Genomic DNA, 57,671 nt, shown 5'->3' with positions numbered 1-57,671 from the left:
ATGCACCAAAGCAAGATATAACGCATCATTTAGCAAAAGCAAACTACTATAAACGATTTCAGAATTTTGGTAAGCTAAGTGTACAATACGACTATCAATATAACAAACGTCTAGAGTTCGATGTTAGGATAGGTGATAGGCGTAATATACCTGCTGTAGATTTAACATTGCAAACCCATACAATCTCTGCTGATGTAAATTTAGATAACAACCTAGAACGAAAGATAAATTTCGGAATAATGGGTCGTTATCAAGATAATTTTGCAAATCCAGATACAGGTGTTAGACGCCTTATTCCAGATTATAATAAGTACGATTTTGGTACTTACATTACAACAGAATTAAAGTTAAATGCTAATCTATTGATAGATGCTGGTTTGCGATATGATTTTAACCGAATCGACGCAAAGAAGTTTTATCAAACATCAAGATGGGAAGAACGTGGATATGATAACGATTTTTCAGATATAATAATTGAAGAATTACCAACGCAGTTATTAACTAATCCTGTATTTAATTATCATAATATTTCTGCCTCTATTGGAGGAAAATACACTGTTAATGAAAAAAACGAAATTCGTTTTAATTATAACTTGGCTAGTAGACCACCTAATGTATCTGAATTATTTAGTGATGGATTACATCACTCTTCTGCTAGATTTGAATTTGGTGATTTAAGATTTGATACAGAGATAGCTAACAGAGTTTCCCTTTCGTATGCTTACAACAGTCCAAATTTTAGCTTAGTTACAGAGTTATTCTATAACAGGATTACAAATTTTATCTATCTGAGACCTTTTGATTTCATTTTAACAGGAAGAGGACCATTTCCGTTATGGGAATATCAGCAAACCAATGCAGAAATGCTAGGTGTTGATCTTACTGCAATATACAATATCAGTAAGTCCTTGGAGTTTCAAAATAAAACAGCCTTTATTAAAGGTTACGATTTAGAAATGGATGTACCACTTATAGATATTCCTTCTTTTAATACCATAAATCAATTAACATATACCAATAGCAACTGGTATAATTTTTCAGCCAGTTTAAGATCAGAATGGGTATTTGAACAAAATGAATTCCCAGATTTTAATTTTGAAGTTTTAGATCAGCTCAATGAAGAAATGATCCTTATAGATATAAGTACACCACCAGCTGCTTATCATCTTTTACATTTTTACACTGAAGCTGCATTCAGTGTAAGTGAAAACACAACTTTAAATGTAGCTCTTGGTATAAATAATCTTTTTGATACGTCTTATCGTAACTATTTAAACCGTTTACGGTTTTTTGCTGATGACCTAGGACGTAATATTACTTTACAATTAGAACTCAATTATTAATAAAAATAAATGAACACAAATAAATTAAACTTTAAAACAATGAAAATCAATAATTTAAATTTGAATATTATGAAAACTACTAAATTTTTTATAAGCGCACTCTTTTGTTTAGCATTAGTAACGTCTTTTACCTCATGTTCTGATGATGATGATCCAACTCCAGTACTTGAGGAAGAGTTAATTACAAATTTAACCTTAACCTTTACAAACACGGCAAATGCTTCAGATGTTGTTGTAATGACGAGTTTAGCACCAGATGGATTGGAAGATGGTACTACTACAGAGTTAGTTACTGGTAGTTTTTCTGCTGGAGCAACTTATGAGTTAAGATTAGGATTACTAAATGCATCAGAAGATCCTGCAGATGATGTTTTAAATGATGATATAATCCCTGAGGCTGATGAGCACTTTTTTGCATATGCTGTAAATGGACTTAATTTTACTTTAACGAGAGATGCAAGTGATGTTGATGGTCCTGATGGAAGTAAGTTAGGTGTTTTTACAACTTGGGATGCTGGTGCAGCTAGTTCAGGAAATTTACAGATTAGACTTATTCACGAACCAAGTTCAGTAGATGATTCAAATGAATTTGGATCAACTACAGGTGGTTCTGAAGATTTCAATATTACATTTAACAATGTTGCAATTAATTAATAAATTAAATTGAGTTTTACAAAAAGGCAGCTTTTATAGCTGCCTTTTTCATTTATGCCTAGCGATTATGTATTTTTGAATAATGGATTTTATTAAAACTACAGAGTCAGAGTCAAATTACACAGATTTAGAGAAGAAATCAGTAGCAGAGTTATTAGACTATATCAATACAGAAGATAAAACTGTACCATTAGCTGTTGAGAAAGCCATTCCGCAGATTGAGAATTTAATACTACAGATTGTAGATAAATTAAAAAGTGGAGGCCGTTTATTTTACTTAGGTGCTGGTACAAGTGGACGTTTAGGTATTGTAGATGCTAGCGAGTGTCCACCTACTTTTGGTGTGCCTCACGATTTAGTAATAGGTCTCATTGCAGGAGGTGATAATGCCATTAGAAAAGCTGTTGAGTTTGCTGAAGATTCTAAAACACAAGGCTGGGAGGATTTACAGTCTCATCATATTACAAATGATGATGTTGTTATTGGTATTGCTGCATCAGGTACAACACCATATGTTATTGGTGCCTTGGAAAAATGTAACTCTAGAGACATTATAACGGGTTGCATTACTTGTAATCATAATAGTCCGTTATCTAATACTGCTCAATTTCCTATTGAGGTTATTGTTGGTCCAGAAGTTGTTACTGGAAGCTCTAGGATGAAAGCAGGAACAGCTCAAAAGTTAGTTTTAAATATGATTACTACTACGACGATGATTCAATTGGGTCATGTAAAAGGCAATAAAATGGTAGATATGCAACTAAGTAATAATAAATTAGTTGAACGAGGTATTAATATGATTATGAATGAAATTAATGTAGACACTGATGAAGCTAAACAATTACTAGAAACTTATAAAAGTGTTAGACAAGCAATACAAGGCTATTATGGAAACTAAACGAACAGATAAAGACCTTTTGATAAAAGGCGTTAAGATTATGATATTAACTGCATTGTTGATGTTTTTAGGACCAACTTTAGTTTATATGGCTCTTGGAAATAAAGCGTCTAATCTTTACGAGCTAACTTTAATTGTTGGTATATTAATTTGTATTGGAGCAATTTATGCAGGGTTTTTTGGTATCAAAACTATTATGAAAAGTATGTTTGATTAAAACCTCAAGGCAAAATGGCCAGTAAAAGTTCGTCCATCTTGGAGTTTAACGGAGAACCAATAATCTGTGCTTGGCATAGGCAATCCATTAAAAGTACCATCCCAACCAGGACCAAGCGGATCTAATTGTGATAATAATTTTCCGTACCTATCATAAATATAAATTACAGAGTTAGGTTGAAACTGAGCAGATATACCTTTAACCTGCCAGTAATCATTTACAGTATCATCGTTTGGTGTGAAGAATTTTGGGAAGCCAATGACTGAGACCAACTCCGATACAATACCGCAACCATTTTTATCTCTAACATGGACATCATGAAACCCAAAGCTCACATTTTCAAAAACATTACTGTCTTGGTAAGGACCAACACTATTATCTAATGCAAACTCATAATCACCTTCACCAGAGACTTGGAGCGTTATCGAATTATTTTCAGAAGCATCAGTAACGATAATATTATCTATAGTTGCTGTATTAGAAGGCAGTACAGTAATTGTTCTTGTTTTAGAACAGCCATCAGTATTTGTTACAGTAACAGAATAGGTTCCAGTGTCGTTAACTTCAATTTCTGATGTTGTTTCACCAGTAGACCAATTGTATAGATAATTACTTGGATTATCATCTATAATTCCACCTGTTAGGGTTATTGTTTGTGGAGATGAATTTAGGCAATATAAGGTCTCAAATTCAGTTTCTATATTAGGTGGTAATACTATTGACAACGTAACTTCACTAATACCATAACAATTAAAACCGTCTTCTACACGAGCGTAAATTATTTGTGAGTAAGGAGTAGTGTTATTATAATCATTGGGTAATGGATTGTTTTCTATTAAGGCATTATTATAAGACTCGTAAAATGCAATTGTAAGCTCATTAGGTAAGCCAGATAAAATAGTATTAGATGCATTAGATAGATCAAAACTACCTATTCCATCTAAAATGCTATCATCATCACAACCAGATAAAAAAGTATTGTCTACACCTGTATTACTTACGTGTAACATCACTTCAGAAATTGCTGTACAACCAGAGTTTGTATTTGTAACTACTGTATAAATTGTTTGTGGATTAGCAGTATTATTATAATTACTTCCATCTATTGGAAATGTTTGGGTTTGAGCATTTGAAAACGATTCATAAAATGCAACACTTCTATCAGCCTCGTTATTGGTAATATCTTCAATGAGATCAGTAATATTAAATGCTGTTAAACCATCAGAAATTCCATCTTCATCACATTGAAATATTGAGATATCTAATGCAGAAGGTACAGCATTTGATTGTAATACAGTAGCATTACCGAAGAATGGACAACGACCATCATTAGGTTCTATAAATACCTCGTAAAAACCAGGTTCAAAAATTTCAAGTTGAAAGGTATTTTCTCCTGCTAAAACATTACCATCTTTAGACCAAACATAATCAGCTCCACTAATATTTTCTGCTGTTAAGAACTCACTTTGGGTACCACAAATAAACAATTCACATTTACTTAATCCGTTTTTAATTATTTCTACACGTTTGTTAAACCAATGGTTGTTAAGTTGAGGTAAAGGACCTCTAGCTGTATTTTCAAAAATTGTACTAGGATCGACCAAAATACCATCTGCTTGTAAGTTTATATTTGGAAGTGTAGCGTCTGGATTATTAATTACTGCGAGGTAACGACTTGCTTGACCAAGAAGCTCGCTTCCTGAGGCATTATTATTTAAGTAGATTTTATTATCAATACCAAGTTGAATATTAGCATTATCATAAGCTAAAGACTCATCTATTATTTCAACAGATTCTGAAATATTAGTAGCTTGTAAATTCCATCTTAGAAAACGATTAGAATCGAAACCTCCATCATTGTTTACTAAAAAATCATAGGTAAAACCATATAAATAATTACCAGAAGGAGAAAATTCAATCGCAGCAGGATATTCATTATCATCTACTCCTAAAAACACAGGAGTTGTATTAGATACATTACCATTTGAGTTATTAAAATCATACACATAAATAAAACCTGGTTCCCCAAAAACATCATTTTTAAAAGCATGTGAAATAGCTAATTTAGAACCATCAGGTGACGATTTAAAAAATTTTGCACCACGATACCAAATTGAATTAGAATTTGTGATTTCTTGTGGCTCTATTAAAGGTGCAACAGTAGACACTACAGGATTATTATCTAAGCCATTTTCATCGAATTTAAATGCATAGAAACTGGCTCTAAAGTGTGTGATAATCCAATATGAGTTACAATCATTTCCTCTAACTACAGTTAGTTTTCTTGAGCATTTAATTGCTTCTTCAATAGTGTCATTAGGATTATAAGTAAGCAAAGGAATATCTTTTAGACCTGGAATAATATCACCTAACCCTCCATTTAAAGTTGTATCTATAACTGAATAAGTAAAACCATTATTAATACCATCATCATCAGTAACAGGACCAGGTGCATCTGGATAGGTATTCCAAAAAGCACCATTATCTAGCGCAAATACATAATATATATTTGGATTATTTGGCTGAGGTAAAATGATAACATTTCCCTTTCCCTGTATTTGAGTGTCATCATATTCACTGGCTTGTGGAATAGGTTGATGGTTTCTGTGCCAAATTGAACGTCCATCTGAGTAGAACATTAAATTACCATCTTTATCTGAAATAGTAGACATGCTATAACCTGTTTGTATTTGGTTATTATCAACAAACGCTTGTCCTTCTGTAACAATGTCGTATGTTTCTGTACACCAATTGTATTTTATGCCACCATAATTTTGAAATTGCCAATGGATTGCTTCCATCTGTGGAAATACAGATAAACTAAAACTGCAGAATATGTAAAGTGCAATTTTTTTTAGCATACTAATTTTAGATTAATAGAGAGGTTAACGTCTCAACGCAAAATGGCCATTAAAAGTTCGTCCATCCTGTAGTGTTACATTGTACCAATAATCGTCACTAGGCATTGGTAAACCATTGTAAGTTCCATTCCAACCAGAACCTAGCGGATCTAGTTCATTTAATAGTTTTCCATATCTATTAAATATATAAATCACTGAATTTGGTTGAAACTGAGATGAGATTCCTTTCACTTGCCAAAAGTCATTAACAGTATCATCATTTGGTGTGAAGAATTTTGGGAAGCCAATGACTGAGACCAACTCCGATACAATACCGCAACCATTTTTATCTCTAACATAGACATCATGAAACCCAAAACTCACATTTTCAAAAACGTTACTGTCTTGGTAAGGACCAACACTATTATCTAATGCAAATTCATAATCACCTTCACCAGAGACTTGGAGCGTTATCGAATTATTTTCAGCAGCATCAGTAACGATAATATTATCTATAGTTGCTGTATTAGAAGGCAGTACAGTAATAGTTCTTGTTTTAGAACAGCCATCAGTATTAGAAACAATAACAGTGTATGTGCCAGGCTCATTAATTTCTATTTCAGATTCATCATCAATGCCATTAGACCACTGATAGTAATAGTTGCTAGGATCATCATCGATGACACCACCAGTTAGTGTTATGGTCTCAGGAAAAGCGTTAAGACAGTAAATGGTCTGAAACTCTGTTTCAATATTAGGCAATTCAAATACTGTGAGTTCTACTTCACTAATACCAAAACAAGCACTCATGTTTTCAACACGAGCATATATGGTTTGAGAATAGGTTATGGTATTGGTAAAAGTCGTTGCAAGAGGATTAAGCTCAAGGAGAGCTTCATCATAAGTTTGGTAGAAGACCACCTCTAAATCTGGAGAAATACCTTCTAGAATTAATGTTTCTGCATCTGTAAGATTAAAGGCCACAAAACCGTCTTCGTTACCATCATTATCACATTCTTGTAGAGTAACATTTCTAGAGGATGTTGCGCTAATCTCTAAACGGATTTCGGCAATGTTAGAGCATCCAGTAGTATTATCAACAATAAGAGCAAAGACTGTTTGCGGATTAAAGAAGTTATTGAAATTAGAACCATTGATAGGATCTTCTTCGTTTATTGCATCTGTAAAAGACAAGAAATAACTAAATGTTTTATCCTCAGGATTATCTGTAATTTCACTTTGATAGTTGTCTAAATTAAACAGGGTGAAACCTTCTGGAATACCATCTTCATCACATTGTAGAATATTTATGGTATTTGCAGTTGGTGCAGCATTTGTAATCAAATTAAACGAATCGATTACAAAACATGTTTGATCTAAGTTATTTTCTAATCTAACAAAGATCTCTTCAGAGGGATCTGTATTTGTAAAAAGTGATGATATTGGGTTAGTGTCACTCTCAGCATCGTTAAAAGTTTCATGATAAGACAATGTATAATCGGTGTCATTTTGATTGCCTAGTATGTCAGCATTTAAAGTAGATAAATCAAACTCTGCAATACCATCTGTAGGATCTAGATAAAAGTCGCAATATTCAATATCTTCTAAATTGTTGATGGTAGGTGTTGAAAACCGTGTTATTGTAAATTGAGTTTCATCAAAGCAATTTGAGTTTCCACTATTACTAACAACAACATAAATGGTTTGAGAATTACTATTGGTTGTAAATGGACCTATAATCTCGTTTTCATTAAGGTCAGCATCTTCTTGTGAGATAAAATATTTAACATCATAAATACTTGGATCTAAACTACCAAGAATTTCGGAGTCTTTATCGGTTAAAACAAAAGTGTTTTCAGTATCACATACTTCTATATCTGCTGGTTGAGTTGCTATGATCGGAATTTCAAAAACTTCAACAAGTGCTTCGCCTTCAATTGGACATTCACCGTTATTTGGCTCAATAAAAACTTCATAAAAACCAGGTTCATCAATAAGCAACTCAAAAGTTTCTTCACCAATAATTTCGTTTCCATCCTGAAACCAAGTATAGTCTGCTCCAGGAATATCATCTGCAGTTAGGGTATAATTTGCACTATCACATAATAATAATTGTGTGGTACTTATTCCATTACGAATAATATCTATTTCAGAATTAAATAAAGATTGTATAAAAGGTGGTAAGCCAATTTTGCTTAGGTTTTGAGTAGTACCATTAACATCAACTAGAATACCATTTTCATCATACGCTACGTCTTGTCCAAGACTTTCAGGGTTATTTATAACTCCTAGATGTCTTCCAGTATTAAAGAAGTCAGAAAAATCTACAAGAGCTCTATAAATACGTTTATCTAGACCAAGCTGAATGGCTCCAGCACTTAGATTGTTAGAGAAGTCAATAATTTGAATTGACCCAGGAATATCAGTAGCTTCTAAATCCCATTGTAATAATTGACTTGCGTTATTTCCATTAGCCCCTAAACCTACAGTTGCATAAACACGTTTGTTTTCTGAAGAAAATTCTACACCATATGGACTGTTGCCATTTTCAGGACCATATAATTCTAAACTATTGCTTACTTCGCCAGTCTCATTATCAAAATCAAACATATATACACCTCCAGGAGAGTTAGTATTAAATGCAGAAGCAAAACCAAAATGTGCGACAACTAATTTAGATCCATCTGGTGAAGCTTTAAGATAACCAAGTGCATTACGTCTGTAACCACTCACTGGAACTTCTGGACCAACTTCTGAAATTACAGGATCTGAATTTACACCATTTACATCTACTTTAAACGCATAAAACTTATTAGTAAAATGTGTAATTACCCAAAACGAGGAGCAATCATCCGCTTTTACTGCAGTAATTTTTTCTGAACATTTGAACTCTACCTCAGTAGGATTAGTTTCATCGTAAGTAATAAGTTGGATATTTTTTTCTGTAAGGTCTACATCACCATTACCAGAATCTAAATTCATATCAACTAGTGAGTACATAAAACCATCATTAATACCATCACCATCTGTTTCATTTGGGAAAGCAGATGAATTTGAATGATGCGGTTCATCAACTGTAAACATATAATATTTTGTTGGGTCTTGAGGTTTTGGCACAATAAGACCAGATGAGGTGCTTGAAGGATCTCCTTTTAATCCAGTACCATTTGGCATGACCTGATGATTCTGATTCCAAATGGTTATACCATCTGAATAAAACAGTAGATTACCATTAGTATCAGAAATAGAGGTGCAACCTTCTAAGGTGTCTAATTGACCGTTAGTTAGTGCTGTAACAGAACCAGATGCCACATCAAATTGTAATCCTGCATTCTGCCCAAAGTACCAAAAAGAGGCTTCATTTTGAGAAAAGGTAGCTAAACCGCAAAGCAGTAAAATTATTGTAAATATCTTTTTCATAGCGATAACCCGAAGGTTACCAAAGATATTATAAATCTCTTTGTTTTAATAATCTGTACGATAAAAATACAAATAGAGCAGTCCAACCTAAAACAACAGCAATTTCATACCAATGTACTCCATAGTCATATACAAGTTCTGATTTTTCAGGGAATTTAGTCATCATAATTCTTTGGAAAGGCTGATCAATAAGCTTGTACATTGATTCTAAAGGCATGAAATTTTTAACTTTGAATGCACTATCAGCATTTCCAAATGCTTCATAAGCTCCCCAAAACACCATCCATTCTAATATCCATAAAACAAATAGAAAAGCAAGGGCAAAAGCGGAGCGTTTTAGTAGCATACCAAAGAATAAACACAAACTAAAGAAACCAACTAGTTTTATAAAATATGCTAATAAAAACTCAATATCTCTAAATATTATTGAAGCTTCTGTATAGCTAGAGTAATACATACCAATTAGGAAAGTTGCTACTCCAATAAGAACTGTTGCTGCTAATGAGAAAAAGACAATAGTGTAAAACTTAGAAAGAATAAATTCCTTTTTACTTAGACCATCAATAAGATTTTGTTTAATCGTTTTATTACTATACTCATTGCCAATCATACTAACCACTACTATGGCGAAAAAGAATTTAAAGTAAGAGGCAAAAAAAGTTGTAATATGCCAAATTATTGGAAAGTTAAATATACCTAGCTCGCCTAATTCTAGAGTAAAGAACCCAAAAAAATTAATCTTAATAGAGGAGAGTATAAGTACTGTAAATGGTAATATAAATGATATAAATATTAAAACTTTACTCGTTTTATTGAGCCATAATTTTTGAAGTTCTAAACCTATTAAACGTAACATAAGATTGATTTTTTTGATTGATTAATTTTGCTCTAAGTTATCAGTAAGCTGTAAGAACTGCTCTTCTAAACTTTCTTTACGTTGTACTAAGTGGGATAGTACTATACCTTTATTAAATAATAAGGTATTGAAATCACTAGCATTCATGGGTTCATTCAAAAACGCAGTAATAAGCTCTCCTTCTTCTTTAATTTTTGAAAACGAAGCATGAGACTCTATCAATGCTTTTAATTCGGATGCTTTATCAGTTTTGAGTTCAAAGAAACCATGACTACTAATCATTTCATCTACACGACCAGAATATAATTTCTCACCCTTACGAAGCACTACAACATGAGAGCATACTTTTTCTACTTCATCTAAAAGGTGAGAGGCGAGTAGTATGGTTGTCCCATCTTTTGCAATGTCCTTTATTAAGGATCGTATTTGATGAATTCCTTGCGGATCTAAACCATTTGTAGGCTCATCTAGTATTAAAATTTCAGGATCATTTAAAAGTGCTGAGGCAATAGCTAAGCGCTGTTTCATACCTAGCGAGTAGGTTTTAAACTTACTATTTTTTCGTTCTTCAAGCCCTACAATTTCTAGCTTCTCATCAATTTTACTGTAATCAATGCCTTTAATTTTACATACTAATTTTAAGTTTTCGTAAGCAGACATGTAAGGATAAAAATTTGGACGCTCAATGATAGCACCAACTTTTTTTAAAGCATCATGTGTTGTTGTATTGCCATCAAACCAATGAAAATTACCTTCGGTTTTATTGACCACATTCAGCACAATACCAAGGGTTGTAGATTTACCACTTCCATTGGGTCCTAAGATGCCATAAACATTACCTTTATTAATAGTAAAAGACAAATCTTTTACTGCAGTGAGATAACCAAACTTTTTTGTGAGGTTATTAATTGTAAGAATAGTATCCAAAATACTTATGTTTTGATCGGTTATAAAGGTAAGACGAAGCAGATCATTATTTGTTACACTTTGATAGAAATTTGGATATAAAAAAACTCAGAATAGAATTCTGAGTTTTTTATTATTCTAAGACCTTAATTCCAATTTTCATCAAAGTCTAATCCTTGGTAATCATCAATATCTATATCATCTTCAAATTCATTAAAATTATCAACACTTTCACCTTCAAATGCTTTTTGAGGTGCTTCATCAGGAATTTGACCATGAACAAACATAAGGTTTGGGTAATCTACACCTTGAGCTTCTTCAACAATTTCTGCTAACTCTACAAAAAAGGTCCACATATTTAAGAAATCATAAACGTAAATTAGCTTAGTTTGTGCCTCGTGTACGATATCTTTAATTGAAGTTTCATTCATTAATTTTACCTGGTCGTCGCCTTCACTTACATCAAACATAGAAATTTCTTCGCCCTGGTTCCATTGCTCATCACTAATATAGAATGATGCCATTTCCATACCATCAAATCCAAAGGATTGTGTAATGATATTATGAAGATCCTCCATAGTATCTGATTCTCTAATCTCTAGATCACGAAACACATCATCTTCAGTGTCATTGTCTAATATTACTCTAAATCTGTAAATCATGCTGCAAAGTTAAGTGATTTTCAATTATTTACTAAAACGATGAAGGGTGAAAATCATAAAGCTTAAAAGTACAAAAGCACCAACTTGATGTAACACGCCTAACCAAACCGGAACACCATAAATTAAGGTTAATACTCCTAGTAAAAATTGAACACTAACCATAATTAGTAAACCATTTAAACCTTTGTTTTGAAGTTTTGAAACACTCAATTTTTGACCTTTAAACCAAATGACTAAGATGCTAATAACTACAAAAAATGCAAGTATTCTATGCACAAATTGCACACCACTTTTTCCTTCAATAAAGTTAAGGTAGATTGGGTTTTGTTCAATATAAACTGTTTCATGCATAAATTTACCTTCACTCATCATTGGCCAATGATTATGAATAAATCCAGCATCTAAGCCTGCCACAAAAGCACCATAAATAATTTGAAGTAATAAAACGACTAAGCTCAATCTAATGAGGTTTCTAAATTTTGCATCAATATCTTTTCTGTTAGGAAATATGAGGTCTAGTGCTACCCAAAACGTGTAAGCAAATGTTAGAAAAGCAGTTGTGAGGTGAGCTGCTAATCTATAATGACTTACATCTGGTCTATCTACTAGACCACTTTTAACCATATACCATCCTAAAAATCCTTGAAAGCCACCCATTATTAGAAGAATTATCGCCTTCTTTATAGTTGGTTTTGAAAGTCGTTTTTTAATTAAGAAGTATAAGAAAGGAACTATAAATACTAAGCCAATAAAACGACCAATAACACGATGTAGCCATTCCCAGAAATAGATATCTTTAAAATCTTCAAGAGTGAACTGGTTGTTTAGTTTTTGGTATTCAGGATATTGCTTGTATAAGTCAAAAGCTTCTTGCCATTCTACCTCATTCATAGGAGGAATGGTCCCAGAAATTAATTTATAGTTAGATATGGAAAGACCTGAATGCGTAAGTCTGGTAATACCTCCTACAACTACCATTGTAAAGATTAACACACAACCAATAAGTAACCAGTAGACTACAGTTTTGTTATCTTTTTTCATTTTCACAATTTTTTTTCAAAGCACAAACTATTTTTAATACCAATATATTGGCCATAATTAGGAATTATTTTGTATGAATTTTTCTTATAAAATTTTACTGCTTCCTTTTGACGAATTCCTGTCTCTAAAACAGAATGTTTGTAGTTTAATTCTTTAGCCCAAAGCTCCAACTCATTTAATATTAATGATGCAATACCAAGACCTCTTTGTTTAGGTAAGGTAAACATTCGTTTAATCTCAACACAATCCTTTTTAAATTCTTTGAAAGCACCACATGCGATAAGTTCGTTATTATTGTAGGCGATAACAACATGATTTAAGTTGTCTATTGCATTGAACTGATTATAAAATGCATGTTCATCACCATCAGTTTTTTTTAAGTAACTATCAAGTTCTTTCACCAAAAAGATGAAATCTTTATGTTTAGAGTTAGTTCTTAATAGCCTTATCATTTAATGCTGTATTTTTAAGCCTAGTTCCTTTCCTTTTTTTAGCATTAGTAAAAGAGCAGCTTCTTTGTCATTAGGAATCTCACCTTCTAAAATAGCTTCTTTAATTGTTTCTTTTATGATGCCAATTTCTTTGGAAGGTTTTAAATTAAAAGTTTTCATAATGTCTTCACCCGAAACAGGTGGTTGAAAATTCCTGATTTGATCACGCTCCTCAACTTCAATCATTTTTTGCCTTACGATCTTAAAATTATTATGGTATTTTTTGAATCGTTTAGGGTTTTTGGTTGTAATATCTGCTTCGCATAGTGTCATTAAGTCATCAATATAATCTCCAGCATCAAACACCAAACGTCTAACGGCAGAATCTGTTACCAAATCTTGTGAGATTACAATGGGTCTAGAACTCATAAACACCATTTTTTGCACAAATTTCATTTTATCATTTAATGGCATTTTTAATCGCTTAAATAAATGATATACCATTTTAGAGCCTTCAAACTCATGGCCATGAAAGGTCCATCCAATTCGTTTTTTAAAACGTTTTGTTGGTGCTTTACCAATATCATGCAGTAAAGCAGCCCAACGCAACCAGAGGTTATCTGTAGATTTAGCAATATTATCTACAACTTCTAAAGTATGGTAAAAGTTATCTTTATGTTTTTGTCCTTCAACTTCTTCAACACCTTTAAGCGCTGTTAACTCAGGAAGAATATAATGAAGTAGTCCTGTTTGTTCTAATAATAAAAATCCTTTTGAGGGTACGTCACTTTCAAGAATTTTGTGTAACTCTGTTACTATCCTTTCGTTAGTAATAATTTTAATTCGTTCCTTATTTTTTACAATAGCATTTAAGGATTCTTCCTCAATCATAAAATTAAGTTGCGATGCAAAACGTATAGCACGCATCATTCTTAAAGGATCATCAGAATAGGTTATGTTAGGATCTAAAGGTGTTCTAATTATTTTTAGTTTTAAATCTAACAAGCCATTAAATGGATCTAATAATTCTCCAAAATCTTCCTCATTAAGATTTAATGCTAAAGCATTGATGGTAAAATCTCTTCGGTTTTGATCGTCTTCTAGAGTACCGTTTTCAACTATAGGATTTCTACTATCGTTATGATAACTTTCTTTGCGAGCTCCAACAAATTCTATATCAATATCATCGTATTTAAGCATTGCAGTACCATACGTTTTAAAAATTTGAACCTTAGGCATATTGGGAAGATTTTTTGATACTTGCTTAGCTAAGTCAATACCACTTCCTATGGCAACAATATCGATATCTTTTGCAGTACCTCGTTGCAATACAAAATCCCTTACATAACCACCAATAACGTAACTATCTATATTTAGATCTTTGGCTGAATTGGAAATTATCTTGAATATGTTGTGCTTTAACGCGTCTTTGTAGTTCATTAACTGCAACGTTTAAATCCGTTAAATTTTATAAGAAAATTTGAATTTACTTTCTAATAATTTTAACCATACCATCATTACTTAACTTAATAATTGTTGATGGTTTGGCCTTTTTATTTTCGTTTTGCAAATTTACGACATAGTCCACGCCTTTTAAAATCTCTTGGCTAATTTCTTTGAAGGATTTTGGTGAAGATTCACCAGAAATATTTGCTGAGGTTGAGACTAATGGACGTCGTAATTTTTTAATGAGCTGATGTGCAAATCCTTGCCTAACGATACGAATGGCAAGTGTATTATCTTTAGCAATAAGATTTTCTGCAATACCTTTTGGTCTGTCGTAAATTATCGTAGTAGGTTTGTTGGCATATTTTAAAATATCGTAAGCCATTTCGGGAACGTCTTCAACATATTGTTGCAACATTTTAAAATCTGAAACTAAGCATATGAGAGCTTTAGTTTCTTCACGTTTTTTAAGTTCATAGATTTTTTTTACAGCATTGTAATTTGTAGCATCACAACCAATGCCCCAAACTGTATCAGTAGGATAGAGTAGTGTTCCGGATTTTTTTAAAACACTGATACTATGTTCTAATAGATGCTTCATTTATTTAGAAAATAGAATATCATCGGTTTCATTAGCTGCAGTTAGGTTGTTTAAATAATTGAGTACTTCAGAACTGTCAGAATTATAAGTGATTACCTTTTTATTTCTTACAAAATTGGCTTTTGTGAAATGTGGCGTAATGCCTTCTAAAAATTGTTCGTTAGAAATATTTGACACATTTTTTAAATGATGAGGCACGTACTCTATATATAGAAATTTAAGTTTAGATAAGGTGTTTGGCATACCTTTAAGTGCATAGTATTCAGCACCTTCAATATCCATGAGCATGGCGTTGGGTTGTGATAAATTCTGTTGAGTAATGTGCTCATCTAAAGCAATCATTTGCACCTCAACTTTATCAGGATTATCATGATTATACATAATGTTATCCTTCTGTGGTGCAATTTTACTTCCTCCTGAGTTTACAGTGTTTTGGTAAAAGGTTACCATTTTATTGGTGTCGCCAACAGCATAATTAAATAATTGAACATTTTTTAATCGATTCATACATAGGTTCATTTCCATGTACCAAAAGGTGTTTTCATTGGCTTCATAACCAATAACCTCTTTCACCTGTTTTGCCATAGGAATCAATAAAGTGCCAACATGTGTACCTATAACGTAAACGACATCGTCTTTAGAGATATATTCTGAGAGGATATTAATTTCTTCCATATCCCAATTTCCATTGAAACCAAGCGATTTCCCAATACCAATATCTTCAATAGGTAAAGCAATTATTCCATTTTCGGTATTATAAATAACACCTTGAGCATGAGGTCCTAATATAGCTTTACGCTTTTTAGATTTCTTATTCTTTTTGAAATATTTAAATGCTTTATTCATTATAAACTGTCTTTATGGACTAGTAAAATTTGATATTTATTTATAAGGATTTCCCAGCCTTTTTCAATCATATAGGCGACTACAGTTTTTCCTTTTCCGCCTCCTGGTAATCCACAATCATCAATAAGTACAATGGTGTTTTTATGAAGTCTATCTTCAATAATTTTAAATTCTTTTAAATGATGCTCCTGACTCTTTTTTTGGATATCTACATCAGTTTTTGAATAGTCATAGCTATCCAAATATAGAAAGTCAATATCGTCTTTAAAATGTTTAAGGTAGTTTAAAGAATCATCTAAATGTACTGTAACAACATCATCTAATCTTTGTTGTTTTACCTCATTTCTAGAACCTTCTACAGAATCTTCACTAATATCAACAGAATGTAAAACAGCTCCATTTTCTTTTGCCCATTTTCCAAAGACAATGGTTGCTGCACCATCACTTTTTGCACCTTCTAAACCTTTTCTTGAGGTTCCTGTTTCAACAATAATTTTTGCATTTCGTTCTGTAAGTAATTTTAAAACTTTAGCAAAGGTTATGCGTCTACGTCTAAAGTTATATTGATATGGCATAAATGGATACAAGGATTTATGCTTTATAAACTTTAAAACGAATGGAAATAAAGCTATAGCAACAACAATTGGAATGATAAATTTTAACATAAGAGATGGTTGTAAATAACGTTTTGCAAAGTTAGATTTTAATTTCAATCAAAATACAATTTCTATAATATTACTAAAGTAGTGTTCTGTAAACATCTGCATATGCTTTTGAGGCATCATCCCAATTAAACGATTGTGCTCTATTAATATAATTTGTTTTAAGCGAATCTGAATGCGTATCAAAATACTCTAAACCTTCTGTTAGAATTTTCGCCATGTATTCGCCGTTATAATGTTCCCAATAGAAAGCATCATTACCACCAATTTCTGGCAAGGATGTATTCTTGGACAAAAAAACAGGTTTGCCAAAACGCATGGCTTCAATTGGCGGAATACCAAAGCCTTCTCTCAAGGATGGAAAAACAAATGCAGTACAATGTTGTAGATAGTATTGCTTATCTAAATCGCTAATTTTCCCAGTTATGATAACTCTATCTTGTAGATTCAGTTTTTCAATCGTAGGTAAAAGTACGTTTTGTGTATATTCAGTATTGTTATTGCCAGATAATACCAAATTGAATTCTTCAATGTGTCTTAGCATTTCTACAAGAGTATGGAAGTTTTTACGCTCTGTAAATTCTCCAATACTGAATAAAAAAGGCTTGCTAGGTTTTAAATTTGGCTGGTATTGATCTGAAATGATAATCTCACGTATTGGATTGCCATTATATATAACATATTCCTCAACATTTGGGACTTTAAAATGTTGATGTGTAGATTGTTTTGCAAATTCTGAAATGTAAGTAATTGCCGAGGCTCTATTTAATTTTTCTGTGAATCTTTTATTGCGATCATGGCTCAAGTCTGAGGATACTTCTTCAATGAAATTTACGTCGTGTATTGTGAGTACATAAGGTATGTTGTGGTGTGGTTCTATCTTTATATTCTGATTCATGGAGTGCCAAACATCATATTTCTTACGTATTCTAAAAAGAGGATATCGTCTGTACGATTTATAAGTTTTGTAATTAAAATACGAACCGAATTCTTCTTTTAATTTCGTAGTATTTTTAGCATGAAGTGTCATTTTAAAATCATCTATTTCGGCATTGTATAATCCTTTAATTAGGTGATAATTAAACTGACCAAATCCGAAATGTAGATTTTTAATGTTATGAGATTCTAAAAAAACCTGCTTCATCATTATTCGATATTTCTATATGTTGTCCAGAGAAAAAGATAGCGCTTAAAAACAGAGAATCCTTGCAAATAAGCTAATATAAAACCTTCTTTACCATCCAAAAATCCTAGCTTAATAAAATATTGATGTAAAAAACGATATAAAGGTCTCACAAAGAAGTGATATAAGTTTGGTCTTACATTCTTATTGTATAAATGTTTTGCTTGCAGTTTACTATACTGCGTTTGTTTTTTGTTATAGTCATCAAAAGTTTTGTAGGTATAATGATCTAATGTATTTTTTAGAGAGCCGATGGTACCATTGACAGAAAGAGTTTCATGCACTAAATTACCATTATAAGTACATTTAGTTTTATTAAAAAGCCTTACTACAGTATCATTTTGAAACCCACTGTATTTAATGTGCTTTCCCATAAAGTAAAAATTGCGCTTCACTCTATAGGCATAATTCTTAGAATTTTCTTTTACTATAGTTTTAATTTCCGAAATTAATTGGTTTGGTAGTGATTCATCTAAATCAAAAAATATAACCCAATCATTACTTGCGTGTTCTAAAGCAAAGTTCCGTTGAGTAGAAAAATTATCGAATTTCCGTTGTATAACTTTAACACCATACTTTTGAGCTAAATCAACAGTGTTATCAGTGCTAAAAGAGTCAATAAAAATAATTTCGTCGGCAAAGGAGAGTTGTTGCACGTAACGCTCAATATAGTCTTCTTCATTGTATGTAATGGCGAGCGCGCTTATCATTAATTAAAACAGTTTCTCTATTTGTTTGTGGTGGTCAACAAAAGTAATAATTTTACTGTGATAAAAGATTCATATTATACGCTATGTCTAAACTTCCAATATTAATGTATCACAACGTTTCAAAGAACGATACTGAAAGTATTGGGTTAACTATTTCTGAAAATAGACTTAATGAACAATTTGAGTATTTAAAAGCAAATAAGTACAATACGTTTCATTTTTCTGATATTATGCTGATGCAAGAAAAAGGTCTAAAACTGCCTAAGAAGTCAGTCATTATTACCTTTGATGATGTTTATGTAAATCAATTAGATTTGGCCTATCCTTTATTGAAGTCTAATAATTTAAAGGCTTGTTTTTATATTCCTATGGCTTATGTTGGTGGAAAAGATGATTGGAATAGTGGAAAGGAAGCCATTATGTCTGTTGAACAATTACAATCTATGGATTCTACTATTGTTGAGCTAGGATTGCACTCTTTTTATCATAAAAACTACAAGGATATATCGTTACAAGAAACACAAGAGGATTTCCAAAAGTGCAAAGCGTTTATTAATGATAATAATCTCGATATTAAAAACGTACTCGCTTATCCTTATGGTAAATATCCTAAATCTAAAATGGTAAAGGCAGATTTTTTTGAAGAATTACAACACCAAAAAATAGCTTACGCTCTAAGAATTGGGAATAGGATAAATAGATTCCCTTTTAAAAATAATTATGAAATTCAGCGTATAGATATTAAGGGAGAAGATAGTCTCAAAACCTTTAAATTGAAACTTAAATTTGGTAAATTGAAATTGTTTTAACCGATTATGTTTGAGTGTTGTACTTTATTATCAAAAACCGCTAACCAATGATAAAATTCTTTAGATTATCGAAACTTAATTTTGTCTTGCGAAATCAAATGTCATGTGGACATTTGGTTGAGACAGCTCCCGAAGTTTCGGGAAGAAAAAAACAGAAACTATGATTAAGTTTTTTAGACGAATAAGACAAAACCTCATTATAGAAAATAAAACTGGAAAGTATTTTAAATATGCTATAGGAGAAATTATTCTTGTTGTAATCGGAATTTTAATCGCACTTCAGATTAATAATTGGAACGATAAACGAAAAATCACCGATAAAGTAGATTCCTTAATTAACAAAACAGAAAATGAAGTTATCGAAAACATAGAATATGCTAATGGTAAGATTAAATTTTTACGACATCAAGATTCATTAATGAAGCGTGTTATAAACAAACAAGTCAATGAAAAAGATTACGAGAATTTTAGATATGCTGGCTTACTATTTAATTATTCAGACTACAAAAATAATACGGAAAATATGGATAAACTTCTTAAGTTAGAAGAAGACGTACTATCAAAATACCATCCAATATTAGAAGATATTAAATTTTTAAAACAAAGATATCAATATACCAATTTAGCATGGGAAGATTACCAAAAAGCGTTTACAGCTAATATAGATTATTACTCTTTGAATGGTTTTAATCATTTATTCAGAAGAGACCAAGAAAGTATAAAGAAGAACGTGAATTTCTATTTAACCAACGAAGACTATCTAAATAGACTTACAAATTATATTGGTAAAAATCATAATATGCTCTATGAAGCAACAATTAATAGAACACGGCTTATTTCTTTACTAGGTAGAATTAAAATTATTAAAGAGAGTTTTAATAAAACCCAACTCGTAAATCTATTTGTGGATTTAGAACAAAATCATTATGAGCAAATAGACTGTAATACAACAGCTGATAATTACAAAGATTTAGTTGGTGAAAGACAACGTTTGTTGATTTTTAATTTGACTTCTGATACACTTAAAATTAAGGCTTCAGATAAATTTGATAATGTTCTTTATGAATTAGAATCTAAACCAGGTATTTTAGAGGAACACGATAATTGGAGAGGAGGACTTCTTGGTGGAGGTGACTATTCTAAAGTTATAACAGTCTATAAAAACAATGAGTGTATCGGAAAATTTACTGAAAACTCAAATGGATTTATAATTATTGAATAAAATAACTTAAGCATAAAAATGTATGTAATTAGGTGCTAGTTTTAGCTTACTTGTGGAATTCCGGAGGAATTTCTCTGTACATATGATTAACCAAGTAAATAAGTTGTTTAAAAAACAACTAATCTTATACAGCCAAGTTATTATTAAAATATAAAGAGCAACAATGTATCTCTATCTCTAATATATTCTTCCTCTTAATGACATTAAATTTAGCGTATTCCCTTTTTAAGAAGTATTAGTTTAGCATAACGAGAAAATACGCCATAAGCATTTATGCCTGCAATAGCTAAGGCAGGAACTCCATCTCTAAAACCACCTTTGATAATAAAACTGTGAAAAAATCTATAAAAAGGTTTAAAGGCCAAATGAAAGTAGGTTACCTTTTTTCCTTTATCTAACATTTGTTGAGCCTGAAACCAAGCATAACTATCTTTTTTACTGATGTAGTGTTCTAAACCTTTGTAGGTGTAATGTAAAACAGGGTTTTGTAATTTTCCAATACTACCATTCACAATCAGTTTCTCGTGGACAGAACCTTCAAAATGACATTGTTCTCTTACCACTAGTCGAGTTACATTATGACTGTGATGAAACAAAAAGCGATTCATGTAAAAGTGTGGAAAATTCAACTTATATGCTGTGTGTTTTTCTGTGTTTATTGCATCTATCAGTTCTCTTTGTAATCCTGTGGTTAATCGCTCATCAGCATCTAAAAATAAAACCCAATCAGATGTTGCGTATTGTAATGCATGGTTTTTCTGATTAGAAAAATTATCAAACTTTCGTTTTAATATTTTACAGTTAAACTCTTCAGCTATTTTTAAAGTATCATCAGTGCTATACGAATCTATAACTATAATTTCATCTGCAAATTTTACGGAGTATAATGCTCTCCACAAATAGTCTTCTTCGTTATATGTTGGTATGATTACAGTTAAGGTTTTCATGCTATGGCAAATTTACAAAATTAATAAGGTTAAGTCGTTCTTATTATCATAGTAAAGAAGTGATTTAATATGGTTAAATTTGCAGCATATTAAACACATGTATGAATAATTTACCTATTTCAGTTATAATAAGTACTTATAATTCCGAAGATTGGTTACGAAAAGTATTGGAAGGTTATAAGCATCAGATGTATGATAATTATGAGGTTATTGTGGCAGATGATGGTTCTGGAGCATCTACAAAGGCTGTTATTGAAAGTTACCAAGCCGATTATCCTGTGCCTTTAAGACATATTTGGCACGAGGATGAAGGTTATCGTAGACAAGAATTACTTAATAAAGTAATCATGCAAACGGAATTCGATTATATTTTAATGACTGATGGTGATTGTATTCCAAGAAACGATTTTATTGCTGTACACGCTAAGTATGCTGAGAGAGGTTATTTTTTATCTGGTGGTTATTGTAAATTAAATATGGCTCTAAGTAAAACCATCACCACAGACGACATTGCTAATGAAAATTGTTTTGATGTAAAGTGGTTAAAACAACAAGATAAACTTGGTGCAAAACAAGCTATTAAAATTTCTGCTGGTGATACCTTAGCCACGTTTTTAGATTTTATTACACCAACAGGAGCTACTTTTAATAATTGTAATTCTTCAGCTTGGAAACAAGATTTAATTGATATCAATGGTTATGATGAGCGTATGCAGTATGGTGGACCAGATAGAGAGTTAGGTGAACGCCTCATGAATTTTGGAATTAAAACTAAGCAAATACGTCATAAAGCAATATGTCTTCACTTAGATCATAAACGAGGTTATAAGACCAAAGAGTCTTTAGAGCGTAATCTAAAGATTAGAAAAGACGTTAAAGACGAGAATAAGGTTTGGACAGATTACGGAATTGTAAAAAAGTAAGTGTGCAACCTAAAGCCTCAGTAATTATTAGTACATACAATCAGCCTGAGTGGTTGTATAAAGTATTTATAGGTTATGAGCAACAATCCTTCAAAGATTTTGAGATCATCATTGCAGATGATGGTTCTGCAAACTCTACCAAAATATTAATAGAGCAATATAAAAGCGAAACCGATTTAACCATCACTCATATTTGGCATGAGGACGATGGTTTTAGAAAAACTAAAATTCTTAACAAAGCCATAAAAGCTTCTGCATCTGATTACCTCATAATTACTGATGGTGATTGTATTCCGAGATTAGATTTTGTTGAAAAACATTTACACCTAAGACAACTACGTTGCTTCCTTTCAGGTGGTTATTTTAAGCTACCAAAATCAATTTCAGATCAAATATCTAGACAAGATATTGAAAATCAAAACTGCTTCGATATAGATTGGCTTGTGAGTAAAGGACTTAAAAAAACGTTTAAAACTAATAAGCTTTCGTCTTCTGGATTAAAAGAAAAACTTTTAAACAAGTTTACACCTACCAAAGCAACTTGGGATGGAATGAACGCCTCAGGCTGGAAAAAAGATATTATTGCAGTTAATGGTTTTGATGAGCGTATGGCTTATGGAGGAGAGGATAGGGAGTTAGGAGAACGATTAATGAATTATGGTATAAGGCCAATTCAGATTAGGTATAGTGCAATTTGTGTTCATTTATACCATGAGCGTTCCTATAAAAATGATATTGCATTAAATCTTAATTTAGAGATTAGAAAAACTACGAAATCTAAAAAAATAATCTGGACAGATTACGGCATTGTAAAACCGTCTTAGCTTTGTTTTTTATAAGCGCCAACCATCCAATAAGTACCTTCTTTTGGAGGATCTACCTTTTCAAAACTCAATTTTTCTAATCGACCAATATCAAAGTATTCCCAACAACCAATACCTTCTTTATAAATTGAAGTAATTAGAAGTCCACCAATATTGAGATGGTCTAAGATTATATTTAAAACTCTTGCTCTTTCAGAATCATGTATGTAATAAAAAGCCTCATTAAAAATAATAATATCAAAGTGTCTGTTTGGTTTATAATGATGCAAATCTGCTACTGTAAACGTTGAGTTTCTTAATTGTTTTTTATTAGCCTTATCAATAGAAACTTTAGAGTAATCCACACCTTCAAAAAAGCTGTAGTCAAAATCGATAAAGTGTTCGTTGAGTACGCCTTCACCAGCACCTAAATCTAAAATACTTGGATTTTTAGTGCCATAGGTTTTTACATAGTCTATGATTTTACGATACCTGTAAGCCTCAGTGTCGTTTTTTAAGTAGTCCCATTTTCCTTTTTTATATTGTCTATCCCAACGCATTTTTCTGCGCCAAATATGAAATCTGTCAATTAAACCTAGGCTCATATTAAAAATGTTGTTTTAAAAAGTTGTTTAATTTAGGAATTATTAACTCTGGTGATAACTGGTTGTATAAGAAGCTAGGATCTTCCTCTATTTTTTTTCTAGCATCTCTATCTGTTGAAAATAAATCTGGTTTTTCATCTAATAAATGCACAGATGTATGCATTTTACCATCTTCAAAACTCGCCCAATGCTCTTTTAGAACATAAGGTGAAAAAATTGTAAATGTTGGTTTATCTAAAGCCTTAGCAATATGTACTGTTCCACCTTCATTAGCAATAAGTAGTTTGCATTTGTTCATAAGCGTTATAAAACCTCTTATATTGTCTTCGTAGATATCAAATATAATACGATCCTTGTGTTTACAGGCTTCATAGATAGATTTAGCATCATCCTTTTGATGTGGAGAATAATTAAATAAAGCATAAACATCAAACGTTACAGTAACAAAGTCAATAAGCTCAGTAATGTACTTGTATGGCATGGATTTTTGAGGCGTGCTCCCTAAAATTCCAAACATAATTACTGGTTTATCATAACTCTGTAGTTTAGAATACTGCTGCTCAGTTTCTGTTAAATAAATTTTAGGAACATAAACAGGTTGGTCAATTGGATAAACAGAGGTTACTAAATGTACTCTATCCTCTAAGGATTTACCACAAGGATGACTTTTCTCTTTTAGAAAACTAACATTATGAGTATAAAATTTTAATGGTGGATTTTTGTCTTTTTTTTTGTAACCAATTCTTTGAGGAGCACCAGATAGTAAACACATTATTCGACTCTGAAATTTTGCATAAGGATCAAGGATAATATCGTATTTAGCCTTTCTAATTTGTAAAGCTGTTTTAATGAGGTTTGGAATTTTCTTTAGTTCCTTTTCTTTTATTAAAATGATCTTATCAATTAAAGGATGGTTTTCAATAACACCAGCAGTGTAATCATAAACCATAAATTCTATGGTCGATTCTGGATATACCAATTTTATATTTTCGGCTATTAAAGAAGCTAGTAAAACGTCACCAATACGTTTGTTTTGAATGACAAGTATTTTTTTCATTTGGTAGTTAGAAGTATATTCGCAAAGTATTATATTTTCTATACTTTTTAAAACATATATGCATAAAATAAAGCTTCATCCTAAATATAAACACTTAGAGGAATCTATCTTAGCGTATTTAGATCAGTTTGATGCTTCTGGCACGTATGTTCTGAAAGGTTCTAGAAATAGCATTAAAAAAGTAGAATTAGAAGGTGTAGAGCTTAATGTTAAGCAGTTTAAAAAACCAAATCTGTTTAATGCTTTTGTGTATAAATACATCAGAAAATCAAAAGCTAAACGTTCATTTGAGTATGCAAATTTATTGTTAGAAAAAGATATTCTTACACCATTTCCTATCGCTTATTTTGATCGTACTAATGCGCTTGGATTACAAGATGGCTACTATGTGAGTTTACAAGTTAATTACGATTTTGATTTTAGAGTTTTAATTCATCAACCAAAATTTCCAAATAGGAATACAATTTTAGAGCAGTTTACAGCGTTCACTTTTAAGCTTCACGAAAATAATATCAACTTTTTAGATCATTCTCCAGGTAATACTTTAATTGTGGATAAAGGCGAAGGTAATTATGACTTCTATCTAATTGATTTAAATAGAATGACATTTGAATCTTTAGACTTTAACAAACGCATGCATAACTTTAGACGCTTGTGGTTGTCTAAAACCATGATAAAAATAATGTCAGCCACCTATGCTAAGCTTTACGATAAAACCTACAAAGAAACACATGCATTAATGCTAAAGCACAGTAGAGATTTTCAATGCAAAGTAGATGCTAAAAAGTTACGACGTTCTGGTAGGAAAATGAAGTTTGGGAGTTGAGTTATTACTCTTTAGTCTTAGGCTCAAGAAACATCATTATAATACAGGCTAAAAAGACAATACTATACACGACAACAAGTGCAGGTTTCTCAAAGGTTAATTGTTCAAAGTCAAATTCCCTATAAATACCACTACCAATAATAATAGCAATTACCATTAGAAATAAGCTAGGTGTTTTTCTCTTTTTCATAAAAGCTTAATTTTCTCTCACTTTTAAATCTTTATCAATCATTTTCTTCTCAGCCAAACGCTCTCTTTTCCAAAAAAACGTTTCCCAATTTTTCTTAGATGTTTTCTCCATTCAGGATCTGAGGTTAGTTGGCCTTTTCTTTTATGAGACATTTCATTAATTAAACAGCGACATTATATTCTCTTAAGGCATCGTTTAGCGATGTCTTTTTATCTGTACTTTCTTTACGTTGTCCTATGATTAAAGCACAAGATACATTAAACTCACCAGCAGGAAATTCTTTTTTATAACTACCAGGAATTACTACTGAGCGTGAGGGTACAATACCTTTCATTTCAACTGGTTCACTTCCTGTTACATCAATAATTTTAGTTGATGCAGTAAGCACTACATTAGCACCAAGTACAGCTTCTTTTTCTACGCGTACACCTTCAACCACAATACTTCTAGAGCCAATAAAGGCGTTATCTTCTATAATTACAGGAGCAGCTTGTAGAGGTTCTAAAACACCACCAATACCAACGCCTCCAGAGAGGTGTACATCTTTGCCAATTTGAGCACAACTGCCAACTGTTGCCCAAGTATCTACCATGGTGCCAGCATCTACATAAGCACCAATGTTAACATAGCTTGGCATCATTATAACACCTTTAGATACATATGCACCATGACGTGCAATAGCATGAGGTACTACTCTAATGCCTCTCTCTGCATAACCACGCTTTAATGGAATTTTATCATGGTATTCAAAAATACCTACTTCAAATGTTTCCATTTTCTGAATCGGAAAATAGAGTACCACAGCTTTTTTAACCCATTCGTTTACCTGCCATCCATTGGCTGATGGTTCTGCAACGCGAAGTGAGCCACTATCTAACAAATCAATGACCTCTCGTATTGCTGTTATAGTAGTTTGGTCAGTTAAAAGAGACCTATCGTTCCAGGCCGCTTCAATAATATTCCTTAATTCTGTCATGGTTATGTTTTAAAGCACAAAGATATTTGTTCTGATTAAATCAATAACATTAAAGAAAATTAAATTTTTGTGACTTTTAAAAAAAGGTAGTGTCTTATTAGTTGAATGAAGCAAATCACTTTGCAAGAGGGTTTTTGCAGATTTCGAATAATTAATAGCTAATTATTTATACAACTCTCCTTTTTTCCCCAGAGGAGAGTTTTTTTGTGACCCATTAATAATTAGTGTGTCTAAACTTACAAGTTAGAAAAATTGATATTATAGAGGGTAAAATCATGGATCTAATTAATAGCTAATTAACAAACTCTTCTTTTTTTAAAGAAGAGTTTTTTAGTAGTACCTTTGTACAATGGCAAGACTAATGGCAATAGATTATGGAACTAAGCGTACAGGATTAGCAATTACTGATGAGCTTCAGATCATTGCTTCTGGTCTTACCACAGTGTCTACCTCAGATTTGTTAGCTTTTATTGCTGATTATTCAAAGAAAGAATCTTTAGAGACGATTATCATTGGTGAACCTAAACGTCTCCATAATGAAGCTTCAGATGTAGAGCAGGATATTCAAAAATTTATAAGAAAACTTTCAAAGACACTTCCTAAAATAAATATTGCAAGAGTCGATGAGCGCTTTACTTCAAAAATGGCATTTCAGACTATGATAGATAGTGGTTTATCAAAGAAAAAAAGAAGAGATAAAAACTTGGTAGATGAAATTAGTGCAACCATAATTTTACAGAGTTATCTCTACTCTAAATCGTGATAAGGTTGTATTTTTGCAACCGAAAATAACACATTATGATTTTACCGATTATTGCTTATGGTGATCCTGTTCTTAGAAAAAAAGCAGTTGAGATAGATAAAGATTACCCTAAACTATCAGAGCTCTTAGAGAATATGCAAGAGACTATGTATGGTGCTTTTGGCGTTGGTTTGGCAGCTCCGCAAGTAGGTTTGGCAATTCGTATTTTTTTGGTTGACACCTCTCCTTTTGCTGAAGACGAAACGCTTTCTGATGATGAGCAAAAAGCACTTAAAGATTTTAAGAGAGTGTTTATTAATGCTCAAATTTTAGAAGAAGAAGGTGATGAATGGGCTTTTAATGAAGGCTGTTTAAGTATTCCCGATGTTAGAGAAGATGTCTTTAGACAACCTAAAATTAAAATACAATATCAAGACGAAAATTTTGAAACGCATACTGAAGAGTTTGATGGTTTAATTGCAAGAGTTATCCAGCATGAATACGATCATATAGAAGGCATTTTGTTTACAGATAAATTATCGTCCTTTAAAAAACGACTCATAAAAGGTAAATTGAGTAACATTTCTAAAGGGAAAATACGAATCGATTATAAAATGCGTTTTCCAGCTATGAAAAAGAAACGTTAATTCTGTTTGTTTTTTTAGAGTATTCTCTAAATTTGCCATCTTAAAAATATAAAAGCAATGACCTTAGATAAAATTTTATCAATTTCAGGAAAGCCTGGATTATTTAAAATTGTAGCTCAAACTAGAACAGGAGCAGTGGTAGAATCGTTAATAGATAAGAAAAGACTTACTGTTGGTGTGCATAGTAATGTGAGTATTCTCAGTGAAATTGCAATTTATACACTCACTGAAGAGGTGCCTCTAAGAGAGGTTCTTTCAAAAATTGAAGCTAAAGAAAAGGGTGAAAAAACATCAATCAGTCATAAAGATGGTAAAGATGTTTTAGAAGAATACTTTTTTAATGTATTACCAGACTATGATGAAGATCGTGTATACGTCTCAGATATTAAGAAAGTAGTGCAATGGTACAATACACTTCAAGCCAATGATCTTCTTAGCACTTTAAAAGAAGAAACAACTTCAGACGAAGAAGAATAAACAATTAAAGTTTTTTTGCTATTCAGCACCTTTACAAGCCATTTATTGTTTACATATTGTGAATATAAAATGTCTTTTATAAGATGCTAAGATTTCTATTGTTTGTACTTTAGTTTTCTAAATAATTTTTATGGCAAACAGAGCTTCGCAATTACAAGCATTTGATCGTTTATTAACTATTATGGATGAGCTTAGAGCAGGTTGTCCTTGGGATAGAAAGCAAACTATGGAGTCCTTAAGACACCTTACCATAGAAGAGGTCTACGAGTTGGGTGATGCTATTTTAGATAAAGATTTAGACGAGGTTAAAAAAGAACTAGGTGATGTGTTATTACACATTGTTTTTTATGCCAAAATTGGTAGTGAAACTGATGATTTTGATATTGCAGATGTGTGTCATAGTATATGTGATAAATTGGTAGATAGGCATCCTCATATTTATGGCAATGTAAAAGTAGATGATGAAGAAGACGTAAAACGAAATTGGGAGGAGTTAAAACTAAAAGAAGGTAAAAAGAGTGTATTAGAAGGTGTGCCTAAAAGTTTACCAGCAATGGTGAAAGCCAATCGTATACAAGACAAAGTTGCAGGTGTTGGTTTTGATTGGGAACAACCAGAACAAGTCTTTGAAAAACTACAAGAAGAACTCTCAGAATTACAGCATGAAGTATCTCAAAACAACCAAGATGAAATTGAAGCTGAGTTTGGAGACGTTTTGTTCTCTATGATTAATTATGCACGTTTTCTTGGTGTTAATCCTGAGAATGCTCTAGAACGTACTAACAAAAAATTTATAAAAAGATTTCAGTACTTAGAGGAAAAAGCCAAAGCTAATAATAAAGCTTTAAGAGATATGAGTTTGGCTGAAATGGATGTGTTTTGGGAGGAAGCAAAAAAGGTTTAAATATTTTATTTTATTAGACGTCCAAACGCTTTTAATTATACGTATATAAAATAGATAGAAACTTTTCTACAAAAAGTTTCTTAATCGTAAGTAGATAATCTTAATTGTATTTTAAGCGGTTATGATTAAGGTTAAAATTTAGTTTAGTTAGGAATAAACCCAATATGAATTTCATATTGGGTTTATTATTAAATTAAAGTTCAAAATACTCATAAAAAAATCTATTGAAAACAGAAATTTTTAGTAGAGTTCTTTTATTTTTCTGAGCTTATCTTTCCAAATATCTAAACTTGCTTTGTGTTTATTAATATTTTTATGAACGTCTTTTACTAAAGGGTTTTTATCGTCAACATTAGAGAAGAACTGAAGGTTGTTTTCAAGCTGATTAATCTCTGATGAAATCTCATCTATTTTTTTTCTAATAAAATTACGTTCGTTATCTAATTTTCTGGTATCGTCAGGATTATTGAGACTTTCAAGTTTGTTTTCAAACTTTATCATCTCAACTTTTGCTTTATCCATTTTTAGTTTATCAAATAAACCATCGATGGTTTTATAAAATTTACCATCTATAAATCGTTTATTATAAGGCACTTTACCAATAGCTTTCCAATTAGTTATATGCTCTTTTAAGGATGCTATATCACTTTCAGGTTTTTCTGTTAGATCAAAAGCTTTTAGTTCACCTAATAAAGCTTCTTTCTTTTCTAGATTGTCATAAAATTCTTTATCAACAGCTTTACGTTCGGCATGTAACTTATCAAAATAATGATTACAGGCACTTTTAAAGCGTTTCCAGATTTTATCAGAGTCTTTTCTTGGTACGTGCCCAATTTTTTTCCAATCACCTTGAATTTTTTTCATTAAAGGTGTTGCTGTATCAAAATCTTCATTATCCTTATTGTCTTCGGCAATTTTTATCAGCTCTAATTTCTTTTGAAGATTGTCGTACTGTTCCTTTTTTAATCCTTTATAAAAAGCATTTTTATTTCGATTAAATGATCGTACAGCATCTTTAAATTTAGACCATGTGGCTTCGTTAACCTTTATTGGCACTTTGCCTGCATTAAAGAAATCTTGGCGCAAGGCTTCTACCTTTTTTATCTTATTCTGCCAGTTTTGATGTGAATTTCCTTTATCCTCTGCAATGGTTTTAATTGCTTCAATAATCTCTTCTTTTTTTACAAGATTACCTTCGTAAGCTTTATCTAAATCTGCATAATATATCTGACGTTTATCATGAATTGTCTTTGTGGCAGTGCTAAAACGTTCCCAAATTTCCTCACGATGTTCTTTAGCTACAGGTCCTAATTCTTCTTTCCATAATTTATGAAGCACTTGTAGCTCTCTAAATGATCTATTAATATTATCGTCTGCAGCAAGTTCTTCGGCTCTATCAATTATTTTAAGCTTCTTTTCTAAATTATGCTTAAAATCCATATCACGTAAATCGCGATTAAGGTGCAAGAAATCATAAAAACGTTCTACATGATGATGGTAAGTATTCCAAGCATTATTGTATTTATCTCTTGGAATTGGTCCTGCTTCTCGCCATTTATCTTGTAGCTCTTTAAAATGCTTGTAGGTTGTATTAATATTTTCTTCAACATTGAGTAGTCCTTTAATTTCTTCAATGATTTCTAATCGATTTTGAAGATTAGATTTTAAGGCATTTTCTCTGTCTTTATAGTAAGTATTGAGTGTTGCTCTATAGTCTCTGTATGTTTTATTGAAACGTTTCTGTGAATCGTTAGTGTAGTAAAAATCTATAGGATTGCCACCATCATTTACAAACTCTTCTTTCTTTTCATCTAAAAGTGCGTTGTATTTAGAATGAAATTCGGATTTAATTTCATCTACATGAGATTTTATGGTCTGAATTTTTTGATATTTAATTAAGCCTTCAAACTCATCTACTAACTGCTCCATACTCATGGCATGATAGTCTTTATCTTCTAATTTATGGCGCTCAGCATTAGATTCATCTTCGGCATCTTCAGCATTGGCAGCTTCAATTTCTTCAACATGATCCTCTGCATTATCATTAGATGTGTTAGTATCATCAATGTTAGATACTCCAACCTCTTTGGTCTTGTCTTCAGTTTTGATTTCTTCTAAAGGCTCAGCTTCTAGCGATGTTTCGCTTTTTTCAGAAGTAGTTTGTTCGTCAGCTTCAGGAGCTTGTTCAGCTTCTTTATCTACTGAAGTAGTGTCTGATTCTGTTTGTAACTGTACCTCTTGGTCTTTTATAACTTTAGTGTCTTTTTCTCCATCTGCATTTTGCAGGTTATCTTGCTCTGACATTTTACAATGTTTTATATATAAGGAGCTAAATATACTAACAGAAAGCAGAAATACAAAAGAAAGCCCTTATAAAGACTTATTTTAAACTAGGTTCCAGATTTTCCAAGAACGTTCTGCTTGCAATTCTAGCATTTTTAAACCGTTAATTGTTGTAGCACCTTTAAGCTCAGCACATTGAAGAAATTTAGTTTGCTCTGGGTTGTAAATAAGATCATAAATAAGGTGATCTTTAGTAAGATAATCATAAGGAATATCTGGACACGAATTAATATTTGGATGTGTTCCTAAAGGTGTGCAGTTAATGATAATATGATGTGTTTTAATTATAGTTTCATTAAGATCAGCGTAAGTATAATCTGTGTTCTTACTACTTTCTCTTGATACAAAACTATACGAAATATTGAGATCTTTTAAAGCAAAAGCAATTGCCTTAGATGCTCCACCTGTTCCTAAAATAAGCGCTTTTTTGTGCGCTGTCTTTAAATATGGTTTTAACGATTTTTTAAAACCATACCAGTCTGTATTGTAGCCTTTTAATTTTCCGGATTTAGTGAATTTAATAGTATTAACTGCTCCAATTTTTTTTGCTGTTTTACTAATCTTATCTAAATATGGAATAATATCTTCTTTATAAGGAATGGTTACGTTTAAACCTTTTAATAATGTTTCTTTTTTTAAAACTTTATCAAATTTTTTAAGTGATTTTAAATCATAATTTTCATAAACAAACGGCAAGTTTTCTAATTCAAATTTTTCTGCGAAATAAGCTCTAGAGAAAGAATAGGAAATATTTTTTCCTAATAAACCTAATTTAGTTGTTATGTGCTCTGTTTTTTTGTCCATACCATTCTAATCCTAAAACAATTAAGATGCCGATAAATATATATAAAACTGCCCAATAGGTTTCTGAATTAAGTTGAGGAATAAATCTTGTATAATTTTCAACAACTTGTTCGCCTCTAGAGTCTAACATATAACTGCCATCTTCTAAGGTTTTATATATGGTTTTTTTCCAAGGCCAAACAACACCAAGTGAACCAATGATAAAGCCAATAATTGTAGACATGGTTACATTTTTATAATGCTTAAGGATGTAGTTAAGTACATGAGAAAAAGTTACTAAACCAGTGACTGAGCCTAAAGTAAAAACTCCTAGAACTTTTAACATTCTTAGTCTAACAGGATTGTTTGTAAAATCAAAATCACCAGAGAAAATATCAGCAATGGTATCATAGAGAGCATTTACTGAATCTACTAAAAGCAATACGTAATTACCCAAAAGAATAAGAATAAACGATCCTGAAAAACCTGGAAGTGTCATCCCAGAAACACTAATAATTCCACAGAAAAAGACAAACCATAAATTGTCATTTTGCTTTGCTGGATCTAAAAAGCTAATACTTAAACCAATTGCAGCACCAATAAATAAAAATATAATTGTACTAATATTCCAAGATTTAAAACCTTTATTGATGTAGTATATGGAACCGATTATCATTCCGAAGAATAAACTCCATACATAGAGTTCGTAATGCTTAATAAGATAATCTAGTATTTTAGATACACTAAAATAACTAACAATCATTCCTAAGAATAATAGTACTATAAATTTGCCATTAATATACTTGTAAAAGCTATTAAATTGACCTTTCAGTAAGAGCTTTAATGCTTTACCGTTTACACGTTGTAATGAGAATATAAACTCTTCGTAAAAACCTGCAACAAATGCCACAACACCACCAGAGACACCGGGAACTTTGTTAGCAGCTCCCATTGCTAAACCCTTGAAGATTAATAATATTTTGTCTTTAAAAGTTTTAGTTGGCTCCACTATGATGATGTTTTTTTCTTCCCTAAAAATTCTAATATAATAATAGATAGTATACCAATAACCATCAAAACAATAGCCATTGTTAATTGATTATCTCCAACAAATGACAAAGGTGAAATACTTTCTTCTAATAAAGGTACTTGCTCTCCATGCGAATTTGCTCTGTAGGATAAAACGTTTTTCCATGGCCAAATTTTATTTAAAGAACCGATCATGAAACCTGTTAAAATAGCTAACGTGAGGTTTTTCTTGTTTTTAAACATCCAATTCAACAGTTTAGAAAACACTTTTAAACCAAGTATAGCTCCTAAACCAAGCATTAATAAACGGATAAATGCATCTTTAAGTAATTCAAAATTTAGTGACGAAATGCCTTCACGTAAATCGTCAACTGTATCTATCGCAGTAGTGTAAGCGCCTAAAATTAAAAGTATAAAAGCACCAGAGACTCCAGGTAAAATCATAGCAATAATGGCTAAGAATCCACAAAATAATAAATAAAGTAAGCTGTCTGGAGATGCAAAAGGTTCTGTTTTAGTAATAAAGTAAGATGCAATGGAGGTTGCAATTAGAGCAAGGATTAATATAACATTCCAGTTTTTAATTTGTTTGCCAATAAACCAAATACTGGCTAGAACTAAACCAAAGAAAAATGACCATAACAAAATAGGTTCATTAGCTAGTAGCCATTTAATGGATTTTGCCAAAGAAAAGATACTAATAGCAATACCTAAAAATAAGGCTAATAAAAAGTTACCATTTACAGAATTCCATGCAACCTTAAAGCCTTTGGTTTTCCAAGTTTTAAATACACCAACATTAATATTATCAATACTTTCTATAAGTTCTTCGTATATACCAGAAATAAAGGCAATTGTACCACCAGATACACCAGGAACTACGTCTGCTGCTCCCATAGCAATTCCTTTAAAGCTAATGGTTAAATAATCTAGAAAACGTCTTTGCATTAGGTTGTATTAAGAAAGACGTAAAGGTATGGAATTTTAGTTTGAAGCCTTTTTTGTTGCTATTAAATTCTGTGTTAAAATACCATGATTGGCAAGGCTAGGAAATAGCTCTTCAATAATAAAATAATAATCACGATTTATTTTGGTAGCATTTTTTAAATGATAACGTCCTTTGGTAGATTCATTTTGCATAAAATACAAACCAGCCAGTCTATATTCTACCTCTTCATTTTCAGGGTAAAATTCAGCTGCTTGTAACAACGTTTGTGTTGATGCTTCAAATTCTCCTAATTTTATTAGAATATCTGCTCTGCACAACCAAGTATCAATCTCATAGTTGCCAAGTTCTAAAGTGCGTTTGTAACCATGCTCAGCTTCTTCATAAAAAGATAGTTGATGATTAATGTGTCCGTAAAGTTTCCAATACACCACATTCTCACTATCTATATTTATGGCTTTATTTATAAAATATAATGCCTTTTGATAATTCTTCTTTTTTGAGTAAAATTTAGTAATTGCTATCCAGCCTTTGTCTAATAATGGATCTTCATGAACAGTTTTTGTGAAGAATTGAAGTGCTGTGTCATTTTCTCCTAATTTTTCAAAGCAGTAACCCATTCTTAGAAGAGCAAAAGAAGTTGGCTCGTCTAAAGCTAACGTTATTTTATAATTCTCTATAGCTTCTAAATAACGTTTTTGTTTTTCTAATACTTTTCCTTTTTCCAAGTAAGCACCAATAAATGAATCATCAGATATTATGGCAAAATCAAAAGCAGCTAAAGCTTTTTTATAAGACTTCATTGCAAAATATTGTTTACCCAATTGATGCCATGCGACTTCGCAATAAGGATTATCATCTAAATAATGACTTAAGAAATCTATAGCATCTTTGTTTTTGTCCATAAAGTCAAAACAATAAATGATGTTGTACAACGCTGAATAATCTGTGTGATCTAGCTTTAAACACTTTTCAAAACTTTCTCTTGCTTTATCAAATTGGTCTAAGAATAAATATTCCATGCCAATGAGAGAATAGAGATCAGAATCATTTTCTGGAGTTTTACTAATATCTAAGGCTATTTCTAAACTTGTAATGGCTTTTTTGTGCTCATCTTGTTTAGATAAAACATTTGCTTTTTGAATGTAGATTTCTTCATTAGATGGTTCCATATCATAGAGTTTATCTAACAGTTGGTTAGCTTCATCAAACTTATTTTCTATGACATATATTTCAATTAGGAATAATTGAAGATTAACTGAGCTTGGATGTTGCTCCAATCCTAATTTAATGGCCTTTTTGGCTAAAGCTATTTTACCGTTTTCTAGGTAGTGATGAATGATGTTTTCAAATTCATTTGAATCGAAGAATAAGACACTATTGGTCTTTAGCATAGATTCAAATTTAGATAAGGAATAATTTTGGTTGTCGTCGCCTTGACTAAACTCCATAAGTGGTTGTTAGGGTTTGATGAAATAAATTTACAGTTCAATCGTAGGAATTTAGCTTTCGAAGGTTATTGTTTTTAACAAAGTAATTAACAGAATTGTAATCAAAATACAGTTTAGTATTAAAACATTGTAAAACAGTTATATAAAAATATTTATATAAAGTTAAAATTCAATTAAAATGAATCTAAAATTGAAGTTATTATTGCGCAACCTTTAATGATTTCTTCATCTGATATCGTCAAAGGTGGAGTTATTCGTATAGCTTTTGGTTCAAATAGAAGCCAAAAAAGAATTAGTCCTTGGTCTTGAGCTTTTAAAATTACTTTAGACGTAATTTCTGCAGAATTTGTTAATGCAGCTAACATTAACCCCTTACCTCTTATTTCTTTAATTAATGAATGGGATAAATGCTTTCGGATTAATCTTTCTTTTCTAAGAGTTTCTTCAATTAAATTGGATGATGTTATTTCTTCTAAAGTGGCCAAAGCAGCTGAAGCAATAATAGGATGTCCTCCAAATGTAGTGATGTGCCCTAATTTTGGTTTATCACTCAAAAGCATCATATGATCTTTAGAGGCTGAAAATGCTCCTATTGGCATTCCACCACCAAGACCTTTACCTGTAACAACTATATCTGGTATGCAACTGTAATGTTCAAAACCAAAGAGTTTACCTGTTCGTCCTATTCCTGGTTGAATTTCATCAAGAATAAATAAAGCACCAACACTATTACAACGTTCTTGAACCTTTTTTAAATAATTATTTGTTGGTTCAATAAAGCCAGCACCACCTTGAATAGTCTCTAATATCACAGCAGCTGTTTGGTCAGTAATTTCTCCCAAATCTTCTAAGCTATTAAATGAAATAAAATTTACATCTGGCATTAATGGTCTAAACACTTGCTTTCGTTCCTCATAACCCATGATGCTCAAAGCTCCAATTGTATTACCATGATAGGCATGATGTGCTGCTATAATCTCGCTTTTACCAGTAATACGTTTTGCTAATTTAATAGCACCATCAATGGCTTCAGTTCCAGAATTGGTTAGGTAAGTCATATCAATAGTCTCTGGTAAATATTGAGATAATAATTTTGTGAGTTTTACTGCTGGCTCTTGTATATATTCGCCATAAACCATAACATGTAAATATCTGCTGAGTTGATGCTCTATGGCTTTAATGACTTTAGGGTGTCTATGTCCTAGACTACAGGCTGATACTCCAGCAACAAAATCGAGATAGGCTTTATTATTTTTATCATAGATATAACTTCCTTCAGCATAAGAAACTTCCATCACTAGTGGATGAGGTGTAGTCTGAGCTTGGTATGAAAAGAAGTCGTTTTTAGACAAGGATTTATTGTTTTATTTTAACAAGTTTCGGTTCCCAAATATAAATTTCCTCATTATTATCAATATTTGAAATTGTTATCCTAAGAGGATTATTATCTGAATCTTTTTTACCTTCTACAGCATATTCTTGCCATGTGTTAGAAAGCTTAACTGATGTGAAATTATATCTTGTATAATCACCTGCACCTTCTTGTAAATTGATAAGGACACTACCTTTTCCTTTTAGCCATACAGTAAATTTATAATTACCTTCAATTTCATTAGTGTTTTGTCCGATATATCCAAAATCTCTTTCACCTTTTCTTTTGATTAGATAATCCACTGAAATGTTATCAGGTGCTTTTATTTGAGTTTGAATTAATTTAACATCATACTTTTGCCAAACTTTATGTTTGAAATTATCAATTTCTTTCAGTAAATTTTTACTAATTTCTCTGGTCTTTATTTTTGTTGGTTTTTCAAAAGTTTGATTTTCCTTACTATATTTTTCAATAAACACTTTTTTCTTAGATAATTCCATACGTGCCATGAGTTCATCGTCAAAGAATTCTGCTTGAGGTACATATTCGTCAAGCCCTTTTATAACAGGGAGCTTTAAAGGTGGTTCACCTCTAAAAAGATCTTCGACACTTTTAGGTCTTTCTTCATCTCTCCAATCAAAACCTCTAAATTGTCTTGCGTTTTTTGGAAATTCAGATTCAGGAAAAATATCACCATCAATTTGTTTTAGTAAACTAATGATGGTAATGGTATTGTCTTCAATTTGAATATTTATACTTCCGGATTTAGATTTATTAATACCTACTAATTCATTGTCATCATTTCTTGAATAATAAATTTTTTCTGCATTCTTAATAATATCAACGTTATAAAGCTCATTGTCTCTAAATAAACCAATAAGTCGCTGTCCTTTAATCTGATTGAAACCGTCCGAATCTCCTATAGTATCTTTACTAATTAAAAAAGCATTATTAAAAACTTTTAAAGAGTCTAACTGTTCTTTCTCTACATTAGATATTAAATGAATAGAATCTCCAGTCATTTGATTACCTAGATTCCATAGAATTGGTTTTCGTTTGGTACTAAACGGATCACTAGTACCAAAACGTTCTATATTAATGAGTTGAGTTAAACCAGTTTTATGGTCTGCATGTATAGAATCGCATTTACCTGCTAAATCACTTTTATAAAGCTTAACACCATAATAAGCTCTAGTAATTCTATGCTCAGGTTTTCCTGTAATCATAAGTTTATCTCCATGAATATATAGCGAATCGTTTTCTTGTACAGTAATCGCTAATGCACGTTTTGTGATGTAGACAGAATCCTTTTCTCTAAATACTTCAGCATAATGACCAGTGATGATACTTCTATTTATGGTATCTGTTACTTTAATATTATTGGTTGCTGAGGCAAAACTCCGATTTCTATCAAAATACATGCTATCACCTTCTACAATTCTATTATCATAGTTAATCTTAGATTTTTTAACAAAGTAACCTGTATCATCATTGGTGTTGTAAAAACCGCGTTCACAATAAATGGTACTCGTTTCACTTACAATAGTAGAAGGACCAAACAAGTAGGCATGACCAGTTTCGGTGTAAAAATCGAGTTGATTTGTATCTATGGTATATTCTGGATTTACTAATTTTACATCTTTTACAAATTGATACTTTGATCGATCCATGTAATAACGACCAATTTGGCTTGTTATAGTACCAGAACTATCTCTCACTACTTTTCCTTTAGATTTATAAAAGGCTTGTTGCTTAGCTCTGTCCATCCAAAGCGTATCTGTTGTAAGTGTAGATTGTGGCTCTCTTAAAACAACGTTACCTCTTGCAAAGGCCAGTTGCGTTATACCACTATATTCAACATATTTAGAGGTCATGTTAATAGTGTCACCTTGTTTCATACTAACATTACCATAGGCTTCAACAAAATCTTCGGTTTGGTAATAGATAGCTTTATCGCAATACATATCTATACCTTCATGTATAAAATGAATTTGCTGAGTATCATCTCTTATAAATTCTTGAACACCATTGTCTGAAGATTTAGCAAAACCTGAGTATTTAATGTATATGCGTTTTTGTTGTGCATTTATTTGATAGATAAATGAGCAACAAATTGTTAGCAGTAAAACATAGGTAAAACGCTTCAAATTATTGTAATTACATTCAAAAATAACTATTAGAAATACGACTTAGTATGTGTTAACATATAATTTAACAATAGCTATGCCTGACTTATTGTTATCCTCTATTTATGGTCTGAGTTCTATCAGGACCAACAGAAACTATTGTAATTGGAATTTCTAATTCTTTCTCTAAAAATTCTATATAATCATTTAATTCTGAAGGAAATTCTGATACATGTCGCATCTTTGTTAAATCTTCTTTCCAGCCTTTAAATTCTGTATAAATAGGAGTGACGTTTTCAGACTCTATGTTGTATGGTAAATGCGTAATAGTTTTACCTTTATAATTATAAGCAGTACATACTTTTAAAGTTTTGAAACCAGATAGTACGTCGCCTTTCATCATGCTTAATTGCGTTACTCCATTAACTTGGCAAGCGTATTTAAGTGCAACCAAATCTAACCAACCACAACGACGAGGTCTCCCAGTAACAGCTCCAAACTCATGACCAATACGAGCCATTTCGGCTCCAGTTTTATCAAATAACTCAGTTGGGAATGGTCCAGAACCAACTCGTGTCGTATAAGCTTTAAAAATTCCGAAAACTTCTCCTATTTTGTTAGGCGCTACACCTAATCCTGTGCAAGCTCCTGAAGCTGTAGTGTTAGATGAAGTTACAAAAGGGTAAGTGCCAAAATCGATATCTAGTAAAGAGCCTTGAGCGCCTTCTGCTAAAATAGGTTTTCCGTTTTTGATTGCTTGGTTAAGATACTCTTCGCTATCTATAAATTGTAATTTTTTAAGACGTTCAACAGCACTAAAGAACTCTTCCTCCAATTCTTTTAGGTTGTATTGAATATCTACATTGTAGAATCCAATCATAGCTTCGTGTTTATTGGCTAAAGCTCTATATTTATCTTTCCAATGATCCAATTCTAGATCACCAACTCTAATGCCATTACGACCAGTTTTGTCCATATATGTTGGGCCAATACCTTTTAAGGTTGAACCAATCTTTGCCTTACCTTTTGAAGTTTCTGAAGCAGCATCTAGTAAACGATGTGTTGGTAAAATGACATGCGCTTTTCTTGAGATTATAAGTTTTGATTTATAATCTAAGTTAAATTGATCTAAGCCATCCAACTCTTGTACAAAAACCACAGGGTCTATAACTACACCATTTCCAATGACATTGATAGATTTGTCATGGAAAATTCCAGAAGGAATAGTTCTTAAAACATGTTTTATACCATCAAATTCTAAGGTGTGACCAGCATTTGGTCCTCCTTGAAAGCGTGCAATAATATTATATTTGGAGGTGAGCACATCAACAATTTTTCCTTTGCCTTCGTCGCCCCATTGTAATCCTAGTAGTAGATCTACTGCCATAAAAATTTAGTTAGTTTCTTTTTTGTTTCCGTAAAAGTAGAGTGAATGATTGTGGATTTCTATATCAAAAACTTCTTCAATAGTTTTTTTTATAGATTGAATTCGTGGATCACAAAACTCTATAACTTCTCCTGTATCTGTAAGGATAACATGATCGTGCTGTTTGTCAAAGAATGATTTTTCGTAGTGCGCTTGGCTTTGACCAAATTGGTGCTTGCGAACCAGAGCACAATCGAGTAGAAGTTCTATAGTATTGTATAGTGTAGCTCTACTAACACGATAGTTCTTATTTTTCATTTTAATGTAGAGAGATTCTATATCAAAATGCTCATCATTATCATAAATTTCCTGAAGTATAGCATAGCGTTCAGGTGTTTTACGATGACCATTATCTTCGAGGAATTTTGTAAATACATCTTTTACAATTTCCTGATCCGTATCCTTTGCTTTTTTACTCATAAATGCGCTGCAAATTTACACAAATTTTACACTCTAGTTACTTTGTGAATACCATTAATTTTTTTGAGGTTATCTATAAGTTTTTTTAGCATGTTTTTATTTTTTACCACTACAGTTATTTTACCTGAGAATACGCCATCATCACTTGTAAAACTTATACTTTTCATGTTAACATGCATGTTAGAGGAAATCATTTTAGTTATGTCATTTACTAAGCCTAGATCATCTATTCCAGAAAGTGTAATCTGAGATGTGTATTCTTGTTTTGAACTGTCTATCCATTTGGCTTGCATAATCCTATATGCGTAATTTGACTGAAGGCTTAATGCATTTGGACAATTATTCTTATGTACTTTAATACCATCATTTATGGTAACAAAACCAAATACTTTGTCTCCAGGAATTGCACTACAGCAGTTAGATAATGTATAGTTTAGACGTTCTTCTTCTTTACCAAAAACTAACATATCGTATTTTGAGGTAATTTCCTCTTTATCGATATCTTTAGGTGTATCTGGTTTTCTAATTCTATTTTTAATAAAACTTACAATAGCATTGCTTCTTGATGCTGCAAATTCTTTGAGCATCTTATTATCTATTGAACCTATGCCTACACGATAAAATAAATCTAATGAGGTACTTAATTTAAAATAACTTACTAGTTCATTTACAGTTTTTTCATTGAGTGTAAGCTTTAGTTGTTTTAGCTTTCGTCTTAAAATTTCTTTTCCATCTTCTGCAATAGCTTTGTTTTCATCTTTTAAAGATGATTTTATTTTACTTCGGGCTCTAGCTGTTTTGGCATAATCTAACCAGTTGGAGTTTGGTTTGGCACTATCTGAAGTCAAAATTTCAACTCTATCTCCACTTTGAAGTTCATGACTAAGCGGAACTAGCTTTCCATTTACTCTGGCACCACGTGTATGCATACCAACTTCTGTATGTATACTAAAAGCAAAATCTAGAGGTGTTGCACCTTTAGGTAATTTTTTTAAATCGCCTAGAGGTGAGAATACAAATATTTCTTTAGAGTAGAGGTTTAATTTAAACTGTTCTACAAAGTCTACAGCATTAGTTTCATTGTTTTCTAACGCTTCTTGTAGTTTATCTACCCAAGTATCTAAAGCATCATCTATATTTGCCGATGTGCCTTGTTTGTATTTGTAGTGAGCTGCATAGCCTTTCTCGGCAATTTCATTCATACGCTCACTTCGTATTTGCACTTCTACCCATTTTTGTTGAGGTCCTACAACAGTGATATGTAAGGCTTCGTAACCCGTTGATTTTGGTGATGAAATCCAATCTCTTAATCGTGTTGGGTTGGGTGTGAAATGGTCTGTTACTATGGAATATATCTTCCAAGCTAAAAATTTCTCATTGGCTTCATCAGATTTATAAATGATTCTTACAGCAAATTTATCATAGACTTCATCAAAGACTACACCTTGCTTTATCATTTTTCTTCTTATAGAATAAATAGATTTTGGCCTTCCCTTTATTTCATAATTTAAACCTTCACTATTAAGAGAATCTTCTATAACTTTACTAAAGTCTTTTATGTATATTGATTGATCCTCTTTTGTTTCCTCCATTTTATTGAGGATGTCATTATACACATCTGGTTCAGTGTACTTTAGCCCTAAATCTTCAAGCTCGGTTTTAATGTTGTAAAGTCCTATTCTATGTGCAAGAGGAGCATATATATATAAGGTCTCTGAAGCTATTTTAACTTGCTTGTTAGATCGCATAGAATCCATAGTTTGCATGTTGTGCAAACGATCCGCTATTTTTATAATAATAACACGAACATCGTCATTTAAAGTTAGCAGCATTTTTCTAAAATTTTCTGCTTGAAGAGATACATCTGCTTCTTTTTTTAAGGATGAAATTTTAGTAAGGCCATCAACTATTCTGGCAACAGTTTCGCCAAATAAACGTTCAATATCAGCAATGGTATAATTTTCGTTGTCTTCTACAACATCATGAAGTAAAGCTGCTGCTATTGAGGTAGCATCTAGTCCGATTTCTTGAGCTACGATTTTTGCAACAGCTATGGGATGAAAAATATAAGCCTCACCAGACTTTCTTCGCTGATCTTTATGTGCATCTACAGCAACATCAAAGGCACTTCTTATCAGTTTTTTGTCTTTTGCAGAAAGTGATCTATAGCTTACTTTAAGGAGTTCTTTGTAAGCTTTTGCAATCTCAGCGTTTTCTTTTTCAATAGCCTCTTCAGTCATAAAACTAAAGTAGCAATAACAAATGTATTAGGCAATAGTAATAATTGAAAATATAAAACTGATTTTAAGGAGTTTCTTCCATGGTGTGGTAGACATTCTGCACATCGTCGTCGTCTTCAAGCTTTTCTATGAGTTTTTCAACATCCTCTACTTGCTCTGGAGTTAATTTTTTTGTGACCTGTGGAATACGTTCAAAACCAGATGAAATTATTTCAATAGTGTTGTTTTCTAAATAGGATTGAATACTTCCAAAGCTTTCAAAAGGTGCATAGATCATAATACTAGTAAGTTCATTTCCTTCTTCGTCTTCGTCTGTATCTTCAAAAATTTCTTCAACGCCAAAATCAATAAGTTCTAATTCTAATTCTTCAAGATCTAATTCCTCACCTTTAATTTTGAAATTACAGGTATGATCAAACATAAAAACTACAGAACCAGATGTACCTAAACTACCATCGCACTTATTAAAATAAGAACGAACATTAGCTACAGTTCTTGTATTGTTGTCTGTTGCTGTTTCAATAAGTACAGCTATACCATGCTGTGCGTAACCTTCAAAAATCACTTCTTTATAATCGCCCTGATTTTTATCGCTAGCACGTTTTATTGCACGCTCAATATTATCTTTTGGCATATTAACAGATTTAGCATTCTGTATAACAGCTCTAAGTCTAGAATTACTATCTGGATCAGGACCACCTTCCTTTACAGCCATGACAATGTCTTTGCCAATACGAGTAAAGGCTTTACTCATGGCAGACCAACGTTTCATTTTTCGTGCTTTACGGAATTCAAAAGCTCTTCCCATAGAATTTAGATATTATTGATTTATAGGCCAGTATTAAATTTGGCTTTAGGCAAATTTAAAACGATAAGACGTAAATGCAAATTATTCTTGAACTTCTACTATGGCTTCAATGGCTTCGGCAAGTTTAAAGTCTTTAATAGTAACACCATTAGCATCGTGAGTAGACAAAGAAATGGTAAGCACATTATAAGCATTACTCCAATTAGGATGATGATTTAAGGCCTCACATTCAAAGGCAATTCTACTCATAGCACTAAAACAGTCTTTAAAACTATCAAATTCAAATTCTGCCCAAATTGCATTTTCATGGTATTCCCAATCTGGGAAGTGAAGTAATTTTTTTTCTATAAGGTCTTCTGATAATGCTTCCATAATTTGAGTTTTGGTTGTTTAAAGTTACTTAAAAAAAAGAACTATAACTCATTATTTGTTAAGTTCTTCTAACACTTTTGAACTTGTAATTTGTAAATGTTTTGGAAGTTTATTGTATTTAGGAAGAACTGCTAAATAGCGATCTTGATTGGTGGTATAAACTTGTTTGTAAGTAACTTTTTTAGGTGATACTAGTTTAATGATGTCTTTAATAAACTCATCATGATGCACTAAATCTATACTACCTAGATGAAATACTCCATATTTTTTTCTGTTAATGATATAATGTATCTGCTGCGTTATTTTAGAGTCTAAGGACACATTCATAATAAGATTAGGGAAAATTTCTACAGCCTCATTCTCAGCAACGCGTTGTTTTATTTCTCTAATCCTTGGGCATTGCTGACCAAAAACCATAGGTAATCGTAAAACTGCTACTTTTTTCTTCGGAAGACGAAGTAGCATGTTTTCAATTTTAATTTTAAAATGTCCATAAATACTATGACTTAATGTTTTATCTATTTCATAGCTTGGATATTTACTGTAAGCATCAAAAGCATTGGCAGATGAGAGAAAAATTATTTTACAATCGTGCTCTGATATATATTCAGTTACATGCTGATGTGCTATGGTTTGTGCATGAAAATCACCACGAAGAGAAGAGATAATTATGCTTGGTTTAGTGATGTTTAGAATTTCATAAATATCGTCTTCTTCGATATTAAAATGAAAGAAATGCTTATTGTTTTCAAAACTAGTATTTGGTGTAAAATAAGTGCCAAAAGTTTTAAAATAGGAGCAAAGTTCTTTATAAATAGCTTGACCTAAAAAACCACTTGCTCCTAGTATAAGTATACGATGTTTTTGTGTGTTCTCCTTCATTTATCCTTCTAAAAAAACGTTGTTCTAGCCTTTGTAAAATGGAAGTTTTACGACTGTAGCAGGAATGGTTTTCTTTCGTATCTGAATGTTTATTTTACTTCCGACATCAGAAAAAACCATTGGGACATAACCTAGTCCAATACCTTTATTCATACTAGGACTCATTGTGCCTGATGTTACATTGCCAATAGTTTTACCTGAGCTATCTACAATATTATAACCTTGCCTAGGAATACCACGATCATCTAACTCAAAAGCGATAAGCTTACGTTCTGGTGTTCTACGTTTTTCATTTTCTAAAGCTTCAGAGTTTGTAAAAGATTTATTAAACTTACAAATCCAGCTCAGCCCAGCTTCGATTGGAGAGGTAGTATCATCAATATCATTGCCATATAAACAATAACCCATTTCTAGTCTTAAGGTGTCTCTTGCTGCTAATCCTATAGGCTTAATACCTAGATCTTTTCCAGCTTCTAAAACGTTATCCCAAATCTGTTTTACTTCAGAATTTTTACAATAGATTTCAAATCCTCCACTTCCTGTATAACCTGTTGCCGAAATAATGACATGGTCTATACCTGCAAAATCTCCAACAATAAAATTATAAAATTTAATTGCTGATAAATCATTAGAACTAAGAGTTTGCATGGCTTCAACAGCTTTTGGACCTTGTATGGCTAAGAGGGAATAATCCTCAGATAAGTCTCGCATTTTTGCGCCAACGTCATTTTTTGAGCTAATCCAGTTCCAGTCCTTTTCAATATTACTTGCATTAACAACGAGCAAATAAGTTTCTTCCTTTACTTTATAGATAATGAGGTCATCTACGATTCCACCAGTATCATTAGGCAAGCAACTGTATTGCGCTTTGCCAACTATTAATTTACTAGCGTCATTACTGCTTACCTTTTGAATAAGATCTAGAGCATAAGGTCCTTCTATCAAAAATTCACCCATATGACTAACATCAAATACACCTAGAGCATTTCTAACGGTTTCGTGCTCAATGGTTACGCCTTCGTATTGTACAGGCATGTTATAGCCAGCAAAAGGAACCATTTTTGCGCCTAAAGTTTCATGTGTTTTAGATAATGCAGTGTCTTTCATGACATATAAATTTTTGTTGACAAATTTACTGAAATTTTGAATGTTTATAGAAGATGAAATAAGTTAATTTGATTCGGTTTTTACCACCACACGACAAAACATTTTGAATAATTATTGTTAGAATGTTTAATCCAACATAAAGACGAGCGATGTGCTTTTAGTGAAATTTCTACTAGTTTTTTAAATTCTTCAAAGCTTAACCAATTTACTTGAGGATTAATTTCTAATAACCAATCAAGTTTAGTAGGAATATAGAAACTACAGCCCTCAAAAACATCTAGGTTGTTTCTTTTTATGTAAATACCTTGAACACAATCGGTATTTAGTAATTCAAATTTTGGAAGTTCTAAATCATATGGCACAAATAATTGCGCTTTAAAGCATAGTTGTTGTAAAAAATCATCTGCTTTATAACCTAAGTTTTGCAAATATGGTTTCGTGTTTTGGTTGTATAAGAGCGGGAACTGTTTGGTTTGTAATTTCTCTAGTTTTTTAATTAGAGTATCATTACGATTTGGACCAATCCAACGTTTTAATTCAGTATTACCAAAAGTATGCTCATAGAGATAAAATTTATAAACAATTTCTAAATGTATTGGTTTATTTTTTTTGATAAATAGGCAATCAATTTCACCTATGGTGGTTTTATTTTGTTGTATTTGTAGACTTTCAGCGAGTAACTTAACCGAATCATCTTGTTTTAGGCAATGGATTACGAATTGTTCTGCAAGTTTTCCTAAACGATTTTTTTTTTTGATTATTAGATTATTACAATGATAATTTAAGTTTAATTCTAAATTATTTACACCTAATGGGTTTTCTTTTTTCCAGAGGTTTGGAGTATTGAGAAAACCATTGAATTGTAATTCAGTAGTGCTATTAATAGACATAATTTATGTGCCAAGTAAGAAGTCCTTTAATTCATTATAAGATGCAATTTTTGTTGCTACTTTTTCTTTATGTATTATAGCTTTAATCTGCTTTGGTAATTCTTGCTTCTCCTTAATAACCTCTTCTACAACATCTAAAAATTTCACAGGATGTGCAGTTTCCAAAAAGACACAATGCGCATCTGGATTTGTCTTTAAAAATTCTTTTGATCCTAAATAGCCAACTGCACCATGAGGATCTGCTACATAGTTGTATTTATTAAAGAGTTCTAACATGGCATTTTTAGTGTCTTCATCCGAAAAATGATAAGATGATAAATTAGATTTTAAGGTGTTAAAGTTGTTATTGTAAATCTCTTGAATACGGGCAAAATTACTAGGATTACCAACATCCATAGCATTGCTAATGGTTGCTGTCGTTGGTTTTGGATTATAGTCTTGTGTTTGAAGATAATCTGTAACAACATGGTTGGCGTTATTGGCAGCTACAAAATGCTTTACAGGCATACCTAATTGTTGCGCAATCATACCTGCACAGATATTTCCAAAATTTCCACTAGGTACTGTGAAAACGATATTTTGATGGGTTTTATATAATTTTTTGTAAGTAAAAAGAAAGTAAAATAATTGTGGTAACCATCGAGCAACATTAATAGAATTTGCTGAGGTTAGTTGCATTTTATCAGTCAAATCTTCGTCTAAAAAAGCACGTTTAACCATATTTTGGCAATCATCAAAAACGCCATCGACTTCTAATGCAGTAATGTTCTGGCCAAGGGTTGTTAGTTGTTTTTCTTGAATATCACTTACTTTACCTGAAGGATAAAGAATGACAACGTTTACGCCTTTTACGCCAAGAAATCCATTAGCTACTGCACCACCAGTATCACCAGAGGTAGCTACTAAAACGGTTACCTCTTCAGTGTTATCTTGGTTAAAGTGCCCTAAACATCTTGCCATAAAACGTGCACCAACATCTTTAAAAGCCATCGTAGGTCCATGAAATAATTCTAAAGTTGAAATTTTATCATTGATTTTAATAACAGGAAATTCAAAGGACAAAGTTTCATTGATAATATGTTTAAGCTCCAGTTCCGAAATTTCAGGAAGCACAAATTGTTTGATAGCTTCAAAAGCAATTTCGGTATTACTAAGTTGATCTATATTTTCAAAAAATGAATTAGGTAAAGATTTAATAGATTCAGGGAAATATAGCCCTCTATCTGCCGCTAAGCCTTTAATTACAGCCTCTTTAAACGAGGCTATTGGCACTTTTCTATTTAAGCTATAATAGTTCATATTAACCGAACACCTTTAGTGCTTATTTTAGAATTAAATATATTAAAGTCTATACCTTTGTTTTTATAGGATTGTCCCATTGCTTCTAAAACCTCATAGCTGAGTTTTTCTCCTTTAGACAAAGCAAAGATTGTTGGACCTGCACCAGAAATTCCTGCGCCTAATGCACCAGCTTGAAGTGCAGCTTTTTTTAGGTCATCAAAGTGAGGAATTAATTGCTTTCTGTAAGGTTCAACGATGTAATCTTTTAAAGCTCTTTGGAGTAATTGATAGTCACTAGAGTATAATGCACTAACTAATGCACCAACATTTGCCCACTGATTAATGGCATCTTTTAAAGGAACTTTTGTTGGTAAAATAGTTCTAGCATCTTCAGTTTTTATTTCTATCTGCGGATGCAATGCAGTGATAAATAAGTCATCAGGAACAGGAAGAGAAATAACATCTAAAGGGTCAGTACTTCTTACTAAAACAAAACCACCATAAATAGCGGCAGAAACATTATCTGCAATTGGTGATCCACAAGCTACTTCTTCACCTAAACGAGCATAATTAACAAGTTCTAGAGTGTTAAATCTACCTTCTAATAATACATTTACACCAAACGCAGTACCAGCAGCACTAGCAGCACTTGAGCCTAGTCCACTACCAGGTATAAAACCCTTATATATTTCTATGTCCAATCCAAAATCAGCTTTTGATTCGTTGAGCATTTTTTGGGCAATAACACCGACTAAATTTTGATTTATATCATAGGGCAAATTTGCGCCTTTAATTTTGGTAATAACAACCTTGTTCTTATCAGTTTTTGTAAAAATCATAGTATCACCTTTTCCATCTAAAGCGACACCAAGTGTGTCAAAACCACAAGATAGATTTGCAACGGTTGCTGGAGAAAATATTTTTACAGATTTTGGCATATTAGTTATTTCCTATTCTAATAATATCTGCAAATAATCCTGAAGCAGTTACATCAGCACCAGCACCTGCGCCTTTAATAATCATTGGCTGTTTAGGATAACGTTGGGTGTAGAACATAACGATATTATCTTTTCCTTCTAAATTGTAAAATGGATGATCTTTTGCGATTTCCTTCAAACCAATTCTAGATTTTCCTTTTTTGTATTCTGCTACATATTTTAGACGACATCCTTTTTGTTTTGCAGCCTGAAATATCTTTTGAAAATGTGGTTCATCTGCTTTTAATGTTTTGTAAAAATCATCTACAGATTTTGCTTTGAGATTGTTTTCAGTTAAAAATGAATCATTTGTAACATCGTCTACCTCCATAGGAATACCACTTTCTCTAGCTAAAATTAAGGTTTTACGTGCTACATCAATACCGCTCAAATCTATTCTTGGATCTGGCTCTGTGTAGCCTTCAAATTGAGCTTGTTTTACAGTATCGTGGAAATTTTTACGTTCATTGAAGTTGTTGAAAATAAAATTTAGACTTCCAGATAAAACGGCCTGAATTGACGTAATTTTATCACCTGAGGCTACTAGATTATTTAAAGTATCTATAACTGGTAAACCTGCACCAACATTAGTTTCGTATAAAAACGGCGCATTATATTTTAATGATAATCTCTTGAGGTTTTGATACAAATCAAAATCACTAGAACAGGCAATTTTATTACATGCAATAACAGCAATATTGTGTTTTAAATAGTCTCCATACATATTAGCTACAGCATCACTAGCTGTGATATCTATAAAAACACTATTCCTTAAATTTAATTCTACTGCTTTTTTTAAAAATCCTTTTAATGATGAATTTTCACCATCATCTCTGAGTTTAAAAGGCCATTGTTCTAAATCTAGACCGTCTTCATTAAACACCATTTTTTTGGAGTTAGAAAGTCCAACGATTTTTATCGTCATTTTTAAATTATCGTGAAGATATGTTTCTTGCTTACGAATTTGATCAATAAGACGTTCTCCAACGTTACCTACACCAGTAATAAAGACGTTCATGCGCTTAATATGATCCTCAAAAAAGCGTTCGTGTAAACAATTGAGTGCTTTCTTAATATCATTACTGTCAATAACAGCCGAAATATTTCGCTCAGAAGCGCCTTGAGCTATAGCTCTTATATTAATATTATTTTTACCAAGACTACTAAACATTCTACCACTTATACCTTGATGATTTTTCATGTTATCACCTACTAATGCGATAATAGAAAGATCAGTTTCAACTATTAATCGATCTATTTTGTGCTGAGAAATTTCAAATTCAAAAGTCTTATGAATAGCATTTTTAGCACGTTTAGCATCTGCACTTTCAATCCCAAAACATATAGAATGTTCAGAGGACGCTTGTGTAATAAGTATAACGTTTATTTTTTCGTTTGCTAAAGTTTCAAAAAGGCGCTTTGATATACCAGGAATACCAACCATACCACTACCTTGCAATGTTAATAATGCAATATCACTTATATGGCTTAATCCTTTTACAGGAGAACTATTAACTAATGCGATATCATCTGAAATTAAAGTGCCTTCCGCTTCTGGATCTAATGTGTTTTTTATGACAATAGGAATCTTAGCGTCTAATGCTGGCTGAACCGTTGGAGCATATAAAACTTTAGCGCCAAAGTGTGACAACTCCATGGCTTCTTGATACGATAAACTTTTAATAGGAATAGCCTGCTTTACCAATTTAGGATTGGAGGTAAACATACCACTTACATCTGTCCATATTTCTAATTGATTTACCTTTAAAGCAGAAGCTACAATCGAAGCTGTAAAATCAGATCCACCTCGACCTAGAGTAGTTGGTTCACCATATTCTGATTTTGAAATAAAGCCAGGTAAAACGGTTATGGATTCCTTTGAGTCATTAAAATAGTCGTTTATAGCTTTATGAGATATCATATAATTAACATCTGCTTTTGTAAACTTGTTATTAGTTATTATGAGATCTTGGGAGTTTTTCCTTGTGGCTTTAATTTTATTAAATTTTAAAGCTTCAGCAACAATTAATGATGACATTAACTCCCCAAAACTTGTAAGTTTATCTGATGTTTTTGGAGATAATTCGTTAATTAGATATATACCATCGAGTAGATTTTTAAGCTCAGTTAAAAGCGCTTTAATCTCTCTGGTTATGGTGTCATTAGACTCAGGAATTAATGCTTTAATTATAGATAAATGCTGATCTTTTATAGCTTTATAATTATGAATATAATTTTCGTTTTTATCTTTAGCTAAATGACCTGCAGCAATTAGTTTATCTGTAATTCCGCCAATGGCAGAAACAACACAGATTACTCTATCCTTCTTGGCATAGGTTTGTAAAATAGAGATAACATTAGTTATCATCTCTGCAGAACCTACCGAAGTTCCGCCAAACTTTAACACTCTCATGCTTTCTTGTTTTTTTGATTTGGAGCATAAACACTTTAGAATATAAGAATTTTGAAATGCCTACACGCACTAGTTTTTTATTATCTATTGCATCTCAAATGTATTATTTTTACCATTATAAAAAAATTTAATGCGGTTTTTTAGAACGAATCACAAATAATATCGTTTAAGCGTATTAAAATCTGAAAACAAAGCATTTACTTATGAAAATATTTTCTAAAGAACAGATATATGAAGGTGATAGATTAACAGCAGAACGCCAAAACATTACCAGCACCGAACTTATGGAGCGTGCAGGTATTCAGATTTTTAATTGGCTACATACGAGAATGCAAGGCGCACAAGTTCCTGTTCATGTGTTTTGTGGTATTGGTAATAATGGAGGAGATGGTTTAGTATTAGCAAGACATTTAGTAACGCATGGTTACAATGTTAAAACCTATATTGTAAATTATAGTGATAAACGATCTAAAGATTTTTTAATTAATTATGATCGTATTAAAAGTACCACTAAAGATTGGCCTGTACTATTAAAATGTACTGAAGATTTTCCGCCAATTCAAAAAGAAGATATTATAGTTGATGCGGTTTTTGGTATTGGCTTAAATAAAGAAGTTGCAGATTGGGTTAAGTCCTTGTTTAAGCATTTTAAGGCTTCGGCTGCTTATACTTTGTCTATAGATATTCCTTCAGGATTATATACAGATAAAGTTACAAGTGATCAAGATGCCATTGTAAAGGCAAATTATACGCTGAGTTTTCAAGCACCTAAATTGGTGTTCTTTTTACCAGAAACAGCAAACTATACACAACAGTGGGAAATACTAGATATTGGTATAGATCCTGAATTTTTATATACAACTGAAACTGAGGCAGAATTTATTGGTAAGTTTGAAGTTTTACCGCTTTACAAACCAAGAGAAAAATTTGGACATAAAGGTACTTATGGTCACGTTTTGATTATTGGAGGAAGTTTTGGGAAAATAGGCTCTGTTGCTTTAGCTTCAAGAGGTGCATTATCAACGGGTTGTGGTTTAGTAACATCTTACGTTCCTAAGTGCGGAATTCAAATACTACAAACTAATTTACTAGAAGGAATGTGTATTTCTGATTCTGGTGAAAATAGTATAGAAAATATCAATATTGATATAGAGCCATCTGCTGTTGGCTTAGGAATAGGAATGGGTACTGAGGCTAAAACTTTAAAAGCTTTAGAGATTTATTTAAAAGAAACCAAAGCACCTTTAGTCATTGATGCTGATGGTTTAAATCTTTTAGCTAAAAAGAAGATACTCTTAAAATTAATGCCAAAAGATAGTGTGCTTACACCACATCCAAAGGAGCTAGAACGTTTAATTGGCAAATGGTCTAACGATTTTGATAAGCTTAAAAAAGCTAAAGCTTTTTCAAAAAAGTATAGTTGTATTTTAGTTATTAAAGGTGCACATACGATTACGGTTTACGGAGAAAAAATGTTTGTAAATTCTTCTGGAAACCCTGGTTTGGCAACAGCAGGAACAGGTGATGTACTAACGGGAATCATAACATCACTAATTGCTCAAGGCTACGAACCTTTGCATGCTTCAATCTTTGGAGTTTATTTACATGGAAGATCTGCCGATTTAGCTTTAGTCGATTATGGATACCAAAGTTTGATAGCTTCTCATGTTATAGATTATTTAGGAGAAGCTTACATAGATTTATTTAAACAGCCTGAGCAACCAAAAACTGAAGCTGAGGAAGAAAGCTAAAATAAAAAAGACTCATTAAATTAATGAGTCTTTTTTTTAAGTTAATTTCTGGGATTTATATTTTTAATTCTTCAAACAGTTCAATTAATTTTGGATTTGAAGGTCTTGGTGCATCTGCAGTAACGATATTTCCATCAGGATCAATTAAAATAAACCTAGGAATGCCTTTAATATTATAATCTTGAACGAATTGAGATTTCCAATCTTTATCTGCAAATAATTGCACACCACCAAGTTCTTTGTCATTTACCATGTTTATCCAAGCTTCATGATCTTTTGCTCTATCAATAGAGGTGCTAACAAATGTAATATTCTTATCATGATATTTTGATTCCACTTCTTTAAGCGAAGGAATTTCAACTTTGCATGGACCACACCACGTTGCCCAAACATCTACATAAACATACTTACCTCTTAAATCTGCTAGAGATGTTGTGCCACCTTTATGATTTTCGTAATCTACAAATTTAGGCGAAGGTTTACCTCTTACTAAGTCTTTTACTTTTTCAAAGTTCATAGCGAGTTCTTCTTTGAACTTTTCATCTGTAGAATTTGAAGTAAAATAGTTAAATAGGCTTTCCATATTTGGATTACCAGGCGAGATCATAAAACTTGCTAAGTAATTTATGGTTTCATTTTTTAGAGCAGGTATTTTTACATTATCTAGAGATTTTAAATGCTCTGCTGAAGCATTTTGATAATCATCTCCCATATCTTCAAAAATTTTGTCTAGAGCTTTACCCATTGCCATATTTTTGTAAGAACTGGAAGATTCATAACTTTCTATGTTATCAAAAACTAATGTTTTAAGTTTTTCTGGAAGAAAGTTTTCTGAGACTTTAAAATCTTTTTTCTTGGTATAGTAAGCATGTGATCTTTCATAACCATCTAATAAGCTAAAAGTATCATACTCTAGGTTCTGAGTTTCAAGCTTTTTAAAATTTTCATCAACTTCTATAGCCTCAGCTAATAGGTTTTCATTGGCTTTCTGAATGTCACTAACCTTTACTTTAAAGTCTGTTTCTGCTAAATTATAAAATTCATTAGACTGTCCTTTTAATTTTTCATTATTAAGATATTTAGCTGCTAAATAGTTATTTTCAGCAGAGCCTTTTCCTTCATAACTTAGTGATTCGTCAAACTGTTTAGTATCTAAAGTGATGCTAAGATTATTGCCATTTTTAAGATACATGGCTGAAGATTCTCTACCTACTGTAATAGTATAGAAACCTGCCTTTTCTAAGCGAAGCGTATCAGTAAAAAGGCCAGTTTCTTTTTCTACAGTAATTTCTTGATTAAAGTTGTCATTAGCGATACTAAGCTTTTCAGCTACATTATTTTCTATTGTCCCAGAGATTACAGCATAATCTATTTTAGGTTCTTCTTTACAAGTAAACACTAAAAGTATGCCTAATAAAACAGTGAATTTTTTCATAAGAATTATGTTTGTTTAACCAAAAATAACGTATAAAGCTATTAATCACTAAATTTTACTACTTATTAACATTAGTTGCAAAACATAGTCGTATTACAGATTTTTGAACTTATAACTTAATACCATGGACGAATATCATATTATATCTAATAAAAGATTATCTCTAAAAGATATAAACACTCTCTTAAATAGTAATTTGAAATTAAAATTATCTGATGGTTCTATTCAGAGAATTGAAACGTGTAGAAGATATCTAGATGATAGAATGAAAAAAGAAAAAAAACCTATTTATGGTATAAATACAGGTTTTGGTTCGCTATATAATGTTAAAGTTTCTAACGAGAACTTGCAAAAACTTCAAGAAAACTTAGTAATGTCTCATGCATGCGGAACAGGAGATCGTGTTCCTAAACATGTTGTAAAATTAATGCTATTTCTTAAAGTCCAATCTTTATGCTATGGTCATAGTGGTGTACAGTTAATCACTGTTCAAAGACTTATCGATTTTTATAACCATGATATTATTCCAGTAATCTATACAGAAGGATCACTTGGTGCCTCTGGAGATTTAGCACCACTAGCTCACTTAGCCTTGCCATTAATTGGTAAAGGTGAAGTATATCATAAAGATTCTATTGTAAAAGGTGAAGAGTTAATACATATTATGAATTGGGAACCAATTCAATTAAAATCTAAAGAAGGATTGGCTTTATTAAACGGAACTCAGTTTATGACAGCCTATGGTGTTTGTAATCTTATTGAGAGTTATAAGCTATCGTATTTAGCGGATTTAATTGGAACCATTTCTTTAGAAGCTTATGATGGAAGAATAGAGCCATTTAATGATTTAGTGCATTTTGTAAGACCACATAATGGGCAGATTAAAACAGCTAGTCGTATAAAAGAGTTTCTCGAAGGTAGCGAAATTATTTCTCAAGAAAAGAAGCATGTGCAAGATCCATATTCATTTAGATGTATTCCTCAAGTACATGGTGCAACTAAGGATGCTATAGATCATGTAGCCAATCTTTTTAGTACTGAATTTAATTCTGTAACAGATAATCCAAATATTTTTGTTGAGGCCGATAGGATTATTTCAGGAGGTAACTTTCATGGTCAACCGTTAGCTATAGCTTTAGACTATTTAAAGATTGCTATGGCAGAACTTGGTAATATTTCTGAAAGACGTACGTTTCAGCTAGTTTCTGGTTTAAGAGGATTGCCAAATTTTTTAGTAGAAAATCCTGGATTAAACTCAGGATTTATGATTCCTCAATATACTGCAGCAAGTATAGTTAGTAAAAATAAGCAATTAGCTACGCCTGCTAGTATTGATTCAATAGTGTCGTCTAATGGACAAGAAGATCATGTTAGTATGGGAGCAAATGCAGCAGTTCAATGTTATGATTTAATAAAGAACTTGAAAACTATTTTAGCTATAGAATTATTTAATGCTTCACAAGCTTTATTCTTTAGAAAACCTTTAAAATCTTCTACCTTTATAGATTCATTCTTAAATACTTACAGAAATCATATAGATTTTGTTACAAACGATGAAGTTTTTCACTTTCACATAAAAAAAACAGTTCATTTCATCGAAGAATTTTGCATCACAAATAATCTACTTTTCGATTAACTGTATAATACTTTTGATGAAGTGGAAAATATGATAAAAAAGTGATTTTTTTCTTGTAGTATATTGATTTTGATTTTATTTTTGACCTGTATTTGTATCGACGGAAACAAAATACATTCTTCGGAAAGCCCCTCTCTTT

The 57,671-nt window shown here is 31.8% G+C and carries 52 protein-coding genes (1 of these 52 running past the window's edge); 15 read left to right on the top strand and 37 right to left on the bottom strand.

The genetic code is table 11. From position 1 onward, the window contains the following. The 4 genes from RM697_RS12785 to RM697_RS12770 all read left to right on the top strand — a co-directional run. Positions 1 to 1,343: the 3' portion of a TonB-dependent receptor gene (locus RM697_RS12785; protein WP_311428295.1), read on the top strand. 1,054 nt of this gene lie to the left of the window's left edge; 1,343 of the gene's 2,397 nt are visible here — the last part of the coding sequence; the start codon falls outside the window, past its left edge; the stop codon is at positions 1,341 to 1,343. Between the two features lie 69 nt (positions 1,344 to 1,412). After that, positions 1,413 to 1,997, top strand: a complete 585-nt coding sequence (locus RM697_RS12780; RefSeq protein ID WP_311428294.1) for a hypothetical protein — start codon at positions 1,413 to 1,415, stop codon at positions 1,995 to 1,997. A gap of 82 nt (positions 1,998 to 2,079) precedes the next feature. Next, positions 2,080 to 2,895 carry an N-acetylmuramic acid 6-phosphate etherase gene (gene murQ / locus RM697_RS12775; RefSeq protein WP_311428293.1) on the top strand — a complete coding sequence of 272 codons (816 nt, stop codon included), beginning with the start codon at positions 2,080 to 2,082 and terminating at the stop codon, positions 2,893 to 2,895. Beyond that, on the top strand, positions 2,885 to 3,112 hold the full coding sequence (locus tag RM697_RS12770; protein ID WP_311428292.1) for a DUF6095 family protein: 228 nt from the start codon (positions 2,885 to 2,887) through the stop codon (positions 3,110 to 3,112). Before murQ ends, RM697_RS12770 begins: the two co-directional genes overlap by 11 nt. On the opposite strand, the gene RM697_RS12765 is transcribed toward RM697_RS12770, so the two are convergent. The 13 genes from RM697_RS12765 to RM697_RS12705 all read right to left on the bottom strand — a co-directional run bounded on the left by RM697_RS12765 (position 3,109) and on the right by RM697_RS12705 (position 18,716). Beyond that, a complete protein-coding gene (locus tag RM697_RS12765; RefSeq protein WP_311428291.1) occupies positions 3,109 to 5,973 on the bottom strand; it encodes a T9SS type B sorting domain-containing protein in 2,865 nt (954 codons plus the stop codon). The two genes, RM697_RS12770 and RM697_RS12765, sit on opposite strands and share 4 nt — an antisense overlap. A 24-nt stretch (positions 5,974 to 5,997) precedes the next feature. Continuing rightward, positions 5,998 to 9,372, bottom strand: coding sequence for a T9SS type B sorting domain-containing protein (locus RM697_RS12760; RefSeq protein WP_311428290.1), 3,375 nt, complete (start codon positions 9,370 to 9,372; stop codon positions 5,998 to 6,000). Positions 9,373 to 9,400: 28 nt separating this feature from the next. Next, entirely contained in the window at positions 9,401 to 10,228 is an 828-nt protein-coding gene (locus RM697_RS12755; RefSeq protein WP_311428289.1) for an ABC transporter permease, read from the bottom strand. 21 nt (positions 10,229 to 10,249) lie between these two features. After that, positions 10,250 to 11,155: an ABC transporter ATP-binding protein gene (locus tag RM697_RS12750; protein WP_311428288.1), complete on the bottom strand. Its 906-nt coding sequence runs from the start codon at positions 11,153 to 11,155 to the stop codon at positions 10,250 to 10,252. Between the two features lie 125 nt (positions 11,156 to 11,280). After that, complete coding sequence (locus tag RM697_RS12745) at positions 11,281 to 11,796, bottom strand: IS1096 element passenger TnpR family protein (RefSeq protein WP_311428287.1); 516 nt, start codon at positions 11,794 to 11,796, stop codon at positions 11,281 to 11,283. 24 nt (positions 11,797 to 11,820) lie between these two features. Continuing rightward, positions 11,821 to 12,837, bottom strand: a complete 1,017-nt coding sequence (locus RM697_RS12740; protein WP_311428286.1) for a COX15/CtaA family protein — start codon at positions 12,835 to 12,837, stop codon at positions 11,821 to 11,823. A gap of 2 nt (positions 12,838 to 12,839) precedes the next feature. Next, on the bottom strand, positions 12,840 to 13,289 hold the full coding sequence (locus tag RM697_RS12735) for a GNAT family N-acetyltransferase (protein ID WP_311428285.1): 450 nt from the start codon (positions 13,287 to 13,289) through the stop codon (positions 12,840 to 12,842). Next, positions 13,290 to 14,708, bottom strand: coding sequence for a CCA tRNA nucleotidyltransferase (locus tag RM697_RS12730; protein WP_311428284.1), 1,419 nt, complete (start codon positions 14,706 to 14,708; stop codon positions 13,290 to 13,292). A 46-nt stretch (positions 14,709 to 14,754) separates the two neighbouring features. After that, on the bottom strand, positions 14,755 to 15,315 hold the full coding sequence (locus RM697_RS12725; RefSeq protein ID WP_311428283.1) for an L-threonylcarbamoyladenylate synthase: 561 nt from the start codon (positions 15,313 to 15,315) through the stop codon (positions 14,755 to 14,757). Then, positions 15,316 to 16,161 carry an FkbM family methyltransferase gene (locus RM697_RS12720; protein WP_311428282.1) on the bottom strand — a complete coding sequence of 282 codons (846 nt, stop codon included), beginning with the start codon at positions 16,159 to 16,161 and terminating at the stop codon, positions 15,316 to 15,318. It abuts the gene before it with no gap. Then, a complete protein-coding gene (locus RM697_RS12715; RefSeq protein ID WP_311428281.1) occupies positions 16,161 to 16,826 on the bottom strand; it encodes a class I SAM-dependent methyltransferase in 666 nt (221 codons plus the stop codon). Before RM697_RS12715 ends, RM697_RS12720 begins: the two co-directional genes overlap by 1 nt. Positions 16,827 to 16,899: 73 nt before the next feature. Then, positions 16,900 to 17,970 carry a glycosyltransferase family 4 protein gene (locus tag RM697_RS12710; protein ID WP_311428280.1) on the bottom strand — a complete coding sequence of 357 codons (1,071 nt, stop codon included), beginning with the start codon at positions 17,968 to 17,970 and terminating at the stop codon, positions 16,900 to 16,902. Further along, complete coding sequence (locus RM697_RS12705) at positions 17,970 to 18,716, bottom strand: glycosyltransferase family 2 protein (protein ID WP_311428279.1); 747 nt, start codon at positions 18,714 to 18,716, stop codon at positions 17,970 to 17,972. The genes RM697_RS12710 and RM697_RS12705 overlap by 1 nt, the downstream gene beginning before the upstream one ends. Before the next feature lie 83 nt (positions 18,717 to 18,799). On the opposite strand from RM697_RS12705, the gene RM697_RS12700 reads away from it, so the two are divergent. Further along, complete coding sequence (locus tag RM697_RS12700; protein WP_311428278.1) at positions 18,800 to 19,525, top strand: polysaccharide deacetylase family protein; 726 nt, start codon at positions 18,800 to 18,802, stop codon at positions 19,523 to 19,525. A 160-nt stretch (positions 19,526 to 19,685) separates the two neighbouring features. After that, positions 19,686 to 20,747: a hypothetical protein gene (locus RM697_RS12695; RefSeq protein ID WP_311428277.1), complete on the top strand. Its 1,062-nt coding sequence runs from the start codon at positions 19,686 to 19,688 to the stop codon at positions 20,745 to 20,747. Positions 20,748 to 20,956: 209 nt separating this feature from the next. On the opposite strand, the gene RM697_RS12690 is transcribed toward RM697_RS12695, so the two are convergent. Then, entirely contained in the window at positions 20,957 to 21,694 is a 738-nt protein-coding gene (locus RM697_RS12690; RefSeq protein ID WP_311428276.1) for a glycosyltransferase family 2 protein, read from the bottom strand. Positions 21,695 to 21,795: 101 nt separating this feature from the next. On the opposite strand from RM697_RS12690, the gene RM697_RS12685 reads away from it, so the two are divergent. Beyond that, positions 21,796 to 22,617 (top strand): glycosyltransferase family 2 protein, encoded by an 822-nt coding sequence (locus RM697_RS12685; protein WP_311428275.1) that lies wholly within the window; start codon positions 21,796 to 21,798, stop codon positions 22,615 to 22,617. Positions 22,618 to 22,619: 2 nt separating this feature from the next. Beyond that, positions 22,620 to 23,441, top strand: coding sequence for a glycosyltransferase family 2 protein (locus tag RM697_RS12680; RefSeq protein ID WP_311428274.1), 822 nt, complete (start codon positions 22,620 to 22,622; stop codon positions 23,439 to 23,441). Here the strand turns inward: RM697_RS12680 and RM697_RS12675 are convergent. Together RM697_RS12675 and RM697_RS12670 are read right to left on the bottom strand one after the other, a co-directional pair. Beyond that, on the bottom strand, positions 23,438 to 24,025 hold the full coding sequence (locus RM697_RS12675; protein ID WP_311428273.1) for a class I SAM-dependent methyltransferase: 588 nt from the start codon (positions 24,023 to 24,025) through the stop codon (positions 23,438 to 23,440). The genes RM697_RS12680 and RM697_RS12675 overlap by 4 nt on opposite strands. A 1-nt stretch (position 24,026) precedes the next feature. Beyond that, positions 24,027 to 25,082 (bottom strand): glycosyltransferase family 9 protein, encoded by a 1,056-nt coding sequence (locus RM697_RS12670; protein ID WP_311428272.1) that lies wholly within the window; start codon positions 25,080 to 25,082, stop codon positions 24,027 to 24,029. 58 nt (positions 25,083 to 25,140) lie between these two features. Between RM697_RS12670 and RM697_RS12665 the strand changes: the two genes are divergently transcribed. Then, positions 25,141 to 25,908 carry a lipopolysaccharide kinase InaA family protein gene (locus RM697_RS12665; protein WP_311428271.1) on the top strand — a complete coding sequence of 256 codons (768 nt, stop codon included), beginning with the start codon at positions 25,141 to 25,143 and terminating at the stop codon, positions 25,906 to 25,908. A 4-nt stretch (positions 25,909 to 25,912) separates the two neighbouring features. On the opposite strand, the gene RM697_RS12660 is transcribed toward RM697_RS12665, so the two are convergent. Together RM697_RS12660 and RM697_RS12655 are read right to left on the bottom strand one after the other, a co-directional pair. Beyond that, positions 25,913 to 26,098: a hypothetical protein gene (locus RM697_RS12660; RefSeq protein WP_311428270.1), complete on the bottom strand. Its 186-nt coding sequence runs from the start codon at positions 26,096 to 26,098 to the stop codon at positions 25,913 to 25,915. Positions 26,099 to 26,258: 160 nt separating this feature from the next. Continuing rightward, a complete protein-coding gene (locus RM697_RS12655) occupies positions 26,259 to 27,074 on the bottom strand; it encodes a 2,3,4,5-tetrahydropyridine-2,6-dicarboxylate N-succinyltransferase (RefSeq protein WP_311428269.1) in 816 nt (271 codons plus the stop codon). Between the two features lie 349 nt (positions 27,075 to 27,423). Between RM697_RS12655 and ruvX the strand changes: the two genes are divergently transcribed. From ruvX to mazG, 4 genes are all read left to right on the top strand, one after another. Continuing rightward, a complete protein-coding gene (gene ruvX, locus RM697_RS12650; protein ID WP_311428268.1) occupies positions 27,424 to 27,837 on the top strand; it encodes a Holliday junction resolvase RuvX in 414 nt (137 codons plus the stop codon). A 35-nt stretch (positions 27,838 to 27,872) separates the two neighbouring features. After that, complete coding sequence (def, locus tag RM697_RS12645; protein ID WP_311428267.1) at positions 27,873 to 28,463, top strand: peptide deformylase; 591 nt, start codon at positions 27,873 to 27,875, stop codon at positions 28,461 to 28,463. 57 nt (positions 28,464 to 28,520) lie between these two features. After that, a complete protein-coding gene (locus RM697_RS12640) occupies positions 28,521 to 28,940 on the top strand; it encodes a DUF5606 family protein (protein WP_311428266.1) in 420 nt (139 codons plus the stop codon). 130 nt (positions 28,941 to 29,070) lie between these two features. Next, entirely contained in the window at positions 29,071 to 29,844 is a 774-nt protein-coding gene (gene mazG / locus RM697_RS12635) for a nucleoside triphosphate pyrophosphohydrolase (protein WP_311428265.1), read from the top strand. A 240-nt stretch (positions 29,845 to 30,084) separates the two neighbouring features. Here the strand turns inward: mazG and RM697_RS12630 are convergent, their stop codons facing one another. From RM697_RS12630 to thrA, 18 genes are all read right to left on the bottom strand, one after another. Next, a complete protein-coding gene (locus RM697_RS12630; protein WP_311428264.1) occupies positions 30,085 to 32,148 on the bottom strand; it encodes a DUF349 domain-containing protein in 2,064 nt (687 codons plus the stop codon). 81 nt (positions 32,149 to 32,229) lie between these two features. Next, positions 32,230 to 32,991, bottom strand: a complete 762-nt coding sequence (locus tag RM697_RS12625) for a shikimate dehydrogenase family protein (RefSeq protein ID WP_311428263.1) — start codon at positions 32,989 to 32,991, stop codon at positions 32,230 to 32,232. Further along, a complete protein-coding gene (locus RM697_RS12620) occupies positions 32,960 to 33,979 on the bottom strand; it encodes a DUF368 domain-containing protein (protein ID WP_311428262.1) in 1,020 nt (339 codons plus the stop codon). The genes RM697_RS12625 and RM697_RS12620 overlap by 32 nt, the downstream gene beginning before the upstream one ends. Beyond that, entirely contained in the window at positions 33,979 to 34,947 is a 969-nt protein-coding gene (locus RM697_RS12615; RefSeq protein WP_311428261.1) for a DUF368 domain-containing protein, read from the bottom strand. The genes RM697_RS12620 and RM697_RS12615 overlap by 1 nt, the downstream gene beginning before the upstream one ends. Before the next feature lie 36 nt (positions 34,948 to 34,983). Next, positions 34,984 to 36,396: a tetratricopeptide repeat protein gene (locus RM697_RS12610; RefSeq protein WP_311428260.1), complete on the bottom strand. Its 1,413-nt coding sequence runs from the start codon at positions 36,394 to 36,396 to the stop codon at positions 34,984 to 34,986. Positions 36,397 to 36,569: 173 nt separating this feature from the next. Next, complete coding sequence (locus tag RM697_RS12605) at positions 36,570 to 37,691, bottom strand: aspartate aminotransferase family protein (protein WP_311428324.1); 1,122 nt, start codon at positions 37,689 to 37,691, stop codon at positions 36,570 to 36,572. Positions 37,692 to 37,752: 61 nt separating this feature from the next. Further along, positions 37,753 to 39,915 carry an OstA-like protein gene (locus tag RM697_RS12600; RefSeq protein ID WP_311428259.1) on the bottom strand — a complete coding sequence of 721 codons (2,163 nt, stop codon included), beginning with the start codon at positions 39,913 to 39,915 and terminating at the stop codon, positions 37,753 to 37,755. Between the two features lie 91 nt (positions 39,916 to 40,006). Continuing rightward, complete coding sequence (locus RM697_RS12595; RefSeq protein WP_311428258.1) at positions 40,007 to 41,281, bottom strand: adenylosuccinate synthase; 1,275 nt, start codon at positions 41,279 to 41,281, stop codon at positions 40,007 to 40,009. A gap of 6 nt (positions 41,282 to 41,287) precedes the next feature. Next, positions 41,288 to 41,740 (bottom strand): Fur family transcriptional regulator, encoded by a 453-nt coding sequence (locus tag RM697_RS12590; RefSeq protein WP_311428257.1) that lies wholly within the window; start codon positions 41,738 to 41,740, stop codon positions 41,288 to 41,290. Positions 41,741 to 41,766: 26 nt separating this feature from the next. Beyond that, a complete protein-coding gene (locus RM697_RS12585) occupies positions 41,767 to 43,980 on the bottom strand; it encodes a RelA/SpoT family protein (RefSeq protein WP_311428256.1) in 2,214 nt (737 codons plus the stop codon). A 64-nt stretch (positions 43,981 to 44,044) separates the two neighbouring features. Further along, positions 44,045 to 44,788, bottom strand: a complete 744-nt coding sequence (locus tag RM697_RS12580; protein WP_311428255.1) for a YebC/PmpR family DNA-binding transcriptional regulator — start codon at positions 44,786 to 44,788, stop codon at positions 44,045 to 44,047. An 81-nt stretch (positions 44,789 to 44,869) separates the two neighbouring features. Beyond that, positions 44,870 to 45,160 carry a 4a-hydroxytetrahydrobiopterin dehydratase gene (locus RM697_RS12575; RefSeq protein ID WP_311428254.1) on the bottom strand — a complete coding sequence of 97 codons (291 nt, stop codon included), beginning with the start codon at positions 45,158 to 45,160 and terminating at the stop codon, positions 44,870 to 44,872. Between the two features lie 51 nt (positions 45,161 to 45,211). Next, complete coding sequence (locus RM697_RS12570) at positions 45,212 to 46,042, bottom strand: sugar nucleotide-binding protein (RefSeq protein WP_311428253.1); 831 nt, start codon at positions 46,040 to 46,042, stop codon at positions 45,212 to 45,214. A 24-nt stretch (positions 46,043 to 46,066) separates the two neighbouring features. After that, complete coding sequence (gene gcvT / locus RM697_RS12565) at positions 46,067 to 47,149, bottom strand: glycine cleavage system aminomethyltransferase GcvT (protein WP_311428252.1); 1,083 nt, start codon at positions 47,147 to 47,149, stop codon at positions 46,067 to 46,069. 80 nt (positions 47,150 to 47,229) lie between these two features. Beyond that, a complete protein-coding gene (locus RM697_RS12560) occupies positions 47,230 to 48,039 on the bottom strand; it encodes a DUF1853 family protein (RefSeq protein WP_311428251.1) in 810 nt (269 codons plus the stop codon). Positions 48,040 to 48,042: 3 nt separating this feature from the next. Continuing rightward, the gene (gene thrC, locus RM697_RS12555; RefSeq protein WP_311428250.1) at positions 48,043 to 49,338 is read right to left on the bottom strand and encodes a threonine synthase; all 1,296 of its coding nucleotides are present in this window, start codon (positions 49,336 to 49,338) and stop codon (positions 48,043 to 48,045) included. Further along, positions 49,335 to 50,258 carry a homoserine kinase gene (locus RM697_RS12550; protein ID WP_311428249.1) on the bottom strand — a complete coding sequence of 308 codons (924 nt, stop codon included), beginning with the start codon at positions 50,256 to 50,258 and terminating at the stop codon, positions 49,335 to 49,337. Before RM697_RS12550 ends, thrC begins: the two co-directional genes overlap by 4 nt. A 1-nt stretch (position 50,259) precedes the next feature. Beyond that, the gene (thrA, locus tag RM697_RS12545) at positions 50,260 to 52,710 is read right to left on the bottom strand and encodes a bifunctional aspartate kinase/homoserine dehydrogenase I (RefSeq protein WP_311428248.1); all 2,451 of its coding nucleotides are present in this window, start codon (positions 52,708 to 52,710) and stop codon (positions 50,260 to 50,262) included. A gap of 203 nt (positions 52,711 to 52,913) precedes the next feature. On the opposite strand from thrA, the gene RM697_RS12540 reads away from it, so the two are divergent. Continuing rightward, positions 52,914 to 54,461 (top strand): NAD(P)H-hydrate dehydratase, encoded by a 1,548-nt coding sequence (locus RM697_RS12540; RefSeq protein ID WP_311428247.1) that lies wholly within the window; start codon positions 52,914 to 52,916, stop codon positions 54,459 to 54,461. Between the two features lie 55 nt (positions 54,462 to 54,516). Here the strand turns inward: RM697_RS12540 and RM697_RS12535 are convergent, their stop codons facing one another. Next, positions 54,517 to 55,896, bottom strand: a complete 1,380-nt coding sequence (locus tag RM697_RS12535) for a TlpA family protein disulfide reductase (RefSeq protein WP_311428246.1) — start codon at positions 55,894 to 55,896, stop codon at positions 54,517 to 54,519. A gap of 124 nt (positions 55,897 to 56,020) precedes the next feature. Between RM697_RS12535 and hutH the strand changes: the two genes are divergently transcribed. Next, positions 56,021 to 57,532, top strand: coding sequence for a histidine ammonia-lyase (hutH, locus tag RM697_RS12530; RefSeq protein WP_311428245.1), 1,512 nt, complete (start codon positions 56,021 to 56,023; stop codon positions 57,530 to 57,532). Positions 57,533 to 57,671 lie beyond the last annotated feature (139 nt).

The organism is Microcosmobacter mediterraneus (assembly GCF_031846265.1).
In the GTDB taxonomy this organism is placed as follows: Bacteria; Bacteroidota; Bacteroidia; order Flavobacteriales; family Flavobacteriaceae; genus Microcosmobacter; species Microcosmobacter mediterraneus.
Note: the sequence above shows the minus strand (reverse complement) of the source record. Positions and strands in the feature narration are given on the sequence as shown.

Bases quoted from the DNA above. Each gene is read 5' to 3' on its own strand.
- RM697_RS12730 (WP_311428284.1), bottom strand. From the start codon at position 14,708: ATGAACTACAAAGACGCGTTAAAGCACAACATATTCAAGATAATTTCC.
- RM697_RS12735 (WP_311428285.1), bottom strand. From the start codon at position 13,289: ATGATAAGGCTATTAAGAACTAACTCTAAACATAAAGATTTCATCTTT.
- RM697_RS12585 (WP_311428256.1), bottom strand. From the start codon at position 43,980: ATGACTGAAGAGGCTATTGAAAAAGAAAACGCTGAGATTGCAAAAGCT.
- RM697_RS12560 (WP_311428251.1), bottom strand. From the start codon at position 48,039: ATGTCTATTAATAGCACTACTGAATTACAATTCAATGGTTTTCTCAAT.
- RM697_RS12760 (WP_311428290.1), bottom strand. From the start codon at position 9,372: ATGAAAAAGATATTTACAATAATTTTACTGCTTTGCGGTTTAGCTACC.
- RM697_RS12695 (WP_311428277.1), top strand. From the start codon at position 19,686: ATGATTAAGTTTTTTAGACGAATAAGACAAAACCTCATTATAGAAAAT.
- RM697_RS12630 (WP_311428264.1), bottom strand. From the start codon at position 32,148: ATGTCAGAGCAAGATAACCTGCAAAATGCAGATGGAGAAAAAGACACT.
- thrA (WP_311428248.1), bottom strand. From the start codon at position 52,710: ATGAGAGTGTTAAAGTTTGGCGGAACTTCGGTAGGTTCTGCAGAGATG.
- RM697_RS12535 (WP_311428246.1), bottom strand. From the start codon at position 55,896: ATGAAAAAATTCACTGTTTTATTAGGCATACTTTTAGTGTTTACTTGT.
- RM697_RS12780 (WP_311428294.1), top strand. From the start codon at position 1,413: ATGAAAACTACTAAATTTTTTATAAGCGCACTCTTTTGTTTAGCATTA.
- ruvX (WP_311428268.1), top strand. From the start codon at position 27,424: ATGGCAAGACTAATGGCAATAGATTATGGAACTAAGCGTACAGGATTA.
- mazG (WP_311428265.1), top strand. From the start codon at position 29,071: ATGGCAAACAGAGCTTCGCAATTACAAGCATTTGATCGTTTATTAACT.
- RM697_RS12700 (WP_311428278.1), top strand. From the start codon at position 18,800: ATGTCTAAACTTCCAATATTAATGTATCACAACGTTTCAAAGAACGAT.
- RM697_RS12640 (WP_311428266.1), top strand. From the start codon at position 28,521: ATGACCTTAGATAAAATTTTATCAATTTCAGGAAAGCCTGGATTATTT.
- RM697_RS12550 (WP_311428249.1), bottom strand. From the start codon at position 50,258: ATGCCAAAATCTGTAAAAATATTTTCTCCAGCAACCGTTGCAAATCTA.
- thrC (WP_311428250.1), bottom strand. From the start codon at position 49,338: ATGAACTATTATAGCTTAAATAGAAAAGTGCCAATAGCCTCGTTTAAA.
- murQ (WP_311428293.1), top strand. From the start codon at position 2,080: ATGGATTTTATTAAAACTACAGAGTCAGAGTCAAATTACACAGATTTA.
- RM697_RS12670 (WP_311428272.1), bottom strand. From the start codon at position 25,082: ATGAAAAAAATACTTGTCATTCAAAACAAACGTATTGGTGACGTTTTA.
- hutH (WP_311428245.1), top strand. From the start codon at position 56,021: ATGGACGAATATCATATTATATCTAATAAAAGATTATCTCTAAAAGAT.
- RM697_RS12615 (WP_311428261.1), bottom strand. From the start codon at position 34,947: ATGCAAAGACGTTTTCTAGATTATTTAACCATTAGCTTTAAAGGAATT.
- RM697_RS12570 (WP_311428253.1), bottom strand. From the start codon at position 46,042: ATGAAGGAGAACACACAAAAACATCGTATACTTATACTAGGAGCAAGT.
- RM697_RS12660 (WP_311428270.1), bottom strand. From the start codon at position 26,098: ATGAAAAAGAGAAAAACACCTAGCTTATTTCTAATGGTAATTGCTATT.
- RM697_RS12725 (WP_311428283.1), bottom strand. From the start codon at position 15,315: ATGAAGCATCTATTAGAACATAGTATCAGTGTTTTAAAAAAATCCGGA.
- RM697_RS12740 (WP_311428286.1), bottom strand. From the start codon at position 12,837: ATGAAAAAAGATAACAAAACTGTAGTCTACTGGTTACTTATTGGTTGT.
- RM697_RS12575 (WP_311428254.1), bottom strand. From the start codon at position 45,160: ATGGAAGCATTATCAGAAGACCTTATAGAAAAAAAATTACTTCACTTC.
- RM697_RS12765 (WP_311428291.1), bottom strand. From the start codon at position 5,973: ATGCTAAAAAAAATTGCACTTTACATATTCTGCAGTTTTAGTTTATCT.
- RM697_RS12610 (WP_311428260.1), bottom strand. From the start codon at position 36,396: ATGGAGTTTAGTCAAGGCGACGACAACCAAAATTATTCCTTATCTAAA.
- RM697_RS12705 (WP_311428279.1), bottom strand. From the start codon at position 18,716: ATGATAAGCGCGCTCGCCATTACATACAATGAAGAAGACTATATTGAG.
- RM697_RS12715 (WP_311428281.1), bottom strand. From the start codon at position 16,826: ATGTTAAAATTTATCATTCCAATTGTTGTTGCTATAGCTTTATTTCCA.
- RM697_RS12540 (WP_311428247.1), top strand. From the start codon at position 52,914: ATGAAAATATTTTCTAAAGAACAGATATATGAAGGTGATAGATTAACA.
- RM697_RS12685 (WP_311428275.1), top strand. From the start codon at position 21,796: ATGAATAATTTACCTATTTCAGTTATAATAAGTACTTATAATTCCGAA.
- RM697_RS12720 (WP_311428282.1), bottom strand. From the start codon at position 16,161: ATGAATAAAGCATTTAAATATTTCAAAAAGAATAAGAAATCTAAAAAG.
- RM697_RS12595 (WP_311428258.1), bottom strand. From the start codon at position 41,281: ATGGCAGTAGATCTACTACTAGGATTACAATGGGGCGACGAAGGCAAA.
- gcvT (WP_311428252.1), bottom strand. From the start codon at position 47,149: ATGAAAGACACTGCATTATCTAAAACACATGAAACTTTAGGCGCAAAA.
- RM697_RS12770 (WP_311428292.1), top strand. From the start codon at position 2,885: ATGGAAACTAAACGAACAGATAAAGACCTTTTGATAAAAGGCGTTAAG.
- def (WP_311428267.1), top strand. From the start codon at position 27,873: ATGATTTTACCGATTATTGCTTATGGTGATCCTGTTCTTAGAAAAAAA.
- RM697_RS12665 (WP_311428271.1), top strand. From the start codon at position 25,141: ATGCATAAAATAAAGCTTCATCCTAAATATAAACACTTAGAGGAATCT.
- RM697_RS12745 (WP_311428287.1), bottom strand. From the start codon at position 11,796: ATGATTTACAGATTTAGAGTAATATTAGACAATGACACTGAAGATGAT.
- RM697_RS12625 (WP_311428263.1), bottom strand. From the start codon at position 32,991: ATGGACAAAAAAACAGAGCACATAACAACTAAATTAGGTTTATTAGGA.
- RM697_RS12590 (WP_311428257.1), bottom strand. From the start codon at position 41,740: ATGAGTAAAAAAGCAAAGGATACGGATCAGGAAATTGTAAAAGATGTA.
- RM697_RS12580 (WP_311428255.1), bottom strand. From the start codon at position 44,788: ATGGGAAGAGCTTTTGAATTCCGTAAAGCACGAAAAATGAAACGTTGG.
- RM697_RS12675 (WP_311428273.1), bottom strand. From the start codon at position 24,025: ATGAGCCTAGGTTTAATTGACAGATTTCATATTTGGCGCAGAAAAATG.
- RM697_RS12710 (WP_311428280.1), bottom strand. From the start codon at position 17,970: ATGATGAAGCAGGTTTTTTTAGAATCTCATAACATTAAAAATCTACAT.
- RM697_RS12755 (WP_311428289.1), bottom strand. From the start codon at position 10,228: ATGTTACGTTTAATAGGTTTAGAACTTCAAAAATTATGGCTCAATAAA.
- RM697_RS12605 (WP_311428324.1), bottom strand. From the start codon at position 37,691: ATGGAAGTTTCTTATGCTGAAGGAAGTTATATCTATGATAAAAATAAT.
- RM697_RS12655 (WP_311428269.1), bottom strand. From the start codon at position 27,074: ATGACAGAATTAAGGAATATTATTGAAGCGGCCTGGAACGATAGGTCT.
- RM697_RS12690 (WP_311428276.1), bottom strand. From the start codon at position 21,694: ATGAAAACCTTAACTGTAATCATACCAACATATAACGAAGAAGACTAT.